We start from the raw sequence: 57,671 nt of genomic DNA on the forward strand, positions 1-57,671 counted from the left end.
TCGCACTAGAGCTCGAATGGCTGCCGGTGCAAGGCTACACGCCGCTCAGCTCAGGCTTCTGGCCGTGGCTGGAAAACCTGATCCTGCCGGCGATTGCGCTCGGCTGCGTCTACATCGCGCTGGTCGCGCGCATCACCCGCGCGTCCATGCTCGAAGTGCTGCAGCAGGATTATATCCGCACGGCCAAGGCGAAGGGCCTCGGCCAGGGCGGCATCCTGTTCATTCACGCGCTGAAGAACGCGGCGGTGCCGATCGTGACGGTGATCGGGATCGGCATCGCGCTGCTGATCGGCGGCGCGGTCGTGACCGAGAGCGTGTTCGCGATTCCCGGTCTCGGCCGGCTCACGATCGATGCGATCCTGCGGCGCGACTACCCCGTCATCCAGGGCATCGTGCTGCTGTTCAGCTTCGTCTACGTCCTCGTCAATCTGATGATCGACGTCATTTACACGCTCGTTGACCCGAGGATCCGCTATTGACCGACACGACCGTCAATCCGCAATCGCTTCCCGCCGGGTTCGTCCTTGCACCACAACTGCCTGAAATCCTGCGACCGGTCACGATCCGGCGCGGCTTCCTCGGATTCCTGCGCGGCCATCCCACCGTTGCGATCGGCGGCGCATTGCTGCTGACGCTGGTGCTGATCGCGATTTTTGCGCCCTATCTCGGGTCGGTCGATCCGACCGCGCTGGCGCCAGCCAAACGCACGCGCGCGCCGTCAGCCGATTTCTGGTTCGGCACCGACGTGCTCGGCCGCGACATCTATTCGCGCGTGCTCTACGGCGCGCGGGTCTCGCTCACGGTCGGGCTATCGGTCGCAATCTTTGCGTCCGCCGCGGGGCTGGCCATCGGCATGGTCTCCGGCTTCATCCGCTGGGCCGACGGCATTCTGATGCGCTTCATGGACGGGCTGATGTCGATCCCGCCGATCCTGCTCGCGATCGCGCTGATGGCGCTGACCCGGGGCAGCGTCGGCAACGTCATCCTGGCCATCACCGTTGCCGAGATCCCGCGCGTCTCCCGTCTCGTCCGCAGCGTCGTGTTGTCGCTCCGCGAGCAGCCCTATGTGGATGCGGCGGTCGCCTGCGGCACGCGCACGCCGATGATCATCCTGCGCCACATCCTGCCCAACACGGTTGCACCCATGCTGGTGCAGGCGACCTATATCTGCGCCAGCGCCATGATCACCGAGGCGATCCTGTCCTTCATCGGCGCCGGCACGCCGCCGACCATTCCGTCCTGGGGCAACATCATGGCCGAGGGCCGCGCGCTGTGGCAGGTCAAGCCCTACATCGTGTTCTTCCCGGCGGCGTTCCTGTCCGTGACCGTGCTCGCCGTGAATCTCCTCGGCGACGGCCTTCGCGATGCGCTCGACCCGCGCATGGCCAAAAGCCTGTGATGGATCGAGGCTGATCGCAATGGCCCTGCTCGAAGTCGACAACCTCCAGACCCATTTCCGCACCCCTGGCGGCATCAACCGCGCCGTCGACGGCGTATCCTTCCATGTCAATGAAGGCGAGACGCTGGCCATCGTCGGCGAGTCCGGCTGCGGCAAGTCGGTGACCTCGATGTCCTTGATGCGGCTGATCCCGGAGCCGCCGGGCCGGATCGCAGGCAGCATCCGCTTTGCGGGCAAGGACCTCCTCAAGCTGTCCGATCGCGAGATGCGCGCCATCCGCGGCAACGACATCTCGATGATCTTCCAGGAGCCGATGACCAGCCTCAATCCGGTCCTCACCGTCGGCCGCCAGATCCGCGAGACGCTGATGATCCATCAGGGCCTGGACAAGCAGGCCGCCGAGGCGCACGCGATCGAGATGCTGACGCTGGTCGGCATCCCCGAGCCGGGGCGGCGGGTGCGCGAATATCCGCACCAGCTCTCCGGCGGCATGCGCCAGCGCGTGATGATCGCCATCGCGCTCGCCTGCAACCCGAAGCTTCTGATCGCGGACGAGCCCACCACCGCGCTCGACGTGACGATCCAGGCCCAGATCCTCAAGCTGATGCTGGACCTCAAGCGCCGGGTCGGCGCCGCCATCATCCTGATCACCCACGATCTCGGCGTCGTTGCCGAGATCGCCGAGCGCGTCATGGTGATGTATGCCGGCCGCAAGGTCGAGGAGGCGCCGGTCGCCGAACTGTTCCGCTCCCCGCGTCATCCCTACACGCAAGGCCTGTTGGGCGCGGTGCCGCGGCTCGGCTCCTCGCTGACGGGCACCGCGAGGCGGCTGGCCGAGATTCCCGGGCAGGTGCCGGATCTGCGCAAGCCGATCGTCGGCTGCGTCTTCGCCGGCCGCTGCGCGCTCGCGACCGATCTGTGCCGGCAATACGCGCCGGGGCTCGAAGAGAAGGGCCCGCGCCACATCGCCGCCTGTCATTACGCGGCCAAGGGAGCCGTCGCGGCATGAGCCCTCCGTTGCTCCAGGTCAACGACCTCAAGAAACATTTTCCGGTCAAGGCCGGGCTGTTCAGCCGCAAATCCGAATTCGTCTATGCGGTCGACGGCGTGTCCTTCGAGATCGCGCGCGGCGAAACGCTGTCGCTGGTCGGCGAGTCCGGCTGCGGCAAGTCGACGGTCGGCCGCGCCATCCTGCGGCTGTTCGACATCACCGCGGGGCAGGTGATCCTCGACGGCCAGCGTATCGACGATGCCGCGCCGAGCACGATGCGCCAGATGCGACGGCGCGTGCAGGTGGTGTTCCAGGATCCGTTCTCCAGCCTCAACCCGCGCATGCGGGTGCGCGATATCCTGGCCGAGCCGATCCGCAATTTCGGCCTCGCCAAATCCGCAGAGGATCTCGAAGTTCGCCTCACAGCGCTGATGGACACCGTGCGATTGCCGCGCGAGGCGCTCAATCGTAGGCCGCACGAATTCTCCGGCGGCCAGCGTCAGCGCATCGGCATCGCCCGGGCGCTTGCGGCCGAGCCCGAGCTGATCGTGTGCGACGAGGCGGTGTCGGCGCTCGACGTCTCGGTCAAGGCGCAGATCGTCAATCTGCTGCAGGATCTCCAGAGCGAGTTCGGCCTCGCGCTGCTCTTCATCAGCCACGACCTCGCGATCGTCGAGCACATGACCCACCGGGTTGCGGTGATGTATCTCGGCAAGATCGTGGAGGTGGCGCCGCGCCGCGAGATCTTTGCCGCGCCCAGACATCCCTATACCAAGGCGCTGCTCTCCGCGGTGCCGCTGCCGGAGCCGGGTGCCCAGCGCAATCCGATCATCCTCAAGGGCGACGTGCCGAGCCCGATCAATCCGCCGAAGGGCTGCCGCTTCCACACCCGCTGCCCGCTCGTCTTCGATCGCTGCCGGGTCGAGGAGCCGGTGCTTCGCGCAGCCGGAGCCGAGCAATGGGTGGCCTGTCATCTCGAAGAGGGCGCGCCAGCGGCGAGCCCTGAAGGGTGAGATTCGCGTTGGAAATTCGTTAGCAAAAACAACCCCGTTCTACTGTGCATGGGGTTGTTTTCGCGTTTTTGACGTGGCCGGCCTCAGCCTTGGCGGCGCAGGAAGCCGGTGATCGTGACCTTGTCCCAGATCCCGGCGGCGGCAAAGGGATCGGCGCGGTTGAAGGCCTCGACCTCGCTGCGGCCGGGGGCCTCGATCAGGAACAGGCTGCCGATCATGGTCTGGCCGTCGTCGGAGACGAGCGGCCCCGACATCACGATCTTGACGCCGAAGCGCGAGGTGTCGCTCAGGAACGCCTTGTGGGCATCGTAATTGGCGAGCCGGGTCGGCAGCGCCCCGGCGCGGTCGAGGGCGTGAATGGCGAACAGCATGGGGTCTCCGTTTCTTGACTTGGTTTTGGGACGGCCGCTACGGCGGCCGTCCGGGCGTGATGGGTGGACTTACTTGGCGCCAAGCTTGCCGGCGTCCTCGAAGGTCGGGCAGGTGCGCTGCTCCAGCGGCACATCGAACGGCTGGTAGTTGTCCTTGGTGATGACGGTCGGCTTCAGCACGATCTCGCTGATGACGGGCTGATTGCGCAAGGAGCGGATCGCCATCATGGTGCCGAGGCAGCCTTGCGCAAAGCCGTTGTAGTCGCCGCTGGCGAGCAGCTTGCCGGACTTGATCGCGTCGATCGCCTCCTTGGTGCCGTTGATGCCGATCACCTGCGCCTTGCGGTTGGCGCCGTCGAGGGCTTCGATCGCGCCGACCGCCATGGCGTCGTTGGCGGCAAGCACGCCGTCGATCTGCGAATTCGACTGCATCAGGTTCTCCATGACCTGGAGCGCCTGCAGCCGCTGGTAATTGCCGGGCTGCGAGGCCAGCAGCTTGGCGCCGGGCGCTTCCTTCAGCGCGTCGTTGAAGCCGCGGACGCGGTCGACATTGGTCAGCGAGCCCTTGACGCCCTCGATGATGACGATGTTGCCCTTGCCGCCGAGCGTCTTCAGCAGGAAGCGTGCGGTCTCCAGGCCGAGGCTGTAATCGTCGGCGCCGACGAAGGACAGGAACTTGCCGCCCGCGGAGCGATCAGTGATGTTGACGACCGGGATCTTGGCCTCGTTGATCTTCTCGACCCCCGGCACCATCGCCTTGTAGTCGACCGGCGTGAACACGATCGCGCTCGGCTTCTTCACCACGACGTCCTCGATCTGGCTGAGCTGCTCGGGGATCGAGTCCGGCTTGGTCGGGATGTATTGCAGCGTCTTCGCGTTCAGCGTCTTCGCCATGCTGTCGGCGCCGACTCGCACCGTCTGGAAGAACGGGTTGGTCTGGTTCTTGGTGAAGACGGCGATGGTCTCGCCGTCAGCACGGGCCTGTGTCGTGAACGCGGCAGCCACCAATAACGGCACTGCCAAATATCCCAGTTTCTGTTTCATGTTGCCTCCATCCCTCGTTTTGCTTGTTGGACCTCTTGGAACTCATTGCGTGCGCCGGCGCGTCTTCATGTCGAGCCAGACCGCGAGAATGACGATGATGCCGGTCACCAGCGGCTGCCAGTTGGCGCTGACCGAGAGCAGGTTCATGCCGTTCAGCACCAGTGTCAGGATCAACGCGCCGATGAAGGTGCCGAACACGGTGCCGACGCCGCCGAACAGCGAGGTGCCGCCGATCAGCACGGCCGCGATCGCCGGCAACGTCAGGCTTTCGCCGATGTCGGCTTCGGCTGAATTGAGCCGCGACAGGAAGATGATCGAGGCGAGCCCCGCCATGAGGCCGGAGACGGCATAGACCAGCAGCAGGCGCCGCGCGACCGGAATGCCGGAGAGCCGCGCCGCGACCGGATTGGCGCCGATCGCATAGATCTCCTGGCCCCAGATCGTGCGCTGTGCGAAGAACGTGCCGATCCCGAGAAACACCAGCAGCAGGTAGACCGGGATCGGAAGGCCGAACAGATAGCCGCTGCCGATCTGGCGGAAGCCGGCCGGGAAGCCGTGCAGGGTCTCGCCGGCCATGTACCAATAGGTGAGGCCGTTCAGCACCCAGAGCATGCCGTAGGTGGCGATGAAGGAGGGGATGCGGAGCGCGGTGACCATGATGCCGTTGAGCAGTCCAACGATGCCGCCGCAGGCAAGTCCGGTGAGGATGCCGAGCGCCGGCGAGCCGGTCTTGTGGATCACGGTGCCGGCGATGCAGGCCGACAGCGCCACATTGGCGCCGACGGAAAGATCGAGGCCGGCTGTCAGCACCACCAGCGTCAGTCCGGAGGCGATGAAGAAGGTCAGGCTTGCCTGGCGGAGCACGTTGAGGATGTTGCCGAGGCTGAGGAAGGAATCGCTGAGCACGGCGAGCACGGCACAAATCAGAAGCGCCGCCAGCAGGCGGTAGAACACCTGGATCGCGTCCTGCGACAGGAAGGAGCGGGGCGGCATGATCGCCTCTTTGCTGATGTCGGTCATGCGCGGCTCCTGAGACCATCGAGGAACAGCGCGACGATGACGAGGACGCCGACACTGGCAACCTGCACCGAGGAGGGCAGCGAGATCAGGTTCAGCCCGTTGCGGAGCACGCCGACGGAGAGGACGCCGAGCAGGGTGCCGAGCAACCAGCCATTGCCGCGCTCGAACGAGGTGCCGCCGACGGCGACGGCCGCGATGGCATCGAATTCGAGGCCGAGGCCGGCGGTGGGGTGACCGGAATTCATCCGCGCGGTCATCAGCAGGCCGGCGATGCCGGCCATGGCGCCGCCGATCGCGTAGACCGCGATCAGCAGCCGGTTCGGCGACAGCCCGGCATAGCGTAAGGCTTCGCGGTTGCCGCCGAGCGCGAAGATGTAGGTGCCGAAACGGGTGTGATAGAGCAGGCCGTGGAACGCAGCGTAGGTGACCAGCGCCATCACGATCGGCACGGGAATGCCGACTAGCGTCGCCGAATAGATGTCGCGCACGCTGTGGGGAATGCCGACCACGCTCTGGCCGTCGCTGACGATCAGCGACAGGCCCTGCGCCATGCCGAGCGTGCCCAGCGTCGCGACGAAGGGCGGAATGCCGAGGATCGCCACCAGCCAGCCGTTGACGGTGCCGAAGGCCACGCCGACCAGCAGGCCGGCACCCAAGCCCAGCAGCATCGACTTGGTCGCGAGCGAGACGATGGCGACGCAGAGCGAGGTCAGCGTCAGCACCGCGCCCATCGACAGGTCGAGCCCCTCGGTCATGATGATCAGCGTCATCGGCAGCGCGAGCATGGTCAGGATGGTCGACTGGACCAACACGTTGGAGAGATTCGCGACCGACAGGAATCCGGGCGCGATCGCGCCGAACAGGGCGATGAGCAGCACCAGCACGATGGCAACGCCGGGAATGCGTTGCAGCGGATTGGGCTCTGAAGCGACTGCGGCCTCACGCATGATGCATCCCCAATCGCACGATGTTCTCCTCGGTCAGTTCGTTGCGGGTCAGATGTCCGGCAATGCGCCCCTCGCGCATCACATAGGCGCGGTCGCAGACATGGCAGATCTCGATCTGCTCGGACGAGATCATCAGCGCCGCCGCGCCGTCGGCGACCAGGCGGTCGATCAGCGCAAAGATCTCGGACTTGGCGCCAATGTCGATGCCGCGCGTCGGCTCGTCGAAGATGAAGAGTTTCGAGCCGGCCGCCAGCCACTTGCCGATCACGACCTTCTGCTGGTTGCCGCCGGAGAGCAGGCCGACGGTCTGTCGCGCGCTCGGGGTTGCGATGCGCAGCTGACGAATCAGGCCGTCGGCAGTGCGCTGTGCCCTGCGTTGGTCGAACAGGCCGCTCGGAAAAAGCTTTCGCAGCGCCGATACCACGAGATTGTCGCTGACCGAGCGCAGCAGCGCGAGGCCTTCGCTCTTGCGGCTCTCGGGGATCAGCGCAATGCCGCGGCGGGCGGCGAGGTCGGGCTCGCCGGAAATGCTCTTGCCGTCGAAGATGATCTCGCCTGACGTCATGGGATCGGCACCGAAGATGGCGCGCGCGACCTCGCTGCGGCCGGAGCCGACCAGGCCGCACAGGCCGACGATCTCGCCCCGGCGTACCTCGATGTTGATGTCGGAGATGCCGGTTGGCGCGGTCAGGCCCTTGACCTCGAGCAGCAGCTCGCCGGGCTTGTCGGCAAAATGGCGCGGATAGGTCATGTCGACGTTGCGGCCGACCATCATGCGGACGAGCTGGTCCGGCGTCACGTCGGCGGGGCGAACGCCGTCGATACGGCGGCCGTCGCGCAGCACCGTGATGCGATCGCCGAGCGCGAACACCTCCGCCATGCGATGCGAGATATAGACGATGGCGACGCCGTCGGCCTTCAGCCGCGCGATCAGCGCAAACAGCAGCTCGGTCTCGCGGTCGGAGAGCGCCGCGGTCGGCTCGTCCATCACGAGGATGCGGGCGTCCTGGCTGATTGCCTTGGCGATCTCGACCATCTGCTGCTGGGCCACGCCGAGCTTTTCGACAGTGGTGGAGGGATCGATGTCGAAGCCGATCGTATCGAGCACGCGCTTCGCATCGGCCAGGATCTTGCGCCGGTCGATGGTGCCCGGAATGCGGCCTTTGGGCTCGCGGCCGAGGAAGATGTTCTGCGCGATGTCGAGATGGGGGACGAGCGAGAATTCCTGGAAGATCACGGCAATGCCGAGCTTCTGCGCGTCGGCGGTGGAAGCGATCGCGACCTTCTCGCCCTTGTAGAAGAACTCGCCGGCATCGGCGCCATAGGCACCGCACAGCACCTTCATCAGGCTCGACTTGCCGGCGCCGTTCTCGCCCAGCAGCATGTGCACTTCGCCGGGATAGACGGCAAAGGACACATCATCCAGCGCCTTGACGCCGGGAAACTCCTTGCTGATGCCGCGCAGCTCCAGCAGCGGGGTGGGCGAGGAGACCTCGATCGGGAGCGCGTCGCTCATGCCGTCTCCTTCATGCTTTGGCTCCGCTCGCAAAGATCTTGCCGGGATTCATCAGGCCATTCGGATCGAGCGCGGTCTTGATCGACCGCATCACGTCGACGGCCTCGCCGAGCTCGTCGGTGAGATAGTCGATCTTGCCGAGCCCGATGCCGTGCTCTCCGGTGCAGGTGCCGTCCATGGCGATGGCACGGGCGACCATGCGGGCCTGCAGCGCCTTGGCGCCTTCGGCTTCCTCCGGCTTGGCCGGATCGATCAGGATCAGCATGTGAAAGTTGCCGTCGCCGACATGGCCGACGATCGGTGCGGTGAAGCCGTGCTCGTCCGCGTCCCGCCGCGTCTCGGTCAGGCATTCCGCCAGCCGCGAGATCGGCACGCAGACATCGGTGATCACCGCGCGCGCACCCGGCCGCAGGCCCAGGCCGGCATAGAGCGTGTTGTCGCGGGCGTGCCAGAGCCGGCTGCGGTCCTCCGGTGCTTTGGCCCAGGCAAAGCCATGGCCGCCATGATCGGCGGCGATCGTCTGCGCGGTCTCGGCCTGCTCGGCGACGGAGCTCTCGGAACCATGGAATTCGAAGAACAGGGTCGGTGCCTCGCGATAGCCGAGCTTGGCGTAGGCGTTGATGCCGCGCATCATGACGTCGTCGAGCAGCTCGATGCGGGCCACGGGGATCGCGGACTGAATCACTGAGATCGCGGTGTCTACAGCGTCATGCAGCGTATCGAAGCTGCACACGGCAGCCGAGATCGCCTGCGGCACCGGATGCACCTTCAACGTGATTTCAGTGATCACACCGAGCGTGCCTTCCGCACCGACGAACATGCGGGTCAGGTCATAGCCCGCTGCCGATTTCCGCGCGCGCCTGGCGGTGCGGATCACGCGGCCATCGGCCAGCACCACCTCGAGCGCCATGACGTTGTCCTTCATGGTGCCGTAGCGCACGGCCATGGTGCCGGAGGCGCGCGTCGAGGCCATGCCGCCGATCGAAGCGTCGGCGCCGGGATCGATCGGGAAGAACAGGCCGGTATTGCGCAGCTCCGCATTGAGCTGCTTGCGGGTGATGCCCGGCTGCACCACGACGTCCATGTCGCTGTCGTGCACGGCCAGAACTTTGTTCATGCGTGCGAAGTCGAGGCAGACGCCGCCCGCGACCGCGGCCGCGTTGCCTTCGAGCGAGGTGCCGGCGCCGAACGGCACGATCGGCACGGCTGCGCCGGCGCACAGCTTGACGATCTCGGCCACTTCCTGTGTCGTCTCGGGAAAGACGACGATGTCGGGCGGCAGACTGCGATAATGCGACTCGCTCTGCCCATGCTGATCGAGCACGCCGCGCGCAACGCTCGCGCGCGGGCCGATCATGCCGGTGAGGCGATCGGCCAATATGCTCGTGCTGACCCGAGGTCCCATTCGCAGCTCCCTGTCTGCCCGATCGCGGACTCTTGCGGTCCGCTGTGTGTCGTCCGGCTTAGGCGGCTCTTGCGTTGCTCGCAACCTGCTTCAAGCCGAAATCATAGTTGAGATGAAAATACTCGCGCTCCACCATGCGACCATCCGGCGCACGGCCGGCGGGATGTCGGACGAACTCCCGGATCAGGCTGTCCTTGACGCCGAACACCACGTCGCTGTCGAGATACTGGTCGCCGGCAACGAACACGTGCGTCACGAGTTGTTCGAAACCGGGCGCCGAGATCATGACGTGCACATGCGCCGGGCGCCAGGGATGGCGTCCCTGCGCCTCCAGCATGTCGCCGACCGGCCCGTCATGCGGGATCGGATAGGCGGCCGGCTTGATCGACCAGAAATGGAAGCGGCCGTTGGCATCGGTGTGGAAGCGGGCGCGCATCGCGAGATCGCCGATCCGGTCGAGCTGCTGCACGTCGTAATAGCCGTCATCGTCGGAGTGCCAGACGTCGACGATGGCGCCCGCCAGCGGCTTGCCGTCGACGGTCGAGACCGAACCGGTGACCAGCATCGGGTCGCCTTCCATCGGGCCGGAGATATCGGCGCCGTTGTCCTTCTCGGGCGCGGCCTGCACGAAGAACGGCCCGAGCACGGTGGTCTCGGTCGCGCCTTCCGGCACCGGATGGTTGATGGCATCCACCAGCATGGAGACGCCGAGCGTGTCCGACAGCAGGATGAACTCCTGGCGCTTGTCGTTGCACATGTGTCCTGTGCGGGTCAGGAAGTCGATGCCGAATTCCCATTCCTTCTGGGTCGGCCGCACCTCGCGGACGAAGGCGTGCAAGTGCCGCACCAGCGCTTCGCTCACCTGCTTGATGCGCGGATCGGTCGCGCCCGCGATCCGCTCCAGCACCGCATCCGTGATCGTGTTTTCGTTGAAGTTACGCATAGGGACTCCGTGGGTCAGAGCTCTGGTTCGCCGAGGCCGGACAGCCGCTCGAGATGCTTGACGGTGGCAATGAAATCGGTGTCGCCGTCGCCTTGGGCGACCAGCGAGCCATAGGTCTCGCGCACTTGCGCGGCGAGCTGAAGCGGCACGCCGACGGCGTGGCCGGCGCCCAGGATCAGGTCGAGGTCCTTGGCCATCTGCTTGCAGGAAAAGGTGGACTGGAAATCGCGAGTCCGCAGCGGCGCGGTCTTGTACTTGACCATGGGCGAAGCGACCGCGCTGTCGTCGAGCACCTTCAGGATGTCCGGCCAGGCGATGCCGCCTTTGCGCGCCAGCGCGAGGCTCTCTGCCATCATCGCGGCCGAGACCGCGATCATCAGATTGACCGATAGTTTTGCATAGCGCGCTTCTTCAGCGGGCCCAAGATAGGTCTGCGCGCGGGTGAAGGCCGCGAACAGGGGCTGGAGTGTCTCGAACGCGTCCTTGGGGCCGGAGACGAAGCAGGTCAGGGCGCCGGTGTGGACGATGCTGGCGTTGCCGGAGACCGGCGAACGCAGATAGGCGATGCCGCGCGCCTGAGCTGCCGCTGCAACTTCAGTTGAAGCTTCGACGCTGACGGTGCTGGTCTCGATCAGGACGGCACCCGGCGCCATCGCGGCGATGAGGCCGGTGGAACCGAGCAGCGCGGCGCGCAAGGCGGCGTCGTCGGGCAGGGAGGTGATGACCGCGGTCTTGCCGCTGACGGCCTCGGCCAGCGCGGCCGCAGTTGAAATGCCCTGTGCGCGTGCCTCATTGAGCCGCGCCGTGCTCTGATCGGATGCGGTGACGGCGTAGCCGGCCTTGGCAACGAGCACCGACATCGGCAGGCCCATCTTGCCGATCCCGATGAATGCGATGTTCCTTGAGCTGTCTGTCATTATTGTTGTCCGTTGGCGCTGCTAGGCAGCGCGTCCTTGTCGTTCGATGTCCTGCACCAGCCTCCGGCCGGATTGCGCCAGCAGCTTCTTCTTGGTCTCCAGCCCCTCGACCAGCAGTCGGCCGTTCCGCTTCTTCCAGGCGCCGCCGATCATCACGGCCTCGATGTTGGCAAGGCTCGTCTGCATCACGACGGTTGCGACGGGATCATGTACCGGGTGGAGATTGAGGTCGGAGGCGCTGATGATGACGAGGTCGGCGAGCTTGCCTGGCGTCAGCGAGCCGACCTGGTGCTCGCGGCCGAGCATGCGGGCGCCTTCCGTCGTAATCCAGCGCAGCGCCTCGCGCACAGGGATCGTGGTCGTCGCCGGAATCGTGCCGCCGGTCTTTCGCGACTCCGCATTGTCGAGCGCGCGCTGCATCGACAGCGCAACGCGCGCGGCGGAGAGGAGATCGCCGGCCAGCACGGATTCCAGATCAATGCCAATGGTCGGCCGCACGCCGCGCTTGAGCAGCCGGCCGGTGATCGGGAAGCCGTGGCCCTGGATCATCTCGTTCTCCGGCGTGACCGAGAAGGACACGCCGAGATCGACGAGATGATCGAGCAGATCGTCAGGCAGATCGTTGCCGTGGACGATGTTGATGCCGGAGCCGACGAGGCCGGCCTCGATCAGCCTGTCCCAGCCGCCCGGGGTCTTGGCCGGACCGCCGCCCTGGTGCATGGATGCGATCAGCTTGTGCTCACGCGCCAGACGGAAATCCTGCATTGCGACGTCGAGCGTCGAATAATGTGGGCCGAGAATGGCGAGCCCGAGCGTGACGAGGCCGTCGCGGTCGGCGAGGGGCCCCGCCAGCAGCCGCTCAACCTCGCGGCGCGGATGCGGCACTTCCGAGAAATGCGGCTCGCCCAGCTTCGGCTCCGGCTTCGGTGAGCCATGGAAGAAGGCGGCGCGGATGCCGCTCTCGATCAGGCCGCGCACAGCCGCGTCGGTGTGATCGGGCGTCGGATTGTTGTGGCACCAGTCGACCAGTGTGGTGACGCCATGGTTGATCTGGTTCAGCGCGCCGACCAGCGTTGCGATATGGATATCGTCGGGCCGGAACACGGTGGCCAGGCCCGCATGCATGCGGCGGAAATATTCCAGCAGCGTCCAGTTCGCGGCAAAGCCGCGCAAGCCGGTTTGCCAGGTGTGCATATGCGCGTTGATCAGGCCGGGGATGACGATGCGGCCCTTGCCGTCAATGATCTCCGTGTCCGCCGCGATATCGATCGTCGGCCGCACGTCGGCGATGCGACTGCCCTCGACCAGCACGTCGCCGGTTGCGAGGTCGCCGATCGAGTCATCCATACTGATGATCGTTGCAGATCTGATCAGCGTGCGCGGCATCGTTTCAAGCCGCCGCTTTGACGGCGACCGGCGGCTCGCCGGCCCAGGCGCGTGCGATCAAGTCGCGAATGGCGTTTCGGTCGAGCGGGCGCGGATTCCAGTAGGCATTCGTCACCGCGAGATCGGCCGCCTTGTCGATGCCGCCTTCGGGCATGCCGATGTCGCGCAGCGCCAGCTTCGCGCCCAGCCGCTTGGCGAGATCGTAAAGACCTTGCGGGGCGTCAGCCGCGCCGATCGCGCGCGAGATGCGCGTCATCGCCTCCGGCACGGCCGGCGCGTTGTAGGCCAGCGCATGCGGCAGCACGATGGTGTGGGTCTCGGCATGCGGCAGGTCGAAGGTGCCGCCGAGCGTATGGCAGAGCTTGTGATGCAGCGCCATGCCGACGGTGCCGAGACAGACGCCGCACAGCCAGGCGCCGTAGAGAGCCTCGGTGCGGGCCTCGCGGTCGTTGGCCTTGGCGGCGATCGCGGGCAGGGCACGTGCCAGCGCGCGGATGCCTTCCTCGGCCATCAGCGACGTCACCGGATTGGCGTCGCGCGCATGCAGCGCTTCCACCGCATGCGCGATCGCGTTGATGCCGGATGTTGCGGCCAGATTCGCCGGCAGCGTCAGGGTCAGATCGACATCGTAGATCACGGTCTCGGGCAGGATCGCCGCGTCGCGCACCGTGGTCTTCAGGCCGTTCTCGGTTTGGCCGACGATCGGCGTCATCTCGGAGCCGGCATAGGTGGTGGGAATGCAGAGCTGGTTGACGCCGGTGCGCAAGGCCAGCGCCTTGCCGAGGCCCGTGGTCGAGCCGCCGCCGAGCGAGACGACGCAGTCGGCCTCGCACGCCGTCATCGCCGCGAGCGCGCGCTCGGTGACCTCGACCGGCGTGTGCATGGTGGCGCCGGGAAAGAGCCCGGCATAGAGCGGGCCGAGCGCTGCCCCCAGGCTCTCGCCCTGCGCCTCCTGCTGCGGCGTCGTCAGCACCAGCGCGCGCTTGCCGCCGAGCCGCTCGACCTCGGCCTTGGCACTCGCCAGCGTTCCGCTGCCGAACACGACGCGGCAGGGCAGGTTTTCGAAGGTGAACGAACCGATCATGCGCCGGTCTCTTTGATGGGATAATCGACCTGGAAGCGACCGATCCGCAAGTCGCCCAATGCTTCGCGTACCCGCAGATGTTCCGGATGGTTAGCGTAGGCGCTGAGTGCCGTCTGGTCGGTGAATTCGGAGAACAGCACGACGTCGCAGGCGTAATCGACCGCGCTGACGTCGATGCCGACCTCGATGTGGGTGAGGCCGTCGATCCGGCCCTTGAGGCCCTCGAACAGGGTCTTGACCTTGAGCCGGGCGGCGGAGCGCTCCTCGGGGGTCTCCCCGCGCAGCCGCCACATCACGATGTGCCTGATCGGGCCCGACATTTCCTGATTTCCTCGCCTGCATCGCGCTTTGTTGGCACCATTTTGCCTTGCAGAAATCGGAAATAAAGGCCAAAAATTGTAAGTCTCTTTTCCTGATTTCGCAAAAATGGACCGGCTGCTTCAACTCGAGGTCTTCTCCAAAACCGCTGAACTCGGCAGTCTTTCCAAAGCTGCCGAGATCCTGCGGATGTCGAACGCGGCTGCGAGCCGTCATCTCAGTGCGCTGGAGGAGCGGCTTGCGGTCAGGCTGATCGAGCGCAACACGCGCCGGCAATGGCTGACCGAGGCAGGACAGGAGCTATTGCAACGCTGCGGCCCGCTGCTGAACGAACTCGCCGAAGCCGAGGACGCCGTCTCCGACCGTGCGCTGTCGCCGAAGGGCATGCTGCGCGTCACCTCCTCGCTGTCCTTCGCGATGATCTACCTCGCGCCGATGCTGCCCGCCTTCCGCGCGCTCTATCCCAATCTCAACGTGCAGATCATCAGCGCAAACCGCTATCCGGACTTCATCGAAGCCGGCATTGACGTCGCGATCCGCACGCGCGAGCACGAGCCGGATTCCAACATCATCGTCCGCCGCATCGGCCAGATGCACCGCGTGCTCGCGGCGGCTCCCTCCTATCTGGAGAAGCACGGCCGGCCCGAGCATCCCGCCGATCTCGCCCGTCACGACATGCTGGTCTACAATCTCGCCAACGATCCCTATTCGCTGCGGCTGAGCCAGGGCAGCACGACGCAGACGGTGCGGATCGCGCCGACGCTCGACAGCAATGACGGCCAGATCATTTGCGGCGCGGCGCGTGCAGGGCTCGGCATCCTGATCCAACCGCTCTATATCGTGCAGGGCGATATCGCGGCCGGCCGGCTGGTGCCGGTCCTGAGGGACTGGCAGCTTCCGTTGCTCACCATGAACATCGCCTACCAGAACCGCGTCAGGCTGCCGGCCAAGATCCGGGTCTTCTCGGACTTCCTGGTCAGCCACATCCGCGAGCATTCGGAGCCGGGGATCTGGATCGACGCGGCGAAGTGAGCGGGAAGCACCATGTATCTCGGCATCGATCTCGGCACCTCCGCAGTCAAGACCGTTCTCGTCGACGACGCCCAGCGCGTGATTGCAAGCGCGAGCCGGCCGCTGTCGATCGCCTCGCCGCGGCCGGGTCATTCCGAGCAGGATCCTGCGCAATGGATCGAGGCGACCTTCGCCACGCTGGATGCCCTGAAGGCGAGCCATGCCGGCGCGCTGGCGGCCGTCGAAGGCATCGGGCTGTCCGGCCAGATGCACGGCGCCACGCTGCTCGATGCGGACCTAAGACCCTTGCGGCCTTGCATCCTCTGGAACGACGGACGCGCAGCCCTTGAGTGCCGTATCCTGGAGCAGCGCTGGCCCGCCTTGCGCGCGACGACAGGCAACAAGGCGATGCCGGGATTCACCGCGCCAAAACTGCTCTGGATCGCGACGCACGAGCCTGACATCTTTGCGGCGACCAAGCTTGTGCTGCTGCCAAAGGCCTATCTGCGTCTGGTGCTATCAGGCGAGGCTGTCGAGGACGTCTCGGATGCATCGGGATCGCTGTGGCTCGACGCCGCGCGCCGGGACTGGTCCGACGCCGCACTGGCCGCGACCGGCCTGACGCGCGAGCACATGCCGCGTCTGGTCGAGGGCTGCGCGCCCGCAGCGAAGCTGCGTAGCGAGCTGGCGCGGCGCTGGGGTATGACCCGCCAGCCGGTGATCGCGGGCGGTGCCGGCGACAATCCGGCGGGTGCCGTCGGCATCGGCGCGATCGAGCCGGGAACCGCGTTCGTATCTTTGGGGACGTCGGGTGCGCTGCTCGCACCGACCGGCACGATCGCCGCCAATCCGGACCGCGCGGTGCATACGTTCTGCCATGCCATTCCCGGCATGTGGATTCAGGCCGGCGCGATCCTGTCGGCCGCCTCGTGCCTGGCCTGGGCCGCGCGCCTCTTCGGCGTCGCCGAGGCCGAGTTGCTGGCACCGCTGGGATCGCGCCCGCAGGCACCGTCGCCGGTGAGCTTCCTGCCTTATCTCGCCGGCGAGCGGACGCCGCACGACGACCCCGTTGTGCGCGGCATGCTCGATGGCTTGAGCCATGGCACCGATCGCGGGACGATCGTGCAGGCGGTGCTCGAAGGCGTTGCCTTCGCGCTGGCCGATTGCCGCGACGCGCTCGCGGCTGCCGGCATTGCGATTGCGGAAGCCGACGCCATCGGCGGCGGATCGCGCTCGCCATTCTGGCTCTCGGTTCTCGCAAACGTGCTGAATGTTCCGATCCACCGCTTTGCCGGCGGCGAGACCGGCGCGGCGTTCGGTGCGGCGAGATTGGGGCGACTTGCTGTCACGGGTGAGGCGATCGCCGCGGTGTGCACGCGGCCGCAGCGCATCGAGACGTTCGAACCTGACGCCGGGCTGATCGAGGCCTACGCCCAGCGGCTTCCCGCATGGCGCGAACTGTATCGGCCGCGCCACTAGCTGGCCCAATCTGGTTTGCATACTTCGGTATACTCGCCTTCGGTATTGCCCTGCGTCACCCGCTTTTGTTTAATGACCAAACCGCGCTGCCGAGAAACGAGACGCGGGTGGGAAACGCATTGTGCGCCGGGAGGCACGATGAACGATCCGATCCTCGAGATGCGCGGGGTCTCAAAATCCTTCTTTGGCATCAAGGCGCTGCGTGCCGTCGATCTCACCGTCTACGCCGGCGAGATTCACGCCTTGATGGGTGAGAACGGCGCCGGCAAGTCGACGTTGATGAAGATCCTGTCCGGCGCCTACAGGCCTGATCCCGGCGGCGAGATCCGCATCGAAGGACATCCGGTACGGATCGAAGGCCCGCTCGGCGGCCGCGCGGCGGGCATCTCCATCATCTATCAGGAGCTGTCGCTGGCGCCCAATCTCAGCGTGGCGGAGAATATTTATCTCGGACGGGAGATCTCGCGTTCAGGACTGCTGGCGCGCGGGGAGATGCGCGAGGGCGTCGGTCCCATTCTGAAGCGGCTGGGCGCAGACTTCCAGCCGTCGACGCTGGTGGCGCATCTGTCCATGGGCCAGCGGCAACTGGTCGAGATTGCGCGTGCACTGCACGCCAGATCGAAAATTCTGATCATGGACGAGCCGACCACCGCGTTGTCGGCCGGCGAGAGTGCGCGGCTGTTCGCGCTGATCCGTCAGCTCAGGGCGGAGGGGCTTGCCATCATCTACATCTCGCATCGCATGGACGAGGTCTACGCGCTCGGCGACCGCGTCACCGTGCTGCGCGACGGCCGGCTAGTCGGTTCGCTCGACAAGCCCGAGATCCGTGCCGACACCATCGTGCGGCTGATGGTCGGGCGCGACGTCTCGTCGTTCTACAAGAAGGATCACGATCCCGACGCGGGGCGCGGACATCCCGTGCTCGCCGCGATCGACATGGCCGACGGCCAGCGCGTCAGAGGCTGCTCGCTCACCGTGCATGCGGGCGAAGTGGTTGGCATGGCCGGCCTGATCGGCGCCGGCCGCACCGAGCTCGCCCATCTCATCATCGGCGCGCAGCCAAAAACTTCCGGCCGGCTCGAGCTGGAGGGACATCCGGTCGAGATCCGCAACCCCGGTGAGGCGCTCGAGGCCGGCATCGCCTATCTGACCGAGGACCGCAAGGCGCTCGGCCTGTTCCTGGATATGTCGTGTCTGGACAACATCAACCTCGCGGTGCTCGGCCGCGACGCAAAGCTCGGCTGGTTCCTGGATCGCGACAAGGCGCGCGAGCGCGCCGAAAGGGCCTTCGCAGGCCTCAGCATCCGCGCCGCCAATGTCGGCGTTCCCGCCGGTGGCCTGTCCGGCGGCAATCAGCAGAAGCTGCTCCTGTCGCGGCTTCTCGCCATCGGGCCAAAAGTGCTGATCCTGGACGAGCCGACGCGTGGCGTCGATGTCGGCGCCAAGTCCGAGATCTATTCGATCATCGACAATCTGGCCAAGGCCGGCACCGCCATCCTCGTCATCTCGTCCGACCTGCCCGAGATCATCGGCATTTGCGACCGTGTCGTCGTGATGCGGGCCGGCCATATCGCCGGCGAGGTGAGGCGCGGACCCAATTCGCCGCTGACACAAGAAGACATCATGGCGCTTGCCACGGGGATGGAGCATCTCGATGCCTGACAACGGTGCTGCGGAGGTTCAGTCCGCCCCGACGACGACCAACGGTGCTGCCGCTGAGACCAAGCGCCAGCGGGTGAGGATGCTGATCAGCGCGCTCGGCATGCTGCCGGTGCTGCTGATCCTCTGCATCGGCTTCCATTTCCTGTCCGAGGGGCGCTTCTTCACCGGACAAAATCTCGGCATCGTGTTGCAGCAGGCCGCAGTGAACACCGTGCTGGCCGCAGGCATGACCTTCGTCATCCTCACCGGCGGCATCGATCTCTCGGTCGGCTCGATCCTGGCGGCCGCCGCGATGGCCGGGCTGACGCTGTCCAAGCTGCCGGAACTTGGCGTGCTGTGGCTGCCGGCGGCGCTGCTCACCGGCCTTGTCTTCGGCGTCGTCAACGGCGCGCTGATCGCGCTGCTCCGCCTGCCGCCTTTCATCGTCACGCTCGGCTCTCTCACGGCGGTGCGCGGCCTTGCGCGACTGCTCGGGGCCGACACCACCGTGTTCAATCCGTCCATTCCCTATGCCTTCATCGGCAACGGCTCGCTGACGCTCGTTCCCGGCGTCGCGTCGATCCCGTGGCTCTCGGTGATCGCCTTGCTCGTCATCCTGGTCTCCTGGCTGGTGCTGCGCCGGACCGTGCTCGGCGTGCACATCTACGCGGTGGGCGGCAACGAGAGCGCGGCGCGGCTCGCGGGCATCAAGGTCTGGGGCGTGCTGATCTTCGTCTATGGCATCTCCGGGCTCTTCGCCGGGCTCGGCGGCGCGATGCAGGCGGCGCGGCTCTACGCCGCCAACGGCCTGCAGCTCGGCCAGTCCTACGAGCTCGATGCGATCACCGCCGTGATCCTGGGCGGCACCTCGTTCGTCGGCGGCATCGGCTCGATCTGGGGGACGCTGGTCGGCGCGCTGATCATCGCGGTGCTGTCGAACGGCCTCATCCTCGTCGGTGTCTCCGACATCTGGCAATATGTCATCAAGGGCCTGGTGATCATCGGCGCCGTGGCGCTCGATCGCTATCGGCTGCAAGGCTCCGCCAGAACCTGAAAGGCTCCGCCAGAACTTGAAAGGCTCGGCCAGAACTTGAAGGCTCGGCCAGAACTTGAAAGCTTCCGTTGCGGCAACTGGTCTGCCGTGCCGGGAATGAAGACAGACCAGGGAGGGAAGTCCATGTTGAAGACGATCATGCTCGCCGGCGCCGCGACGGCGCTTGTTCTTAGCACCGCGCCATCCTCGGCCAAGGAGCTCAAGTCGATCGGCGTCTCGCTGGGGTCGATGGGTAACCCGTTCTTTGTCGCGCTGTCGAAGGGCGCCGAGTTCGAGGCAAAGAAGACCAATCCCAACGTGAAGATCACCGCGGTCGGCTTCGAATACGATCTCGGCAAGCAGGTCACCCAGATCGACAATTTCATCGCCGCCGGCGTCGATCTGATCCTGCTCAACCCCGGCGATCCCAAGGCGATCGGGCCGGCGATCAAGAAGGCGCAAGCCGCGGGCATCGTCGTCGTTGCGGTCGATACCGCGGCCGAGGGCGCCGATGCCACCGTGACCACGAACAACGTGCAGGCTGGCGAGATCTCCTGCCAGTACATCGTCGACAAGCTCGGCGGCAAGGGCGACGTCATCATCGAGAACGGGCCGCAGGTCTCCGCCGTGATCGATCGCGTCGTCGGCTGCAAGAACGTCTTTTCGAAGAATCCGGGCATCAAGGTGTTGTCCAGCGACCAGGACGGCAAGGGCTCGCGCGAAGGCGGCCTCACCGTCGCGCAGGGCTATCTGACCCGCTTCCCCAAGATCGATGCCATCTTCGCCATCAACGATCCCCAGGCGATCGGCACCGACCTTGCGGCGCGCCAGCAAAACCGCAGCGGCATCATCATCACCGCGGTCGACGGCGCGCCCGATATCGAGGCCGCGCTGAAGGATCCGCAGTCGCCGCAGATCCAGGCCTCGGCTTCGCAGGACCCGTTCTTCATGGCGCGGCGGGCCGTGCAGGTCGGTGTCGGTATCCTCAACGGCCAGAAGCCGGCCTCGACCGTCGAGCTTTTGCCGTCCAAGCTCGTGACCAGGGACAACGTCGCCCAGTACAAGGGCTGGACCTCGGATCGTTCGCAGTAAGCTTCCCTTGCTGAGGCGGCAAACTACGAAATCGCGGGCGGTGTGTCTGATTCACGCCGCCCGTGGCGTCATGGCCGAAGGCTCGCGCTGATCCGCGTCAGCGCGCGGCGGAAGGATTGGTTCGCGCGGACACCACGGTCGACGGAGACTTGCTGGCAAAAGCGCTCGTCTTGGGTTGGACGCGCGAGCCGTCGATCACCTCGAGCCGGCCGCAGCGATTGAGGGTGTGGAGCTTCCTGCCGGGCCATGCCGGTCCGGGCTTCAGCCAATGGCGCACGGTCTGCCTGAAGGCCGTCGGCGACAGCTCGACCACTTCCGCCAGGGCGAGCGCCGCGCCGTATCCGTCGGCGCAGTTCTGGACCGGGCGCCACAATTTATCGTTGATCGTGACGAAATTCCCTGCCGGCCGCGCGCTCGCGCGGTCGATCAGGACCGGATTGCTGGCATGCGGCAGCCAAGGCCCCAGGAGGTGCTCCGCGTAATAGATCGCCAGCGAATCCGAGTAGCCGCCGGTCCCGTCGCGCCAGGCGCCGAACAGATAATGCAGGCCATCGTGCCGCGTAATCGTCACGTCGGCCAGCTCGAGGCCCGACAGCAGCGTCGCGTGCCGCTCCCATTTATCCGGGAAGCGGACGCATTTGTAGAGGGCGACGTCACCGTTGGTCGAGCTCTCGGGGATCATCCACAAGGCGCCACCGTGTTCGATCAGAAACGGATAGGAGAGATGCCACGGCTCCTCCAGCACCGGCACGGCCTCGCCGACCGGTCCGTCGTCACCAAACTCGACCGCCGAAATGATGCCTTTTCCGACGCGGTGATCGAGGTCTTCGAAGAAGACGAACGTTCGTCCCTGCCACGTGATCGGAAACGGATCGGCGTAGAAGTGGTTTCCGGGATCTTTCAGAACGTTCCAGCTCGGACCCGACAGATCGCCGGTCTGCCAGATGCCGGCGCCGTCATTGAAGCGCCATCCGATATGCCAATGCGGGGCATAGCAGCAGAGACGATAGATCTCCTTGGCGATCGATACGGCGAGGCCGCGCACGACATAGGCCGTCGGCTGCCGGCTGACGCCTGCTCCAGCGGGGCGCGCCAGTTGCGGCACGATGCGCGGTCTTCCCGACAGGATCGCCGCCACCATGGTCAGGGTTCGCGCCATGACGGTTTCGAGCGCGCCGCTGAGGCCTGCGGCAATTTCGCCGGATGGATGGCCGCGATCGACGACCGAGCCGTCGACCTCGTTGACGATCTCGATCACCGGCAGGTCGCCGGCCAGAATGGCGGCGAGCGCGGCATTCTCGCCTGCAACTCCATTGAACAGCGGACGGAGATACAGCCGGGCGGCGCTGCCCGGATCGCGCGCGGCACCGGTGAAATCGACGATGACGTCGGCGGTCTCAGGATGAGCCCGCGTGCGCTCCGGAATGCTGTCGAGCCTGTTGGTGCCGCTGGGCTTGCCCTTGTGCAACACCAGACGTTCGAGCTCGAAGAGAGTGTCGAGACCCGCGGGCCGCGGCTCGGCATTTGCCGTCCAGGCGATTTGAACCGGAACATCCCGGCCGTCGATCGACAGCGTCTCGCGGCGCATCCACCGCCGCGCGTATTCTCGTTCACAGCGAAACTCGATGATCATGTCGAGCCAATCTGTTCCGACGTATCAGGTCAAACGACCCGGTCGAGAATTCGGACGTATTCCTCGACCATGGCATCTACCGAATAGCGCAGCCGCAGGCCTTTGGCGTTTTGTCGCAGCTCGTCACGTAATTGCTTGTCGGTTACCAGCCTGGAGACCGCCGCGGAGAGCTTCGCATGATCGGAGGCATCGACGAAGAGTGCAGTCGGTCTGCCCTCGTAGGACAACACTTCGCGCAGGACGGGAAGATCGGTCACGACTGAGGGAACACCGGCGTTTGCGGCCTCCACCGCGGCCAGACCGAAGGTCTCGGCCTGGGTCGGAAAGACGAACACGTCGAGACAAGCGAGGAAGTCGGCCATCCGGCCGGGAGGGATCTCCCCCAGCAGATGCAGGCGGTCCGAGACGTTCAAGTCGTTCGCCAGCCGCCTCAGCCGCGCCTCGTCGGCTCCCTGGCCGGCCAACGCAAGATGCCAGGTCGGTTGATCGGGCAGCAGACCTATCGCCAGATCGAGTCGCTTGTGCGGATGCAGCCGTGCCGCGCAGCCGAGCAGGACGCGCTCCGGCGGCAGATTGAATTGACCTCGTGCAGTCTCCTTCGACAGGGTGAGGGCCTTGTCGTCGAAGCCGTGCGGCACATGCACCATGCGCGACCGGTAGGCGGCGGGATAGCGCGAATATTCGCGCTCCATGTCCTGCGAATTGAGCGTGATGCAGTCGAAGAAGCCGAGGCTGCCCATGGCGATGTCGGCGGTGCGGACCGGCCAGCTCATCGCCAGCGCGGATGAAACCTGATTGGCGACGACGGGTGCCCGGCTGACGAGGCGCGTGACGCCGGCACCGATGACGTTGCCGAAATGCTGGAAGGTCAAGACGGCGTCGGGCCTGGTGGTTCTGATGTGGCGGCCGAGCGTCCACAGCATCCGCAGCAGCGCCAGCGGATTGCCCGGCCGGCTCGGCGCGCAGTAGAGCGTGGCGGGCGGCTCGTCAAAGGAGTCCGATTTGCGGAAGAAGAACAGATTGGTGACCCGGTGACCGCGCGCGGTCAGCCCGGCGCCGAGCAGCCGGGAGATCTCCTGTGCACCGGCGTTCTCGGCCTGGGTTTGCGCAAGAAGCACGTGGAGTTTTCGCCCATTGCCGTTCGGCCGCGCAGGTGCCGTCGCGCTCGTCTCGCCCAAGTCCTTGTTCGGCTGATAATGGAGCACGGATCCCGACCCGCTAAAGCAACGAAATCTTCACCTTCTTAACTCCGTACCTATCATGCGGGCATCCCGCGGACACCGGCTAGCAACAAACGGAGTTAATGCGACCTCATTGCGACGCCGTGGTTCGCGCAGCATTTCCGCTGGCTTGCGACTGGCGCACAGAAGGCGCGTTAACCAATCGATCCTGCGCGCAACTGCTGATAACGCGAGCGGCGCGTGACGACACCTAGTCACGCGAGTCCGCGCTGCGAACTGCGTAATTGCCACGCCTCGATGCAGGGAAGCGCAAGAGCACGAGAACTGAGGGATCCACCCCGCTGCGCCGGCGGCAGAGGACGTTCAGGGCGATGGTCGCGAGCGCGAGCGACACGGTCGTCGAAATCGCCGCGCCAAGCACGCCGAGGAAGGGGACCAGGACGAGAAATCCGACGAGCCGCAGCGCGACGTTGGCGGCGACAACCGGCACATAGATTCGTTCATGGCCGGTCAGCTGCAGGATCGCAGCAGCCGGGCCGCCCGCCGCCTGGATGGCGGTTCCGATTGCGAGCACGATCAGGACCGAATGCTGCTCGGCGAAATGAGGTCCGAACAGGTTGAGGAGATAGGGGCCGCCGATCCAGATCGTGGCGAGACCGGCGACGACGCACAGCGCAGTCACTTCCGCCATCAAGCGCGAGGTCCGCTCGAATTCTCTGAGGTTCTTGCTGAAATACAGCGACGGGAGCCGGCGCGCACCGAACGTGTAAAGCGCCGCGGAAACCATGGCGAAAATGTTGGCGAGGCGCGAGGCGGCAAAGTAGACTCCTGCGGTCGTCGGATCCAGCATCCAGTAGACCAGGATGACGTCGAGATACTGGCTGGCGACTTCGAGGATCGATGCGATCCAGAAGTGCAGGGCACTCGATCGCCAGCGTGACGTCTCCGAGCGCGCCGGCGTCCTACGCAGATCCGGCAGCACGCGCGCGACGGATACGATCTGTGCGACAAGGCCAACCGACATGGCGATCGTCATCGCCGCGAACATCTCGGCTGGATCGAGTTGGCGATGGACGAGCAGCATGACGAGCAGGAACAGGACGACGATGGCCCGCCAAAGGAACTCGCGGTTTCCTTCGCCCATGAGAATGCTGACCAGGGAGCGCGCGATCTGGCTTCCGAGCATCAATCCGGCATTGACGGCCGTGTAGGCCGACACCGCAAGGATCAGCAGCCACCAGTTGCCTCTCATGCTCGCGACTATCGCGATCCCGCCGATCACGATCAGCATTGCGAGCGAGGCGATCTTCAAGCTCGATTTAAGGACGCCCTTGGTAAGGTCCGGCCTTTCGCCGACCTGATATTCGTTCAGGAATCGCACCAGCAAGGATTCCTGGCCGACCAGTCCCACGACGGCTGCAATCTGCGCAACCGAAAGCCAGGTCGCAAAGATGCCGAAGCCGTCAGGCGACATCGTCCGCGCCGCCAGCGAGAACAATGCGAACGCGAGCACGCCGCTGCCAACCTTGAGCAGGATGGTCCCGGCAACACCGCGCGTGACGTCGCGCCGCATGAACTGGAGAATGGATGCGATCATGGAAGGGTTAAGGGGCTGCGCTTCCCCTGACGAGACATGTTCCGATACCGGCGAGAACCTAGCATGTCGAGCAAACGCGAGTGTTAATGGACGAGCTGGAGGATTTCGGCGGTCGCGGCGATATCGCAGTGATGCCGGTTGCTTCGTTCTGGAACATCGCTGTCTCCATTGTCCAACATCTGCGAGTTCCAGGTCGCGCGACTGACGGCATGGCGCCGCATCGACGACTGAGAAGGCGCGATCTTGGGCTCGCGCGCAGAATGGATTCGGGACAGCAAGACGCGTGCCGCGGCGAGTCGGCGAACTGGGCGCTTCCGGTCATTAACCTCAATCTCAGGAAATGTTCGCACCTCGCCCTGCGATGCGACATCAGGCGAGAGAATTGCACTGCAGACGCCGTTAACCGTGGGAGCCGGAGCCATGACCAGAACCGTGACCGAGCCGGTCGACGGGGGCGAGACCGCAACCATCGACTCGGACGTCGCCATCGTCGGTGGCGGCCTTGCGGGATCGCTTGCGGCAGCCGTGCTGGCGCGGGCAGGGCATCGCGTCGCTCTGATCGACAAGCGCGCGGTCTATCCGGACGAATTCCGGGTCGAGAAGATCGGCGGGCATCAATTGGCGATGCTCCGCAAGCTGGGCTTCCTCGACGCGCTCGACAAGGTCGCCTGTCGATATGATCAGGTGCTCAATATCCGGGAAGGCAAGGTGGTCGATGTCAGCGTCGGCCAGGCCTACGGGTTTCCCTATGCCGATCTCGTGGCCATGGCTCGTAGCCAGATGCCCGATTCATCCGGCCTGATCGTCGACGAGGTCGCGGCGATCAGCTGCAGCGACGACGTCCAGCATCTCGAACTGGCCTCCGGACGGCAAGTGACCGCGCGCCTCGTCGTTCTGGCCACAGGCATGGCGGGAGCTCTCGCTTACAAGCTCGGGATCAGGCGGCGCGTGCTGGCCGAGCGCCATTCGGTGTCGTTCGGCTTCACGATTGTCCGCCAGGATGGTCGTCCGTTCGATTTCGAGGCGCTGACCTGCTATGGCGAGCGCACGGCGGACGGCATCGACTATCTCAGCCTGTTTCCCGTCCGCGCCGGCATGCGGGCCAATCTCTTCATGTTCCGCGACCCGACCGATCCGATCATGCGCGAGCTGCGTCGCGAGCCGGAGGCGACGTTGTTGCGTCTGCTGCCGGGATTGCGGCCCTATCTCGGCGATTTCCGCGTCGCGGACCGGGTCCAGAACTGGGTGATGGATCTGACCGTCGTCGAGGGACACCTGCAGTCCGGCGTCGTGCTCATCGGCGATGCGTTCCAGACCAATTGTCCTGCCGCCGGCACAGGCGTCGCGCGCCTGCTGGTGGACGTCGATCGTCTGTGCACCGAATATGCGCCGCGATGGCTCATGACCGCCGGCATGGGCCAGGAGAAGACTTCGCAGTTCTATTCCGATCGCGACAAGATCGCGGCGGACCAGCAGTCGCTGAAGATGGCGCGCTTCCGCCAGGCCCTGACGTCCCGCAACGATATCGGCTGGGATGTCCGGCGCCGATTGCACTTCCTGCGGCGCAGCCTGACACACCGTGTCGATCAGATGCATCCGGGCTGGCTCGGGCGTGTTCGCGGCGCGCTGCGCGCCTGAGCCTGCGTCTTTCGCCCGCCGCCGGATCAGCGCGTAGGCGTCGGCGTGCGGGCAGGAGGGGGCCGCAAATCCGCTAGCCGCTTGGCCGCCAGCTTCAGCCAGGGCGCCTGATTCAGCGCGAACAGGGCGACGGCGCCTGCGGGGCTGCCGACCTGCGTGACCGCCCACATCGGCGACGGCTGCCCGCCGAACAATTTCTTGTATGGCTCGTCACCAATGGTGAAATCGAGCATCTGATCGCCGCGCTCGATACAGTCCCGCGCCACCTGCTCGAACATCAGAGCGCCGAGGGACTGGCTCTTGTACCCGGCAATGTCGAAGGCGCTCATGATGACGAGGAAGCTGTCCCGATGGCACAGTCCGAGCACGGCCGCGATCACTTCGCCGTCCATCTTCATGGCGTAGAGGCGTACGAAGTTGCCGAGACCACGAAGGGCCACGTCGGAATAGAAGCCGAAATACTCGGGACGCTGAAGCAGGTCGCCGTCGCCTTGTGCCTGAAAGCGCGGACCGCGAAACCTCTTCATCACCTCCATCGTCTCGAGCACGGAGGCGCTGTCGTTGCAGCATGAGAAGCTCAACGCGCCCTTCTTCTGGAGCTGGCGATATTTCTTTGCAAGCTCCTTCTGATAGGAGCGATCGAGCGCACTGGCCCGCCATTGCTCGAACGGTGCGACGAGAACCGTCGCGTAGGCATTGGTGTCCATCGACACGCGGCGCGATGCAGCCAGGAGGTTTTCGATCGGAAGCCGGCTGTCGGGCAGCTTGGTCATTCGCAGCAGATCGAAAGGGCGAACGAGGCGGCGGATCTGCGCGCAGGCCTCCGCGTCGTCGAGCAGCTGCGAAAACACCTCCGGGCTGCAAACCGGTGCCAGATAGTCGGAGACGCGCAGGTCGGCAAACTCGACCGTTCGGATCGGACCGCGCCGGATCCGCAGCAGGGGCAGCACCATCGCAAGCGCCCCCGTCGCGCGGTGGCGGACCACGACGACCAGCGGTGCCGCGCCGGCATGCGAGGCGAGCCTGGCGTAGAGGCTGTGCAGCCAGATCGGATGCTGGAACGCGGTCGCGGCCGAGCGATCAAACAGCCCGGCATATTCCGGGGATAGAAAGTCGAACGACTGCTCGATGCCGACGTCGAACGTGTTGCTTAGCTTGTTCATGCGCAATCAAGGACACCAGGCAGTTCGCGAAGATCGATCGAGCCGTAGCTGCGCTTTATAGCAGGGTCGTTACGGGCGAGACACCGGCGGTGTGCGATTTGCATCAATGCGCTCAACCACGTTCGTATCGTTATCAAAGTCTTAAGTCTCGGATCCGTCTGGATGTTGTTGCACGATCGCGATGGATTTCCAGACCTCGTCATTCGTGTAACATCGCCGGCACAGTCCTGAATGCGCAGACAATGTCCCTCTTCTCACGACGAGAATTGCTCGATGCGGCGGCACGGATCGCGGCGCTGGCTGCCTGGCCCGCTGGCGCAGCCGCTGACGATTACCCCTCCCGGCCCATCAGGCTGGTCATTCCCTATACGGCCGGCGCCGCGGGCGATCAGATCGGCCGTCCCTGGGCCGACAGGACTGCCCCGCTGCTGGGGCCGATCTATGTCGAGAATATCGGCGGCGCGGGCGGCGCGATCGGCTCCGCCGCGGTGGCGCAGAGCGCACCCGACGGCTATTCCCTTCTGCTCGGCAATGGCAGCACCCAAGTATTGATCCCGCTCTCTTCGGCTCAGCCGGCCTACGACGCGGTTCGTGATTTCCGCGCCGTCTACCGCCTGATCACCAGCACGCTTGCATTCGCGGTTCATCCGTCCCTGCCGGTGAAGGATCTGCGGGAGCTGACAGCTTTTGCCAAGGCCAATCCGGACAAGCTCTCCTACGGCACGCCGGGGCTCGGCACCGGCAATCATCTCGTCGGGGAGATGTTCAGACGGCAATCCGGCCTCGGGGCGGACTTCATCCATGTCCCCTATCGGGGCATGGGGCCCGCGACCAACGACCTGGTGAGCGGCCAGATTTCTTCGGTGATTGCGGTGGTCTCGAGCCAGATCCTGCAATTGCATCATGCGGGCAAGTTGCGGCTGATCGCCGTGACGAGCGATCGGCGGTTGAGCGGCGCGCCGGACATTCCGACGGTGATTGAGGCCGGCATGCCCGGCCTCGGATACGCCGGCTGGTTCGGCTTGTTCGCTCCAAGAGCGACCCCGGATACGATCGTGGAGCGGATCGCTGCGGCGACCCGTACGGCGATGGCCGATCCAAAGTTGCAGGAAAGCTATCGTTCGCAAGGTCTGGAGCCTGACGTCGATTCAGGTCCCGACAAGTTTCAGCGCCTGGTCGAGGACGAACTGGCCCGCCTGGCTCCGGTCGTCAAGGCGATCGGGCTGAAGCGTGACTGAGATGAGCTTGCCGACGTCATAATGTGGGCTTTAGAGCGCTCGTTCCGACATGAGCCCGGACCGCATGGCGCTCGGATTCGATCCAGCCATGTTGGCGCGATGTCAGAGACGCACGCCGGTCGTAGCGAACGCTTGGGCGACGGGCTCCTGGACTCCGTTCAAGACCACCATCCCCGCAATCGCCATCAGTAAGGCCACGACACAGCCAAGCAAAAAGGCCTTCATCTTCAGACTCTCTCGATTGGAACATCAAGCCATCTATACGATACATCCTTGATGTGACCAGTCGGAAACTAATCCGGGCGATACCAAAAGTCGGTTATTGCGCTGCACGCTTCGGAACGGAAGGCGGCTTGGCCCATTTCAGTACGGAGATGGGAGGATTCCGCGTGAAATTGCTGACAACGTCCTTGTGCTTCGCAGCACTTTGCCTTTCCGGAAGCGTCTACGCGCAGCCCGCACAATCCGGCTCATCGGCTGCGCAAACCCCGCCCGAGGACAAGGGCCAGCGACAGCCGCAAGGCTGGACCGGCCCGATCAATACGGGGTCGGGTGGCGCCCCCGCCGAAAGTCCGCAAGGTCAGAGTCCGCCTGGAATGCAGGCTGCGCCAGAGGGATCGTCGAAAACCACGACGGCGCCGGCCAAGTAGGCCGGTTCCGATATTCATCTCTGCCGGCGCTTCTGGCAATCTTGAGAGCGTGCATGTGACCAGGGCCGGTCGGGAATGACCAGATCACCTTTGTGCGCGACGATGGCTGCCGCACTGTGGGCCGTCTTTGCCGTCGCATCCGCGCAGGCCGACATGGCGGGACACGGTGGCCCCGTCCGGGCGCTTGCCGTTTCCCCCGACGGCGACGAGCTTCTGTCCGGGAGCTTCGACACGTCGGCCATCCATTGGTCCCTCAGGACGGATAGCGCAGAGCAAGTGCTTAGGTATCATGCTGATGGCGTCAATGCGGTCGTCCTGCTGACGAACCGCCGCATGATAACGGCCGGCGCGGACGCACGGATTGCGATTTGGACGGCGGGCCGGCCGCAGCCGGACCGCGTGCTGGAGGGACATGTCGCGCCGATCGTGGCGCTTGCCGTGTCGCCCGATCGATCGCTTCTCGCATCGGCATCGTGGGATCGGACGGTGCGGCTCTGGTCGCTATCGGACGGCACGTCGCATGTGCTCGAAGGGCATTCGCAGAACGTCAACGGCGTCGCCTTCACGCCGGACGGCAGGCTTGTCAGCGTCGGCTACGATCTTGCGCTGCGCATCTGGCATTTACCGGATGGCCAGCCTGAAACCGTGACGTTGCCGGCGCCGCTGAACGCCGTGGCCGTGGCGCCGGATGGTGAAATCGTCACCGCTGCGGTCGATGGCAGGCTGCGCATGCTGACCAGGGAGGGCAAAGTCAGCGGCGAGGTCGCGGCCAGTCCCACGCCGGTGGTGGCTTTGGCAATGTCGGCGGACGGCACCTTGATCGCTGCGGCCGGCATCGGCGGCACGGTGGCGATCATCGATCGCAAGTCGCGCAGCCTGTTGCGAACGCTGGTTGGACCTGGTCTGCCGGTATGGTCGGTCGCCTTCCTGCCGGATCGCGAGACGCTGCTGACCGGTGGTGCGGACGGCAAGATCAGACGCTGGAATGCGCGCACCGGCGATCCCATCGGCTCGATCCTGGCAGGATTGCCGCCCGATCCTCTCGCCGCCTATGCCGGCGATCATGGTGCCGACGTGTTCCGGGCGTGCGTTGCCTGTCATACGCTGTCGGAGAAGGAGGTGCAGCGCGCAGGTCCGACGCTTGCAGGATTGTATGGCCGCAAGATCGCATCGCTGCCGGGCTACCGTTTCTCCGATGCCCTGAAGTCGATGGACATCATCTGGACGCCAGAGACGGTTGCAAAGCTGTTCGAAATTGGACCGAACGCCTACACCCCTGGCACCAGGATGCCGGAGCAGCGCATCGGCTCGGCCGAGGATCGCCGCGCGCTCACCGATTTCCTTGGCCGCGTGACGTCGCGCTAAAGCATGATCCGGAAAAGTGCGCAGCGGTTTTCCGGATCATGCTTGAACAACAACCTAAAGCGCGATGACGATTCATCCCAGTCGCATCGCGCTTTAGCCGCCGCTCAGATCGAATCCCAATTGTCGATCGGAAGATCCCTCATCTCCTGATGTTGCTTGAGGATCTGAATGACGTCGATGCCGGGGTGCTCCTTGAGCGCCTCCGCGACGCAATGGTTGACGTATTTGCGGCGCGACAGCCATGCGATCTTCTTGCCCTTGGCCTCGGCTTTGCAGCCGACGATCGCCTGCTTCACGGCGACCTTCTGCGCCTTGGTCAGCGGAGGAGCGGCAGCTTCGGCCGCTCCGCCGGCGAGAGCGATGGAGATCATGCACGTCGACAGAGCTGCGATCAAACGAGACATGGTGATGCTTCCCCCTGGTTTCCTGCCCCTTGAGTCTGGTGGTCTTGTCTAGTCCTTGCCCTCGCGCTGGCGCAGGTAGTCGTCCGTGGTGCGCGGTGGTGTTCGTTCCGGAACGCCCTTGAATGGATCGAATTGCTGCTCGCTCGTGACGATGACGCGGCAGTCGGCGCACATCCTGAGCGTCTCGATCCGTTTGTCGCCGGCCGGATACATCCAATGGCGGCCTTCAAGCTTGGCTGCGATGCGGTCGATCGTGCTCTTCACGCCGAACGGCGTGCCGCAACGGACGCAGAGCGCGGGCTCCTCCTCCTTGAGAACAGCGGCGGGCGCGCGGGCGGCGCGGAAATCGATTTGCGGCACGAGGCTGATGACCTTCTCGGGACAGGTGCTCTCGCACAGCCCGCATTGCACGCAGGCATCCTCGATGAACTTCAGCACGGGCCGGTCGGGATCGTCCCGTAGCGCGCCGGTCGGGCAGGCCGAGACGCAGGAGAGGCACAGCGTGCAGCCGCTGGCGTCGACGCGGACCGCGCCGATCGGCGCGCCCTGCGGCAGCGCGATCACGTCGACCGGCTTCGGCGCCAGACGATGCAGCTCGCTCAATCCGAAGCGCAAGAGGTCGCGCCGATTGCCTACGGTCTTGAAGGTCGCGGGCGTTGCGACGGCCGCGAGGGTGCCGATGTCAGTCAAATGCTCGCCGAGCGCGTCGGGATCGTCCGTTTCGATGGTGGCGAGGCGGCGGCCGGCAAATCCGAGACCGTCGAGGATCGCCTCGGCCATGCCGATCGTCTGCAACAGTCCGGTGACGTCGTGACGCGGCTTGGCGCGCAGCAGATAGCGCACGGCGGAGACGCCATAGGCGAAGGCGCCGACGATCGCCTCGAGCCCGAGCTGGGTCAGCTCGTTCACGGCAAAGGGAAGCACGTTCGCCGGCAGGCCGTCGCCGTGACGCGCCAGCGCATCGATCAGCGGCGTGCCGTGCGGGCTGTCGTGAAAGAGCAGCACGGCGTTCGCGCCGCCGGCCTCGCGGTAGGCGAGCAGCATGGCGCGAATTCGCTGCAGCTGCGTATCGGCGGGCGGCAGCGCGTAGGATGCAGCGCCGGTTGGACAGGCCGCCGCGCATTGGCCGCAGCCCGCGCAGATGTTCGGGTCGATCGCGACATGATCGCCGACGGGGGTGATCGCCCCGGTCGGGCAGAGATCGAGGCACCGATGACAGCCTGTGCGCTTGGAGCGCGAATGGGCGCAAAGAGCGGGCGTGACATTGACATATTTCGGCTTGTCGAAGCTGCCGACGAGATCGCGGGCAGTCAGCACGGCGCGCAGCACCGCAGCGGGATCTTTCGTGTCGGCGCGAAGATAGCCGTCGCGCAGGTCGTGAGCGGGAAACAGCGGTCTATCGCCGGAAAGATCGAGCACGATGTCGCAGCGCGAGGTGACGCCGCTTCGCGCCGCATCCAGCACGAAGCGATCGCGCGAGGAGGGGCGGGGACGCGCATAGTCGTCGATCGCAAGCTCGAAGGCGCCGAAATGCCCCTTCGCGGAGCGGATCGTCCCCTTCACGATCGGGAAGACCGTCGCCGCCGGCGGCGCCATGTCGTCGAGCTGCTTCAGCATCACCGTGACGTCGAGGTGATCGGCCAGCAGGCGGCCGGCCTCGATCGCGGCCTCATCGCGCCCATAGATCAGGACCACGCCCTCGCTCGACAAGGTGACGAGAGGATAGTCCGGTGCCTGGACGGAAGCGGACGCGAGCAGGGCGGCCATCTTCGGGCCGGCGCGCCCACCATCGCGCGACCAGCCGGCGGCTTCGCGGATATTGACGAAACTGATCGCATCGGACCGGTCGCCGGCCTCGTCCGAGAACTGCGCAGCCTGCTGCGTGCAGGCGACGGTCAAGGCGCCTTCTGTCGCCGCGATCTTGCGGAAATGATCGAGCTCCGCACCGCAGAGATGGCTGAAGCTCTTGATCTCGCTGCTCGGACATCCGCGCCGGATCGCGGCCGCGTCGAGGCGCATCGTGCCTTCGCACGAGCAGATCAGGACGGTCTTCGCTGGCTGCTCCAGGTTAACCCCTCCGCCATTCGGGCGCCGACGATGGACTCGCGCCGGCCCCTTGCCTCGTATAGACATTATCCATCGGGAAGAAAAGGAAAGCGGAGGACGGTCTGCCGTCGACCCCAGTGAGCCATGTTTCCCTGGCGGAACCGATTCACCTGCCGCCGCCGTTCACGTTGGTGCGGCTGCGCGAGAGTGGCGACGCTTTTGCCCACGCATGCCGCATTGCACCGGAAAGCGGCGCCGGTACGCTCGTCTTTGTCGGCCGCTTCGACCTCGCAGAGTTCGCCGTCGTGCTCGAGCCGGCCGAGCCCTTGCGCAGCGCGCGGCGCGCGTTCTACGCCGGCATGGTCGCGCTCACCGATGCGCTTCGCGCCTATGCGCCGCCGAGCAAGCCGATTACGATCGGCTGGCCCGATGTGGTCAGGATCGACGGCGGGTTGGTTGGCGGCGGCCGGATGGGATGGCCGTCCGATGCCGACGAGGATGCGCCGCCGCCCTGGCTGGTATTCGCAGCCATGATCCGGACGGTGGCCATGAGCGATGACGATCCCGGCGTTCACCCGCTGGCCTCGGCCCTGGATCAGGAAGGCTTTGGCGAGGTCGGCGCCGTGCAGATCACGGAGAGCTTCGCCCGGCACCTGATGCTGGCGCTGGATCGCTGGCGGGTCGACGGCTTTGACAGCCTCGCGCGCGACTATCTCACCCGGATGCCGCGCGAACGGCAGACGATGCAGCGCATCGACGACCGCGGCGATGTTCTGACACGCCGCATCGGGACGGATCGGGTCGAGCGAAGCGACCTCGTGCAGGCGCTCGCGACGCCGTCCTGGCTCGATCCCTCACTTGGAGGACCGCGCCTGTGAAGCTCCTGCGCACCATCGCGCTCGATCCCTCCGACACCTTCGTGTTCGACGTGGCCGCGGAGCCGGGCGAATGGGCCGTCTCCGGCGCCTTCCGCTTCTGGGATCGCGACGGCGCCCGGCTCGAAGGCAAGGAGCGCGCGGCGTTTCGGGGCGGTTTCCTCGGGGTGCAATCCTGGGGCTGGTCGACGCTGGCGCAAATCGTTCCGGCCACCGCGGATGACTACCACAGTCTGATCGAGCTGCTGGCCAGGCAGCTGGTCGATCGTTTCGGCGCGCCGGACATGGCTGCCGCGAGGACAGCCGCGGAAGAAGAGGTCGCATTCGCCCAGTCGCTGTGCAGCCATCCGATCAGCTCGCTTATTGCAGTGCACCGCAGCTCAAGCGATGGCGAGGTGCGCGAATCCTTCCGCCGGCTGCAGCTCCGCGACGGGCAGGGCCACGGCAAGGCGTTCTCGTTCATGGAAATGGAGGACGACGTCCAGCCCGACGGCGATCTCAAGCTTGCGGATCTGGGCCGGGAGCCGACCGACAGATGAACGATTTCTGGATCGCGTGCGGTCATCACCTGCTCGATCGCGACGAGGGCGGCGGGCTCCGCGTCACCGATGAGTTCCTCAAGGCCTATTTTGCCCGTCCGGAACTGATGGCGCCGGAGGACGCGTGCCCGGTCGAACGCCGGCTGCACCGCGAACTGCTCGCCGAGCCGCGGCGCCTGGTCAGCGCTGACGAGATCGCCGGGATCGTCGACGCCGATGCCCGGGAGAATTGGCGCTTCGTGCTGGCGTTTCGCGATCTCCTGGTGCGGCATCCGACGCTCGAAGCCGCCTATCTGGCATTCGTACGGTCCGGAGCGAACGATCTGCCGCCGCTGTTCGTCAACCAGCTCGTGCACGTCATCCTGCGCAACGCGCTCGATGGCTGCGACGATCCGTTCGTGCTGCGCGCGGCCGAGCTGTTCTTCCGGATCCAGCGCATCCTGCCGCATGAGCAGGCCCTGTTGCTCGGCGACGAGGAGATCCTCGGCGGCCGGAGCCCGACCCCCGTGCTCTCTCTGATGTCGATGCTGGGGGCGACCATCGATGCGACGGTCGAGGTGTTGAGCGAGGATAATGCCCAGGCCTATTGGCAGCGCAGCGACCAGTTCGACATGGCGCTCGACCTCACGCCAGACGGGCGTGGACCAGCGGCGCTGGCCCTGGCGATGACGCGCTGGGTATCCCATCTGCTCGGCATCGACGTGACGATCGAGCCGCTGCGGGCACTGCAGGACGCCAGGCTGACCTGGTATGTCGGACTCGACGCCGACGCCACCAGGCTTGGCGACCGTCTTTGGCGCGGCGAAGAGCTCGACGAGCGCAGCGCCGACCGCGTGCTTGCGCTGTTCCGGCTGACCTTTGCGGATTCCAGCCAGGCGCTCGACGATGTCGGGGCTGAGCCCGTCTACTTGATCCTGTCGATGACGCCCGATCAGAAGCTTCGGTTGAAGCCGCAGAACCTGCTGACCGGGCTGCCGGTGAAACGTCTGGAGATGGCGACATGAGCCCTGCGGCGTTGCCGACCCTCTCGATTCCCGTCGGCGTCGTGGTCGAGCGGCGCAAGGCTGCCTCGCCCTGGGTCGACTTCGTCTGGCGCGGGATCGCCGTGCTGCCGGACGAGCCGGCCACAACACCCTGGACCGTGCTTCGGGAGCAGGACGACACCACCCTGTTCTATGCCGGAAGCGCGGCCATCGAGCTTTATCCCTCCGAAACGGCGCGCTATCGCGACAATCTCGCGTCAGGCAATCCAAGCCTATGGACCGTGCTGTCGCCATCGGAAGGCGTCTGGCCCTATGCGGTTGCGGCGGTGACCGCCGATCCTGCGGAGGGTGAGGGCTTTACCGAAGCCGGCGACAATCTGGTCGAGGCGGTGCCGATGCCGGAGGCCCTGCTTGAGACAATTGAAAAGTTCGTTGCCGAGCATCATGTCGAGCGGGAGTTCGTCAAGCGCAAGCGGCGCCGCGCCGACCCGGAGGCGCTGGCGCGGCGCGAACCTGAAGGCGGACAGGAATGAGCGAGGAGGAGTTCCTTTCGCGGTGGTCCCGCCGCAAGCGCGAATCGCGAGCGGAGCCGGCGAAGCCTGCCGAGACACAGCCCACGCCGGCGGCCGAGACCGGGAACGCCGAGAGCGAGCTTGATCTCTCCAGCCTGCCGTCGATCGACGACATCAATGCGGCGACCGACATCACCGCCTTCCTGCGCAAGAACATTCCACAGGAGTTGAGCCGTGCGGCTCTTCGCCGCGCCTGGGCGACCGATCCCGGCATTCGCGACTTCGTCGGGCTTGCGGAGAATGCGTGGGACTTCAACGACCCGACTGCGATGCCCGGCTTTGGGCCACTGGATTGCTCCTCGGAGGAGCTGGCCGCGCTGGTCGATCGCGTCGTCGGCGGCGTGCGTGAGGCACTCCAATCCGCTCCCGAGGTCGGGGCAGCGGATTCTTTGCCTCAATTGCATCAAGCCGATGCCGCAGCGACCGCCGATGTCACCGAGCCGTCGGACGCGACCGACCCATTGGCAATCCCTGTTGCAACGCAACCGGCGGCGGTTGACCGGTTGGCCGACCTTGCTGAACCGATCAGGACTCGCACGCATGGTGGTGCGTTGCCGCGCTGAGCAACGCGACCAAAGGCTATAGGCTAAGCCTATGAGGAGCGATTGACCGCCCGCGGAACCAGGATTACGCTTACCTAGTGCTTTGTAACAAAAGCGATAATCAAGCAGACGGGACTTGGATGGGAGGTCCACGTGCGTGATGACGGGCTTGATCGCGCGATCGATGCCGCGGGCGGCATCGCTCAACTTGCGCGTAAAATAGGCATCAGCCAGCCCTCGGTGTCGAATTGGACCCGCGTACCCGCACAACGGGTGGTTGTAGTCGAATCCGCCACGGGCGTCTCCCGGAATGATCTGCGGCCCGATCTCTACGGCGAACAAGCCGGTTCGGCCGAACTCGTCGATCCCATCGACGCGGCGCGCGCGCAGGAATACGCGCTGCTGGCGACGCTGCTGTCTGCGCCTCCGTCGAAACGTCTGCTCGATCGTCTCGCTGCGCTGACAGGTGACGCAACGCCGCTCGGGCGCGCACACGCGGCGCTGGCCGATGCCGCCGCGAGCGCGGTCGCAGCGCAAGTCGAGCGCGAGTATTTCGATCTGTTCGTCGGGCTGGGCCGCGGCGAATTGTTGCCCTACGCCTCCTATTACCTGACGGGCTTTCTGAACGAACGACCGTTGTCGCGCCTGCGCGCCGATCTGACGGCGCTCGGCATCGAGCGGCTCGCCAACAATTCCGAACCCGAGGATCACGCCGCCATCCTGTGCGAGGTCATGTCGGGACTTGCCGACGGCAGCTTCGATGCTTCGCCCGAGGCGCAGCGCGCATTCTTCGAAAAGCACGTGTCACCTTGGATGGGGCGGCTGTTCGCCGACATGGAGAGTGCCGGCAACGTCAACTTCTATCGGACGGTCGGCGCGCTCGGGCGCACCTTCATCGAGATTGAGACGGAAGCATTCACATTCGCCAACTGATCGACGCGGGTCGGTCCGGGAGAGATGCGATGAGTGACGAGACGAAAGCAAAGGTCGGACGCCGCGACTTCCTTCGCAAGGTCGGCATCGGCACGGTCGGCGCCGGCGCGACGCTAGCGACGCCGCTCGTCGGTTCCGCGCAGGCGGACAGCGAGAACAACGATGAAAAGCGCAAGGCGCGCTACAAGGAATCCGATCACGTGAAGACGTTCTACCGCGTCAACCGTTATCCGGCCTGAGAGGGAGGCTGCCCGTGCTTATCAAGCGAACACACCAGCGTTCCGATCGCCGCGGCTCCGTCGCCGAGTCCCTTGCGGGGCAGGGCGGCGGACTTGACCGCCGTACGTTCCTGCGCAGGTCCGGCCTCGCCGGCGGCGCTCTCGCCGCGCTGGGTGCCATGCCTGTCGCCAGTGTGCGGAAGGCGGAAGCGGCCGCTGCCGGCCCGCTCGCGGCTGGCGCCGTGGTAAAGAAGAGCATCTGCACGCACTGCGCGGTAGGCTGCACCGTGACGGCGGAAGTGCTCAATGGAGTCTGGATCGGGCAGGAGCCGAGCTGGGATTCGCCGATCAACCGCGGCTCGCATTGCGCCAAGGGCGCCTCGGTGCGCGAGCTCGTGCACAGCGATCGCCGGCTGCGCTATCCGATGAAGCTCGTCAACGGGCAGTGGACGCGCGTGTCGTGGGACACCGCGGTGAACGAGATCGGCGACAAGCTGCTTCAGGTCCGGGAGAAGTCGGGCAGCGATTCGGTCTACTGGCTCGGCTCGGCCAAGATGACCAACGAAGGAGCCTACCTGTTCCGCAAGCTCGGCGCGTTCTGGGGCACCAACAACACCGACCATCAGGCGCGAATCTGTCATTCCACCACCGTCACCGGCGTCGCCAACACCTGGGGCTACGGCGCGATGACGAACAGCATCAACGACATGCGCAATTCCAAGACGATGCTGTTCATCGGCAGCAACGCGGCGGAAGCGCATCCCGTCAGCATGCAGCATTTGCTGGAATCCAAGGAGCTCAACAAGGCGAACTTCATCGTCTTCGATCCGCGGCTGACCCGCACCGCGGCGCATGCCACTGAATATGTCCGGATCCGTCCCGGCACCGACATTCCCGTCCTCTACGGCATGATGTGGCACATCCTGAAGAACGGCTGGGAGGACAAGGAGTTCATCTCCCAGCGCGTCTACGGTTTCGACGACCTGCGCAAGGAAGTCGAGAAGTGGAATCCGCAAGAGGTCGAGCGCGTCACCGGCGTGCCCGCCGCGCAGCTCGAGCGCGTCGCCAAGATTTTCGCGACGGTCAAGCCCGCGACCATCATCTGGTGCATGGGGCAGACTCAGCACACCGTCGGCACGGCCAATGTGCGCGCGAGCTGCATCGCGCTGCTGATGACCGGCAACGTCGGCAAGGCGGGCGCCGGCGCCAACATCCTGCGCGGCCATGACAACGTGCAAGGCGCGACCGACGTCGGCCTCGATATCGTGACCTTGCCGTTCTATTACGGCCTTGCGGAAGGAGCCTGGAAGCACTGGTCGCGGGTCTGGGAGGTCGATTACGAGTACCTGGTCTCCCGCTTCGACGAGAAGAAGCTGATGGAGACCCCAGGCATCCCGCTGACGCGGTGGTTTGACGCCGCGCTGTTGCCGAAGGCCGACGTCGCGCAGAAGGACAACGTCAAGGCCGTCTTCGTGCAAGGCCATGCCAGCAACAGCATAACCCGTATTCCCGAATCGCTGAAGGGCCTGAAGGCGCTGGAGCTGCTGGTGATCGCGGATCCGCACCCGACGACGTGGGCGTCTCTGGCGGTCGAGGCGGGACGCAGGGATGGCGTCTACATTCTGCCCGTCGCCACGCAGTTCGAATGCACGGGATCGCGTGTCGCGTCCAATCGCTCGATGCAATGGGGCGAGCAGATCGTCAAGCCGATCTTCGAATCCAAGGACGACCTCGAGATCATCTATCTGCTCGCGAAGAAGTTCGGCTTCGCCGACAAGATGTTCAAGAACATCAAGGTCGAGAACAATCTCCCCGTCGCCGAGGACGTGCTGCGCGAGATCAACCGCGGAAGCTGGTCGACCGGCTACTGCGGCCAGTCGCCGGAGCGTATCAAGGCGCACATGAAGAACCAGCACAAGTTCGACCTGGTGACGATGCGCGCGCCGAAGGACGATCCGGAAGTCGGCGGCGACTATTACGGCCTGCCTTGGCCGTGTTGGGGCTCACCCGAGGTGAAGCATCCCGGCTCGCCGCTGCTCTACAACAACAACCTGCATGTCATGGATGGCGGCGGCGCGTTCCGCCCACGCTTCGGTATCGAGCGCGAGGAAAAGCTGCCGGACGGCACGACGCGGAAGGTGAGCCTGCTCGCCGACAAATCCTTCTCCAAGGGCTCGGAGATCGAGGACGGCTATCCCGAGTTCACGCTGGCGAGCCTGAAGAAGCTTGGTTGGGACACGGATCTGACCGAAGCCGAAATGGCGACGATCCAGAGGGTCAACCCGGCCAATCCGGATGCGGTATCCTGGGCGCTCGACCTTTCCGGCGGCATCCAGCGCGTCGCGCTGAAGCACGGCTGCGTGCCCTTCGGCAACGGCAAGGCGCGCATGAATGCGTTCGGCTTGCCGGACCCGATCCCGGTCCATCGCGAGCCGATCTACACGCCGCGCGTCGACCTCGTCGAGAAATATCCGACGTTGCCCGATGCCAAGCAGTTCCGCCTGCCCAATATCGGCTTCTCCGTGCAGAAGGCGGCGGTGGAGAAGGGCATCGCAAAGCAATTCCCGCTGATCCTCTCCTCGGGACGCCTCGTCGAATACGAAGGCGGCGGCGAGGAGACCCGCACCAATCCCTGGCTCGCCGAATTGCAGCAGGACATGTTCATCGAGATCAGCCCGGCTGATGCCGCCGATCGCGGCATCAAGGACGGCGGCTGGGTCTGGGTGAGCGGCGCCGAAAACAATTCGCGCGCCAGGATGAAGGCGCTGGTGACCGAACGCGTCGGCAAGGGCGTCGCCTGGATGCCGTTCCATTTCGGCGGCTGGCTCGGCGGCGCCGACCTGCGCAAGAACTATCCCGCCGGCACCGATCCGATCGTGCTGGGCGAGAGCGCCAACACGATCACGAGCTACGGTTACGATCCTGCAACGGGCATGCAGGAGCCGAAGGTCACGCTTTGTCAGATCGTCGCAGCCTGAGAGGAGCACGCACATGGCTCGGATGAAATTTCTCTGCGACGCTGATCGCTGCATCGAGTGCAACGCCTGCGTCACCGCCTGCAAGAACGAGCACGAGGTGCCGTGGGGCATCAACCGGCGCCGCGTCGTCACCATCAACGACGGCAAGCCGGGGGAGCGATCGATCTCGATGGCCTGCATGCACTGCACGGACGCGCCCTGTGCGGCCGTGTGCCCGGTCAACTGCTTCTACACCACCGCCGACGGCGTCGTGCTTCACTCCAAGGATCTCTGCATCGGCTGCGGCTATTGCTTCTACGCCTGCCCGTTCGGCGCTCCCCAATATCCGAAGGTCGGCAACTTCGGCTCTCGCGGCAAAATGGACAAATGCACCTATTGCGCCGGCGGTCCGGAGGCCGACGGCAGCAAGGAGGAATACGAGAAATATGGCGCGAACCGGCTGGCCGAAGGCAAGCTGCCGCTGTGTGCCGAGATGTGCTCGACTAAGTCGTTGCTCGCAGGCGACGGCGAGATCATTGCGCAGATCTACAAGGAGCGCGTCATGAAGCGCGGCTACGGCTCGGGCGCCTGGGGCTGGAAGACCGCATATCGCGAGACGATCGAGTCCTGACATGGGCAGTCGAAGGGCGCGCAATACCGGGGAGGACGTCATGGCGTCGTTTGGAAGGTTCGTTCGTCTGGCGTTGGGCGCCTGGGCGCTGCTTCTCTTGGTCATGGCGGTGCCCGCGGGCGCACAACAGGTCAATCCGACCGCAAGCGCGGTCAAGGAGCAGCAGCTTCTTCAGGAGCTCAACCGGATTCAGGGACGCGTCAGCATTCCCGATCAGCGATCGGGCGTTCTCGAGCAGCCGCAGGGACGGGAGTGGCGGGAATTCCGCAACGTGACGCTGCCCTGGATCGGCGGCATTGCCATCCTCGGCATGATTGCGGCCATCGTGATCTTCTATCTCACCGTCGGGATGGTGCGTCTCGAAGCCGGACGGTCGGGCCGCACCATCGTGCGCTTCAACGCGTTCGAGCGGTTCGTGCACTGGCTGACGGCAAGCTGCTTCATCGTCCTTGCCATTTCCGGGCTGAACATCACGTTCGGGCGGCCGTTGCTGTTGCCGCTGATCGGCTTCGAGGCGTTCTCGGAATGGTCGCAATGGGCTAAATACGCGCACAATTATCTGAGCTTCCCGTTCACCATCGGCGTCGTCCTGATCTTCCTGATGTGGATCGGCGGCAATATCCCGAGCAAGGTGGATATCGAATGGGCGAAGCGCGGCGGCGGCCTGATCGGACATGACCATCCGCCGGCCTACCGCTTCAATGGCGGACAGAAGATGATCTACTGGATCGTCGTGATCGGCGGCGGACTCGTCGCAGCGTCCGGCTATGCGCTGATGTTCCCGTTCTACGGCACGGGGATCGAGGGCATGCAAATGGCCCAGATCGTCCACTCGATCGTGGCGGTCCTGTTCGTCGCGGCGATGATCGCGCACATCTATATCGGCACCATCGGGATGGAAGGTGCGTTCGAGGCCATGGGCTCGGGCGAGGTCGACGTCAACTGGGCGCGCGAGCACCACAGGCTCTGGCTCGAGGAGCAGAACGCGCGAACGGGACCGAACGACGGACAACCGCAGCCCGCAACCGCGGCGGCGGAGTAGGGCGCGCAGCCTGAAACCGGGCAGCCGGCTATGGGGCCGGCGCTTTGCCAAACAAGACGGAACGGTCCTGGATGTCCTGTTCGGGGAGCCGGGCCGCTTGACCTCTCTGCATGTCTTGAATGGAGGCCATGCCGCTCTGAGCGGAGCCGAACAGGGCGTGCGATTTGAGCATGGTGCTGGCCGCTCCGGCCAGAACCAGGGCTGCAATGAGCGAGAGCATGACGCGTTTCATGCGCATCTCCGTCTGCCATTTCCACCCGGCATGACCAATACATCCGGATTGTCCTTTTCGATGTGAGCCACTTCACAACGATCGGTTCCATGTTCGTTGAGGCGGCCAACATGCTCCGCGCAGGGCATGAGGATTCGAGCTTCCGATGCAGACGAAAACCAAATCGAAGTTCACCGCAGGCGAGCGCCGAATGTCGGACTTGAGCTCAGCCTCAGAGTAGGTTGCTCAAGCCTAAGAGAATCCGTCCTTGACGATCGCGCTCTCTATTCTCTCTGCGAATTTCAACAGCGCTGATTTGGAATCTTTCAAGGAAGAGCTTTGGAATCTTTCCAGGCCGCAACTCGACGACATCGCAGATGATCGAGACATTCTAAATCGCCATGCACGCATTTGCGTTGCCGTCACGAGAGCATCTTTCTAAAGAGGCGATGCAGATTGCTGGCAATCGGATGGGCTGACAAGACAAAGGCCATCAATGCGAAGTGCGAGCCTGCAAAGGAATTGAGAGACGGGCCATGGGGTCGAACTCGGATGCGAAGAGTGAATCTTCGATCCGTGATCGCCGCTGGCTGCGCGTGATCCGCTTCACGGCGAACCACATGCTATTGATAAAGGACTTTCTTGAAATGCGACGTACGGGTGGGGTCGGTACGGTAGCTCGCTTTGCTGCGGCGCTGCTGGGTGGTGTGGCGTTGCTCGCGTGGTTCGAATCGCCTGCTCGATCCCAAACGCCGCAAGGCGGTACCTCGCTTCCACCCGTGACCGTCGATGCGCCGGCGCAACAATCGGCGCGCCGTGTGCCAACAAGGCGAAACGACGCCCGGGTCCGATCGACGCCGCGGCGCGCGCCGCAGGCCCCAGCCGTCGCTGCGCAATCGCAACCGAGTGTCGTCCCCGAATATGCCGGCGGTCAGGTCGCTCAAGGCGCGCGCCTCGGACTGCTCGGAAATACCGGCACGATGAAGTCGCCGTTCAACGTGACGAGCTACACGGACAAGTTCATTCGGGATCAGCAGGCGGCAACGGGCGCGGACGCCTTGATTCTCGATCCGTCGGTCCGAAGCTCGCACCCGACGGGCGGCGTGGTGGACTCCTTCAACATTCGTGGATTTCCGATCAACGAAGGCAACAACGGTGAATTCGCCTTCGAGGGTCTTTACGGAATCGCGCCGACATATCGCATCTTCACAGACTACGTCGAGCGCATCGAGGTGCTCAAAGGTCCCTCAGCCGCGCTCTCCGGGATGGCCCCCAATGGCGGCGTTGGCGGGGTCATCAATGTCGTGCCCAAACGCGCGGAAGAGGACCTGACCCGCCTGACCGCAAGCTACGGCTCGACTGCACGTTTCGGCGGGCACTGGGATGTTGCGCGGCGCTACGGCGACAGCAAGCAATGGGGCGTGCGCGCCAGCGGGAGCGTCCGCGACGGCGACACGCCCATCGATCGCCAATCCGAGACGACAGGTGTCGGATCGTTGGCTCTCGACTATCGGGGCGAACGCTTCAGGTCCTGGCTCTATCTGATCGCGCAGACCGACCGGTTCGACGCGCCGTCACGTCCCTTTCTGATGGCTCCCGGCCTGCAGGTGCCGAAGGCGCCGGACGGCCGGCTGAACGTGACCCAGCCCTGGGAATGGTCGCGCATCACCGACCAATCCGCCTTGCTGCGGACCGAGTACGATGTCAGCGACCAGGTCACGCTGTTTGCGGATGTCGGCGGGTCCCGGACCAACGTCGAGCGGTTCTTCGGCCTTCCGACGATCGTCAACAGCAACGGCAACACGACCTCGACGCCCCAATTCTTCGGACTTGGCATCGATCGAAGCACCTATGATGGCGGTGTTCGCGCCCGCTTCGACACCGGCTTCGTTCATCACGCCGTGGCCTTCCAGGCTTCGGTTTACCATGACGCGCTGCACCGGCGGCTGACCAACGGCAGCCCGGTCACGTCGAACATCTACAATCCGACCGTCGCGCCGATCCAGTTCGCCAACGAGATCAGCGATCGCCCGCGGCTCTCGGACAGCGAGCTCACGGGGCTCTCCATTGCCGACACCTTGTCGGTGCTCGACGAGCGTGTGCTGCTGACCCTGGGTGTCCGGCGCCAGGGTATCGAGGCGCACAACTACCTCTCCAACGTCGGAACGCTGACGTCGTCCTATGACAGGAGCGCGGTCACCCCGGTGGTCGGCCTCGTCGTCCGACCCGTGGAGAACATCTCCCTGTACGCGAACTACGTCGAAGGCCTCGCACGAGGCGACGTGGCGCCGCAGCAGCCGGGCGTTTCCAATCCCGGCGAAATTCTCCCGCCTTACGTCGCCAAGCAGTACGAGGCCGGCATCAAGGTGGATTTCGGCCGGATCGCAACCACCTTCAGCGCCTTCGAGATATCGAAAGCGAGCGGCGAGCTGTCCGCCGGGCGCTTCGCGGCGACCGCCGAGCAGCAAGTCCGTGGGCTCGAGTTCAACGTCTACGGCGAGCTCATGCCGGATGTTCGCGTCCTCGGAGGCGTTTCGCTGCTGGACGGCACGCTGACGAAAACTGCCGTCGCGGCGAACGTGGGTCACACGCCGATCGGCGTTCCGGACATTCAGGCCAATATCGGCGTGGAGTGGGACCTGCCGTGGATGAGAGAGCTCACGTTGAACGGGGCCGTCATCTACACCGGCAGGCAGTTCGTCGACACCGCGAACAAGCAGCCGATCCCGGATTGGACGCGGCTCGATCTCGGCGCCCGCTACACCACCGCGATCAACGGCAGGAAGACGGTCTTCCGCGCAAACATCCAGAACGTGACCGGTGAGAGTTATTGGTCCAGCGTGGCCTCGTTCGGAACGTTCTTCCTGGGAGCGCCACGCACATATCTGCTGTCGATGACCGTGGACATGTGAAGCGCCTCCGGCCGCTCGTGAAGACGCGGCCGTGGGAGTCGTTGGCAGCGCGTCCGCAGACCGGTCAACCTGGTCGGCAAAGTGGATACTTGCTTGCCAATCCGAGCACCTCATCCCACGCCGGCGTGGCACCGCGCCGGATCGAAACTCTCTGTTGAATCAATGAGGTGGCTTTCCTTTCCGGGTGCCTTTCGACCTGTGGGGCGAAATTGGCGCGGCTCTTGCTCTTGCCAGTATGAGGGTTCTTGATAAACGTCATACTGCGGGATGGGGCGGATGGAGCAAGCGGTGAGGCGGACTTTGCGGGCGATCGAATCCGGCACGCTGGTGCTGTTCGGCGGGCTCGTCGCCGCCAACATCGCGGCATGGGCCTGGGCCTTCGCCCTGTTCGGCGACCGGCCGACGGTGCTGGCGACTGCGCTGCTGGCCTGGGTGTTCGGTCTGCGCCACGCTGTCGATGCCGATCACATCGCCGCCATCGACAATGTCGTGCGCAAGCTGATGCAGACAGGTGGCGCGCCGCAGAGCGCGGGCCTCTATTTTGCGCTCGGCCATTCGACAATTGTCGTGGTCGCCACCATATTGCTTGCGCTCGGCGTAGTGAGCCTTGGCGGCGATAGCCTGCTCAGGGAGATCGGCGGCCTGATCGGCACATCGGTGTCGGCGCTGTTCCTGCTCGTGATCGCGGCCATCAATCTCGTCATCTTCGCCGGCCTGTGGCGGACGTTTCGCGCTGCACGGGAGCAGGGTGTTCACGACGCCGAAGGGCTCGAGAGGCTGCTCGCCAATCGCGGCGTCCTCGCGCGACTGCTCGGGCCGCTGTTCCGCCTGGTCACAAGACCCTGGCACATGTATCCGCTCGGATTCCTGTTCGGCCTCGGCTTCGACACGGCGACCGAGATCGGCCTGCTCAGCATCTCCGCGACCGAAGCCGCGCGCGGCGCTTCGGTCGCGGACATCCTGGTTTTCCCTGCGCTGTTCGCGGCCGGCATGGCGCTGGTCGACACTGCCGACTCCGCGCTGATGGTGAGCGCCTATCGATGGGCGTTCGTCGATCCCCTGCGGAAGCTCTGGTACAACCTCACGATCACGGGCGCCTCCGTGGCGGTCGCGCTGCTCATCGGCGGCATCGAGGCGCTCGGCCTGGCCGCCGAACGGCTCGGCCTGTCGGGGACTATGTGGACGCTGGTCGACGGCCTCAACGAGTCGCTCGCCAATGTCGGCTTCGCCGTGATCGCGCTGTTTGCGATCGCCTGGCTCGTCTCGGTTGTGCTCTATCGTCGCATCTTCGAGAGCGGCCCGCAGCAGGGCGCAACGAAAGCTCTGGAATGCGCCGATGCGACCGAAGCGGCGTGAGCCGGGTCGCGGCGGCGCGCTGACGGTACTCTCGGCCCTGGTGCTGCTCGCCGACGACGGCCACGCCCTGGCGCAGAGCAGTCCAGCCTCACGCGAGCTGCCGCCCATCGAGATTGGTGGCAGCGAAACGCCGGCCCGAAAGAAGCTGGTTGCATCGCGCCGCACCGGCAAGCCGCCCGCGGCCGGCCACCGCATCCTTGTGTATCCAGCGGCGGCGCAGGGCTCGGATGTCCGCAGCGCTGCCTCGGGTGCAAAGAGCCAGCCCAGCATGGCCAGCGAGATCACCATCCCGGGCGAAGAGCTCAACGCCCGCCCTTTCACGCGGCCGGGGGAAGCGCTTGAAGCGGTGCCGGGTCTCATCGTGACGCAGCATTCCGGTGAGGGCAAAGCCAACCAGTATTTCCTGCGCGGCTACAATCTCGACCATGGGACCGACCTCGCCATCAGCGTTGACGGCGTCCCCGTCAACATGCGCACCCATGGGCACGGCCAGGGCTATGCCGATCTCAACTGGCTGATCCCGGAAACCATCGCGGCGGTGGATGTGCGCAAGGGTCCTTATTTCGCCGACGAGGGCGATTTCGCCTCGGTTGGCAGCGTCCATATCGGTCTGATCGACCGCACCAAGGGACTGGCGCAGGTCACCGCCGGCAGCTTCGGCTACCGCCGCCTGCTCGGCATGGACTCCGCCAAGGTCGGCGACGGCACGCTGCTCGTGGCCGGCGAGATCGGCACCTACAACGGTCCGTGGGACAATCTGGACAATGTGCGAAAGCTCAACGGTCTCGTGCGCTACAGCCAGGGCACCGCGACCGACGGCGTGTCCGTCACCGGCATGGCCTACACGAACGCATGGAATTCGACCGATCAGGTGCCGCAGCGCGCAATCAGAGCTGGCTTGCTCGACCGGTTCGGTTCGGAAGACCCCAGCGACGGCGGCAACGCCAACCGTTTTGCATTGTCGGGCCGCATTGCGCAAACCGACGAGCTCGGCTCGTGGCGAGCCAACGCCTATGTGGTGAAGAGCCAGCTCGATCTCTTCAACAACTTCACTTACTTCCTCAGTGATCCCGTGCTCGGCGATCAGTTTCACCAGCACGACGATCGCCTGATGGCCGGCGCCAATGTCTCGCGCACGCTGAACGGTTCGTTTGCCGGCCTGCCGATGCAGACCATTATCGGCCTGCAATCGCGCTATGATGCGATCGACCTCGCGCTCACCAACACCTTCCAGCGCGGCTTCCTCTCCAACGTCCGCAGCGACAAGGCCGGCGAGGGCAGCGTCGGCCTCTATGCCGAGAACACGGTGCGCTGGACCGACTGGCTCAGAACGACGGTGGGCTGGCGCGGCGACTATTATGCCGCTGACGTCACGTCGCGGTTCAATGCCAACAATTCCGGCCGCGCCGACGCCGCGCTCGGCAGCCCGAAATTCAGGATGGTGCTGGGTCCGTTCAGCCAAACCGAGTTCTTCCTCGGCGCCGGCTACGGCATGCACTCCAACGACGCCCGCGGCGCGACCACGACCGAGGACCCCAGCGATCCCGCGACCAAGCTCACGCCATCGCCGCTCCTGGTGCGGACCAAGGGCGCGGAGGTCGGCGTGCGCAGCAGGGTCGTTCCCGGCCTGGACACCTCGCTCAGCGTCTTCATCCTGGATCAGGATTCCGAGATCCTGTTCGCAGGCGATGCCGGCGACACGTCGGCGACGCGCGCCAGCCGCCGCTACGGCTTTGAATGGACCAACCATTATCGGCCGAGATCGTGGATCGACATCGATGCCGATCTCGCCATGACCCATGCGCGCTTCCGCGGCTACGACAGCGAGCAGGCCGAGGTCTATGCCTCGCTCGCCGGCTATCCCGAGGCGCAGCTCGGCAACGCACCCGGCAATTACATTCCGAACGCGCCGGCGATGGTGGCGTCAGCCGGCGTCACGCTGGGCGAGAAGACCGGCTGGTTCGGAACCTTGCGCTGGCGCTATCTGGCGTCGAGCCCGCTGACGGAGGACAACGCGTTCCGCTCCTCGGCGACCAGCATCTTCAACGGCCGTCTCGGCTATCGCATCGACAACGGCTGGCGCCTCCAGCTTGACGTGCTCAATCTTTTCAACACGAAGGCGAACCAGATCACCTATGCCTATGGCTCGCTGCTCAAGACCGATACGCTCTACAACCTCTGCACATCAGGCACCGCGCCGACTTCAGTCTGTCAGAACGGCGTGATGGACTATGTGCTGCATCCCGTGGAGCCGTTGACGTTCCGGGTTACCATCGCCGGGGCGTTCTAGGTTTGCTCGGGTCGCGGCTGTTTCCGCCATCCGGGATTGCTGGAACATGGGTGTGTTGTGGTAGTGAACGGCCAGATGGCGGCACGTCGCGGCCTGAGAGTGCAGCAGGGGACCGCCGATGAACCGTGACCTCGATCTCGCCGAGTTTGAATTGCATCCGCAACGCGGTGCGGTGCTGGCCGAGGTGCATGCTCGCCCTTTCACCCGGCTGACGGCGCCGGTCACTGTGCTCCGCTTTGCCTTTCTCGGCCAGGGCGAAGTCGCGGCGGCGGACCGGCAGGCGTTCGTGGCATTCTGCATCTCGCACGGGCAGGCGCCGCCGGACGCAGGGACCAAGCATCACCAGGTGACGATCGATGCCACCCAGCTCCGCTGGGAGCAGCATTCGGAGTTCAGCACCTTCACCTGGATCCTGGGCGGCTCCGAGGCGCCCGCTCGCCGGTTCGGCGAGATCGGAGAAGAGCCCGCCGCGCTGATCCGGTCGCTGCGGCAGTCCGGGCAATTGCTGGTGGCGGTCAAGCTCGAGGTCGAGCAGACCTCGGCGGCCCTGGAGCGTGCGCAGCAGCTGTTCGAAAGAGGCAGCCTCGCCATCGCCGCGGTCCGCAGCGGACCTGCGGTCGTCGCATCCGACTTTCGCACCGACGATCAGGGCTTCGTCCGTATCCTCGTCTGCAACGACGGCTTGTCGCCGGGTCGGCTCGGCGCCCTCGTGCAGCGCGTGCTTGAGATCGAGACCTATCGCACGCTGGCGCTGCTCGGTCTGCCCGCTGCGCTCGAGCTTGCGCCCTCCGTCGATCATATCGGCCGGCGCCTCGTCGAAGTGCTCGAGGAGATGCAGCGCGCCGAAGACCTCAAGCTCAACAATCATCTCTTGACGGAACTGACCGCATTGGCGGCTTCGCTCGAGAAGGGCGCGGCCGGCAGCCTGTTTCGGTTCGGCGCCAGCCGGGCCTACAACGAGATCGTGCAGGCTCGCCTCGCCGTGATCGAAGGCGGCGAGATCGCGGGCTATCCGACCTGGTCCTCCTTCCTCGCCCGCCGCATGGCACCCGCCATGCGCACCTGTGCGACGATGGAGGACCGGCAGGCCGACCTGTCGATCAAGCTTGCGCGCGCGGCCGACCTGCTGCGGACACGCGTCGACGTCGAGCTCGAGGAGCAGAACCGCGATCTGCTGCGCTCGATGAACGACCGCACCCGGTTGCAATTGAGGCTGCAGAGCACGGTCGAAGGCTTGTCGGTGGCGGCCATCGGCTACTACGTCGTCAGCCTGTTCGGCTATCTCGCCAAGGGCGCCCATGACGGCGGTCTGCATGTCGAGCCTTCGCTGGCAACCGCGATCTTCGTGCCGATTGCCGTGGCGGTGATCTGGATCGTCACCCGCAATATCCGCAGGCGGCACTTGAAGCATGACGAAATATCCGGCGCCCACGACTGAGGCGCAAACGAGCCCCTTGCGCTTCGCCGACGAGCGGTTGAAGCTGGGGCGAGCAGGAGACGTCAGATGAGCCGATCCGATGCAATGACCAACGTGCTCTGGCTGCAGGGCGCCAGTTGCGGCGGCTGCACCATGTCGATCCTCGAAAGCGGCGCCTCGGGCTGGTTCGACGAGCTCCGGCAGTTCGGCGTCAATCTGCTGTGGCATCCGTCCGTCAGCGAGGAGACCGGCGAGGAGGCGGTCGACATCCTGCAGTCCGTGCTCGAAGGCAGGGTGCGGCTCGACCTTCTCCTGCTGGAAGGGTCCGTCGCCCGTGGACCGAACGACACCGGCCGCTTCAACATGCTCGCGGGCACCAACCGTTCCATCTACCGCTGGATGTTGGATCTCGCGCCGCACGCCGGCTATGTGATCGCGGTCGGAAGTTGCGCGGCCTATGGCGGCGTGCCGGCCGCAGGATCGAATCCGACCGATGCCGTCGGCCTGCAGTTCGAGGGAACTGATAGCGGCGGCGCGCTGGGGGCGGCGTTCCGCTCGCGGCTCGGCCTTCCCGTCATCAATGTTGCGGGCTGTGCGCCGCATCCGGGCTGGATGATGGAAACCATTTTGGCACTGACCGCCAGGGATATCGCAGCGAGCGATCTTGACGGATACGGGCGGCCGAAATTCGTCGCCAATCATCTGGCCCATCATGGCTGCTCTCGCAACGAGTTCTACGAGTTCAAGGCAAGTGCCGAGACCATGTCGGAGCGCGGCTGCCTGATGGAGCATCTCGGCTGCAAGGCGACGCAAGCGGTGGGCGATTGCAACCAGCGCTCCTGGAACGGCGGCGGCTCCTGCACCAAGGGCGGTTATGCCTGCATCGCCTGCACGTCCCCGGGATTCGAGGGAGCCCAGAACTTCCTGGCGACCGCGAAGCTTGCAGGCATTCCGGTCGGCTTGCCGACCGACATGCCGAAGGCCTGGTTCGTTGCGCTCGCCGCGCTGTCGAAATCCGCAACGCCGCGGCGCGTGCGGCTCAACGCAACTGCCGATCATGTCGTTGTGCCGCCGGGCCGCACGACGACCAAGACCAAGCCATGACCCGGATCACGATCGGGCCGTTCAACCGCGTCGAGGGCGATCTCGAAGTCCGTCTCGACGTCGAGAGCGGCCGCGTCATGCGTGCCGAAGTGACGGCGCCGCTCTACCGCGGGTTCGAGCAGATTTTGGAGGGCCGTCCCCCGCTCGACGCGCTGGCGCTGGCGCCGCGGATCTGCGGCATCTGCTCGGTGTCGCAATCGGTCGCCGCAGCCGCGGCCCTGCGCGAGGCCATGGCCATCGAGGCTGCGCCCAATGGACTGCTCTCCACCAACATCGCGCATGCCGCGGAGAACGCGGCCGACCATCTGACTCATTTCTACATCTTCTTCATGCCGGATTTTGCCCGCGAGGCCTATGCCGGCCATGACTGGCACGAGGCCACGCGCGAGCGCTTTGCCGCGACCCGCGGCAGCGCGGCCCGCGACGCCCTGCCGGCGCGGGCGCGGCTGCTCGAGACCATGGGCATCATCGCCGGGAAATGGCCGCACAGCCTCGCGTTCCAGCCCGGTGGCACGACACGTGCGATCGATCTCGGCGAGCGCGTCCGGCTGCTGTCGATCACGACGGCGTTCCGGAGCTTCCTCGAGCGTATCGTCTTTGCGGATTCGCTGGAGAATGTGCTGACGATTGCCAGCGCCGACGAACTGGATCGCTGGCGTGACGGCCGTGGCGGCGACTTTGCCCATTTCCTGCGGCTTGCGGACAGCCTCGCGCTGAGCGCGCTCGGCAAGGGCACGGGCCTGATGATGAGCTACGGCGCCTATCACGGCAGCGACGGCGAGCTGTTTCCGCGCGGCCTGTTCGGCCCGCGCGCCGCGATCGAGCCGCTGCCGTTGACGCAGATCACGGAAGACGTCTCGCATGCCTGGATGCGGGAGTCCTCCGTTGATCCCGCCCATAGCAGCACGGTCCCGGATCCCGACAAGCCGGCCGCCTATAGCTGGTGCAAGGCCCCGCGGCTGTCCGGTCAGCCGATCGAGGTCGGTGCCATCGCGCGCCAGACCGTGGCAGGGCAGGCGCTGATTGCGGATCTCGTATCGGTCAGCGGGACCAATGTACGCAACCGCGTGATCGCGCGGCTGATCGAAACCGCGCGCATCGCGCTCGCCATGGAGCAGTGGACGCGCGCGCTCCGTCTGTCGGAGCCGTTCTGCCACAATTCCCGCGACATCCCCAACGGCAGCTATGTCGGACTGGTCGAGGCCGCGCGCGGCAGTCTCGGGCACTGGATGGCGGTACGAGACGGCAGGATCGAACGCTACCAGATCATCGCACCGACGACCTGGAATTTTTCACCCCGCGATTCCTTCGACGTTGGCGGACCGCTGGAGCAGGCGCTGGTCGGCACCGATGTCGGTGATGCCGGCGCGCGCGCGGTTGCGATCCAGCACATCGTGCGTTCGTTCGATCCCTGCATGGTGTGCACCGCGCACTGACCGGAAACTTCGTTGCCGAGTGCAAATCGAATTGTTTCCGCTTCTCTGATTTTGTCGTGCCCGCCCGTCCTCCATCACAGCGATTCAAATACGTAACGTTCTGGAATCTCTCTACATTTGAATCGCTCCAGGCTGTTGGCCTGCTTCTTGCTGTCCTTGGCGTCATCGAAAAGTCAAAGCCGACGGCGGGAGGATTCATGGGCACGGCGACGGAAACGTTTTACAGCGTGATCAGGCGGCAAGGCATCACGCGTCGGAGCTTTCACAAGTTCTGCAGCCTGACGGCGACGAGCCTCGGGCTCGGGCCGCTGGCGGCGAGCCGCATCGCGAACGCGCTCGAAACCAAGCCGCGCGTACCCGTCATCTGGATGCACGGGCTCGAATGCACCTGCTGCTCGGAGAGCTTCATCCGCTCCGCCCACCCGCTGGTGAAGGATGCGGTGCTGTCGATGATCTCGCTCGACTACGACGATACCATCATGGCGGCGGCGGGCCACCAGGCGGAAGCCATTCTCGATGAGACCCGCGCCAAGCACAAAGGCCAGTACATCCTTGCGGTGGAAGGCAATCCGCCGCTGAACGAAGGCGGCATGTTCTGCATCGACGGCGGCAAGCCGTTCGTCGAGAAGCTGAAGTTGATGGCCGAGGACGCGATGGCGATCATCGCCTGGGGCGCCTGCGCGTCCTGGGGCTGCGTGCAGGCGGCAAAGCCGAATCCCACGCAAGCGACGCCGATCGACAAGGTGATCACCAACAAGCCGATCATCAAGGTGCCCGGATGTCCCCCGATCGCCGAGGTGATGACCGGCGTCGTCACCTTCATCACCACCTTCGGCAAATTGCCCGAGCTCGACCGCCAGGGCCGGCCGAAGATGTTCTACTCGCAGCGCATTCACGACAAATGCTACCGCCGCCCGCATTTCGATGCCGGCCAGTTCGTCGAGGAATGGGACGACGAGGCCGCGCGCAAGGGCTACTGCCTCTACAAGATGGGCTGCAAGGGCCCGACCACCTACAACGCCTGCTCGACCGTGCGCTGGAACGGCGGCGTCTCGTTCCCGATCCAGTCCGGTCACGGCTGCATCGGCTGCTCGGAGGACGGCTTCTGGGACAAGGGCTCGTTCTACGACCGTCTCACCACCATCAAGCAATTCGGCATCGAGAAGAACGCCGATCAGATCGGCATGGTGGCAGCCGGCGCAGTCGGTGCCGCGGTGGCCGCGCATGCGGCAGTGACGGCGGTGAAGCGGCTCGCGTCGAAGCGCGAAGACGTCGACCACAACGGCTGAGCAAAGAGACAGATCAGGGTAGGGCAATTATGGGCATCCAGACTCCCAACGGCTTCAATCTCGACAATTCCGGCAAGCGCATCGTCGTCGACCCCGTGACCCGTATCGAAGGTCACATGCGGGTCGAGGTCAACGTCGACGCCGACAACGTCATCCGCAACGCGGTCTCGACCGGCACGATGTGGCGCGGCATCGAGGTGATCCTGAAGAACCGCGACCCGCGCGACGCCTGGGCGTTCACCGAGCGGATCTGCGGCGTCTGCACCGGCACGCACGCGCTGACATCGGTGCGCGCGGTGGAGAATGCGCTCGGAATCGCCATTCCGGAGAACGCCAACTCGATCCGCAACCTGATGCAGCTCGCCCTCCAGGTGCACGACCACATCGTTCATTTCTATCACCTTCACGCGCTGGACTGGGTCGATGTCGTCTCCGCGCTCTCGGCCGACCCGCGCGCGACCTCGACGTTGGCGCAGTCCATTTCGAGCTGGCCGCTGTCCTCGCCTGGCTACTTCAAGGATCTGCAGACCCGGTTGAAGAAGTTCGTCGAGTCCGGGCAATTGGGACCGTTCAAGAACGGCTACTGGGGAAGCAAGGCCTACAGGCTGCCGCCCGAGGCCAACCTGATGGCGGTGGCGCACTACCTCGAGGCGCTCGATTTCCAGAAGGAGATCGTCAAGATCCACACCGTTTTCGGCGGCAAGAATCCGCACCCGAACTGGCTCGTGGGTGGCGTGCCCTGTCCGATCAACGTCGACGGCACCGGCGCCGTCGGCGCCATCAACATGGAACGGTTGAACCTGATCTCCTCGATCATCGATCGTCTGATCGAGTTCAACGAAATGGTCTATCTTCCCGACGTGGCGGCGATCGGCTCGTTCTACAAGGACTGGCTGTACGGCGGCGGCCTTTCGGGCAAGAGTGTGCTCAGCTATGGCGACGTGCCCGAGCATGCCAACGACTATTCCGCCAAGAGCCTGAAGCTGCCGCGCGGCGCCATCATCAACGGCAATCTGTCGGAGGTGTTTCCGGTCGATCTCGCCAATCCGGACGAGATCCAGGAGTTCGTGGTGCACTCCTGGTACAAATATCCTGATGAGACCAGGGGCCTGCATCCCTGGGACGGCGTCACCGAGCCGAACTACGTGCTGGGCGCCAATGCCAAGGGCACCAAGACTGCGATCGAGCAGCTCGACGAGGCCGGAAAATATTCGTGGATCAAGGCGCCGCGCTGGAAGGGACACGCCATGGAGGTCGGTCCCCTGGCGCGCTGGATCGTCGGCTACGCGCAGAACAAGGCCGAGTTCAAGGATCCCGTCGACAAGTTCCTGAAGGATCTGAACCTGCCGACGTCGGCGCTGTTCTCGACGCTCGGCCGCACCGCGGCCCGCGCGCTCGAATCGGTCTGGGCCGGCCGCCAGATGCGCTACTTCCAGGACAAGCTCGTCGCCAACATCAAGGCCGGCGACTCTTCGACCGCCAATGTCGACAAATGGAAGCCGGAGAGCTGGCCCAAGGAGGCCAAGGGCGTCGGGTTCACCGAGGCGCCGCGCGGCGCGCTCGCGCACTGGATCAAGATCAAGGACACCAAGATCGACAATTACCAGTGCGTGGTGCCGACCACCTGGAACGGCTCGCCGCGCGATCCCAAGGGCAATATCGGAGCCTTCGAGGCGTCGTTGATGAATACGCCGATGGTCAATCCGGAGCAGCCCCTGGAGATCCTGCGCACGATCCACTCCTTCGATCCGTGCCTTGCCTGTTCGACTCACGTCATGAGCCCGGACGGCCAGGAACTCGCCAAGGTCAAGGTCAGGTAGGAGGAAGCCATGATGGACGCCATTGCTCCCGGCTCGGACACAAGGCCGGACCTCGCGGCGCTCGCAGCCGATGCTTCCGGAGAACGGGCGGTGGGTCGACCCACCGTCTATGTCTACGAAGCGCCGGTGCGGATCTGCCACTGGGTGAACGCGTTCTCGATTCTCGTGCTGATGGTGACCGGTTACTTGATTGGAGCGCCGCTGCCGACGGTCGCAGGCGAGGCGTCCGACAACTTCGTGATGGGCTACATCCGCTTCGCCCATTTCGCCGCCGGACAAGTGCTCGCGGTCTTCTTCCTCACGCGTATCCTGTGGGCCTTCGTCGGCAATCACCACTCCCGGCAGATCTTCTACATTCCGGTTCATCGCAAGCAATTCTGGAAGGAAGTGCTGCATGAGATCCGCTGGTACGCGTTTCTCGAGCGGGAGCCGAAGATGTATGTCGGCCACAACCCGTTGGCGCAAACCGCGATGTTCACGGGGTTCACGCTGTTCGTGGCCTTCATGATCGTCACCGGCTTTGCGCTCTATTCGGAAGGCACGGGGATCGACAGCTGGCAGCACAAGCTGTTCGGCTGGGTGTTCGCGATCTGGCCGAACAGCCAGGACGTTCACACATGGCACCATCTGGGCATGTGGGCGCTGGTCGTGTTCGTGATGGTGCACATCTATGCGGCGATCCGCGAGGACATCATGTCGCGCCAGAGCATCATCTCCTCGATGGTCTCCGGCGAGCGGCAATTCCGCGATTGAAAACGGGAACCTGACCGATGCCGACATCTTCGCAACGCGACCGCATCCTGGTGCTCGGCATCGGCAACATCCTGTGGGCCGACGAAGGCTTTGGCGTGCGCACGGTGGAGGAGTTCCACCGTCGCTACGCCGTGCCTGACAACGTCACCATCCTCGACGGCGGTACCCAGGGTCTCTACCTCGTGAACTATCTGGAAGAGGCCGACCGCCTGATCGTGTTCGACGCCATCGATTATGGCCTCGCGCCCGGCGAACTGAAGCTGGTG

At 65.1% G+C, this 57,671-nt stretch carries 50 protein-coding genes (2 of these 50 cut by a window edge); 32 read left to right on the forward strand and 18 right to left on the reverse strand.

All coding sequences use genetic code 11. From position 1 onward, the window contains the following. The 4 genes in view from AC066S_RS06940 to AC066S_RS06955 are tightly spaced (at most 19 nt apart) and all read left to right on the forward strand, a layout consistent with a single transcriptional unit that may run on beyond the window. A protein-coding gene (locus AC066S_RS06940; RefSeq protein ID WP_126255966.1) for an ABC transporter permease crosses the window boundary here: on the forward strand, positions 1-479 show its 3' portion. It extends 463 nt beyond the left edge of the window; 479 of the gene's 942 nt are visible here — the last part of the coding sequence; the start codon falls outside the window, past its left edge; its stop codon occupies positions 477-479. Beyond that, positions 476-1,399 (forward strand): ABC transporter permease, encoded by a 924-nt coding sequence (locus tag AC066S_RS06945; RefSeq protein ID WP_126255965.1) that lies wholly within the window; start codon positions 476-478, stop codon positions 1,397-1,399. Before AC066S_RS06940 ends, AC066S_RS06945 begins: the two co-directional genes overlap by 4 nt. Positions 1,400-1,418: 19 nt before the next feature. After that, the gene (locus AC066S_RS06950; RefSeq protein ID WP_164718421.1) at positions 1,419-2,408 is read left to right on the forward strand and encodes an ABC transporter ATP-binding protein; all 990 of its coding nucleotides are present in this window, start codon (positions 1,419-1,421) and stop codon (positions 2,406-2,408) included. After that, positions 2,405-3,403, forward strand: coding sequence for an ABC transporter ATP-binding protein (locus tag AC066S_RS06955; RefSeq protein ID WP_126255963.1), 999 nt, complete (start codon positions 2,405-2,407; stop codon positions 3,401-3,403). The genes AC066S_RS06950 and AC066S_RS06955 overlap by 4 nt, the downstream gene beginning before the upstream one ends. An 83-nt stretch (positions 3,404-3,486) precedes the next feature. Here the strand turns inward: AC066S_RS06955 and AC066S_RS06960 are convergent, their stop codons facing one another. The 11 genes from AC066S_RS06960 to AC066S_RS07010 all read right to left on the reverse strand — a co-directional run bounded on the left by AC066S_RS06960 (position 3,487) and on the right by AC066S_RS07010 (position 14,356). Continuing rightward, complete coding sequence (locus AC066S_RS06960; RefSeq protein ID WP_135168278.1) at positions 3,487-3,774, reverse strand: YciI family protein; 288 nt, start codon at positions 3,772-3,774, stop codon at positions 3,487-3,489. Positions 3,775-3,843: 69 nt separating this feature from the next. Continuing rightward, positions 3,844-4,818, reverse strand: a complete 975-nt coding sequence (locus AC066S_RS06965) for a sugar ABC transporter substrate-binding protein (protein WP_126255961.1) — start codon at positions 4,816-4,818, stop codon at positions 3,844-3,846. Positions 4,819-4,860: 42 nt separating this feature from the next. Beyond that, complete coding sequence (locus AC066S_RS06970; protein ID WP_126255960.1) at positions 4,861-5,838, reverse strand: ABC transporter permease; 978 nt, start codon at positions 5,836-5,838, stop codon at positions 4,861-4,863. Then, entirely contained in the window at positions 5,835-6,785 is a 951-nt protein-coding gene (locus AC066S_RS06975; RefSeq protein ID WP_135164021.1) for an ABC transporter permease, read from the reverse strand. The genes AC066S_RS06970 and AC066S_RS06975 overlap by 4 nt, the downstream gene beginning before the upstream one ends. Further along, positions 6,778-8,301: a sugar ABC transporter ATP-binding protein gene (locus tag AC066S_RS06980; protein WP_478269275.1), complete on the reverse strand. Its 1,524-nt coding sequence runs from the start codon at positions 8,299-8,301 to the stop codon at positions 6,778-6,780. The genes AC066S_RS06975 and AC066S_RS06980 overlap by 8 nt, the downstream gene beginning before the upstream one ends. A 10-nt stretch (positions 8,302-8,311) precedes the next feature. Further along, complete coding sequence (locus AC066S_RS06985; RefSeq protein ID WP_478269276.1) at positions 8,312-9,706, reverse strand: FAD-linked oxidase C-terminal domain-containing protein; 1,395 nt, start codon at positions 9,704-9,706, stop codon at positions 8,312-8,314. A 58-nt stretch (positions 9,707-9,764) separates the two neighbouring features. Continuing rightward, the gene (locus AC066S_RS06990) at positions 9,765-10,649 is read right to left on the reverse strand and encodes an intradiol ring-cleavage dioxygenase (protein WP_478269277.1); all 885 of its coding nucleotides are present in this window, start codon (positions 10,647-10,649) and stop codon (positions 9,765-9,767) included. Positions 10,650-10,663: 14 nt separating this feature from the next. Beyond that, positions 10,664-11,566, reverse strand: a complete 903-nt coding sequence (locus tag AC066S_RS06995; protein WP_478269278.1) for an NAD(P)-dependent oxidoreductase — start codon at positions 11,564-11,566, stop codon at positions 10,664-10,666. Positions 11,567-11,587: 21 nt separating this feature from the next. Then, a complete protein-coding gene (locus tag AC066S_RS07000) occupies positions 11,588-12,952 on the reverse strand; it encodes an amidohydrolase family protein (protein ID WP_478269279.1) in 1,365 nt (454 codons plus the stop codon). A gap of 4 nt (positions 12,953-12,956) precedes the next feature. Next, positions 12,957-14,036, reverse strand: a complete 1,080-nt coding sequence (locus AC066S_RS07005; protein ID WP_135168284.1) for a maleylacetate reductase — start codon at positions 14,034-14,036, stop codon at positions 12,957-12,959. Beyond that, on the reverse strand, positions 14,033-14,356 hold the full coding sequence (locus AC066S_RS07010; RefSeq protein WP_126255952.1) for a Dabb family protein: 324 nt from the start codon (positions 14,354-14,356) through the stop codon (positions 14,033-14,035). The genes AC066S_RS07005 and AC066S_RS07010 overlap by 4 nt, the downstream gene beginning before the upstream one ends. Before the next feature lie 106 nt (positions 14,357-14,462). Here AC066S_RS07010 and AC066S_RS07015 point away from each other — a divergent pair, with 106 nt between their 5' ends. The 5 genes from AC066S_RS07015 (at position 14,463) to AC066S_RS07035 (ending at position 20,610) form a co-directional block, all read left to right on the forward strand. Continuing rightward, a complete protein-coding gene (locus AC066S_RS07015) occupies positions 14,463-15,386 on the forward strand; it encodes a LysR family transcriptional regulator (protein ID WP_375308006.1) in 924 nt (307 codons plus the stop codon). A 12-nt stretch (positions 15,387-15,398) separates the two neighbouring features. Continuing rightward, positions 15,399-16,844 (forward strand): xylulokinase, encoded by a 1,446-nt coding sequence (gene xylB / locus AC066S_RS07020; RefSeq protein ID WP_478269280.1) that lies wholly within the window; start codon positions 15,399-15,401, stop codon positions 16,842-16,844. A gap of 138 nt (positions 16,845-16,982) precedes the next feature. Then, positions 16,983-18,506 (forward strand): sugar ABC transporter ATP-binding protein, encoded by a 1,524-nt coding sequence (locus tag AC066S_RS07025; protein ID WP_478269281.1) that lies wholly within the window; start codon positions 16,983-16,985, stop codon positions 18,504-18,506. Continuing rightward, entirely contained in the window at positions 18,499-19,539 is a 1,041-nt protein-coding gene (locus AC066S_RS07030) for an ABC transporter permease subunit (protein ID WP_126255948.1), read from the forward strand. Before AC066S_RS07025 ends, AC066S_RS07030 begins: the two co-directional genes overlap by 8 nt. 123 nt (positions 19,540-19,662) lie before the next feature. Beyond that, the gene (locus tag AC066S_RS07035; protein ID WP_126255947.1) at positions 19,663-20,610 is read left to right on the forward strand and encodes an ABC transporter substrate-binding protein; all 948 of its coding nucleotides are present in this window, start codon (positions 19,663-19,665) and stop codon (positions 20,608-20,610) included. 97 nt (positions 20,611-20,707) lie between these two features. Here AC066S_RS07035 and AC066S_RS07040 read toward each other — a convergent pair whose 3' ends face one another. The 3 genes from AC066S_RS07040 to AC066S_RS07050 all read right to left on the reverse strand — a co-directional run bounded on the left by AC066S_RS07040 (position 20,708) and on the right by AC066S_RS07050 (position 25,021). After that, the gene (locus AC066S_RS07040; RefSeq protein WP_478269282.1) at positions 20,708-22,243 is read right to left on the reverse strand and encodes a glucosamine inositolphosphorylceramide transferase family protein; all 1,536 of its coding nucleotides are present in this window, start codon (positions 22,241-22,243) and stop codon (positions 20,708-20,710) included. A gap of 29 nt (positions 22,244-22,272) precedes the next feature. Further along, the gene (locus AC066S_RS07045; RefSeq protein ID WP_126255945.1) at positions 22,273-23,448 is read right to left on the reverse strand and encodes a glycosyltransferase family 4 protein; all 1,176 of its coding nucleotides are present in this window, start codon (positions 23,446-23,448) and stop codon (positions 22,273-22,275) included. 226 nt (positions 23,449-23,674) lie between these two features. Then, on the reverse strand, positions 23,675-25,021 hold the full coding sequence (locus AC066S_RS07050; RefSeq protein WP_126255944.1) for a lipopolysaccharide biosynthesis protein: 1,347 nt from the start codon (positions 25,019-25,021) through the stop codon (positions 23,675-23,677). Between the two features lie 420 nt (positions 25,022-25,441). Between AC066S_RS07050 and AC066S_RS07055 the strand changes: the two genes are divergently transcribed. Continuing rightward, positions 25,442-26,659 (forward strand): FAD-dependent oxidoreductase, encoded by a 1,218-nt coding sequence (locus tag AC066S_RS07055; protein ID WP_478269283.1) that lies wholly within the window; start codon positions 25,442-25,444, stop codon positions 26,657-26,659. 26 nt (positions 26,660-26,685) lie between these two features. Here AC066S_RS07055 and AC066S_RS07060 read toward each other — a convergent pair whose 3' ends face one another. After that, the gene (locus tag AC066S_RS07060) at positions 26,686-27,822 is read right to left on the reverse strand and encodes a GNAT family N-acetyltransferase (RefSeq protein WP_478269284.1); all 1,137 of its coding nucleotides are present in this window, start codon (positions 27,820-27,822) and stop codon (positions 26,686-26,688) included. 242 nt (positions 27,823-28,064) lie between these two features. On the opposite strand from AC066S_RS07060, the gene AC066S_RS07065 reads away from it, so the two are divergent. Then, positions 28,065-29,060 (forward strand): Bug family tripartite tricarboxylate transporter substrate binding protein, encoded by a 996-nt coding sequence (locus AC066S_RS07065; RefSeq protein ID WP_478269285.1) that lies wholly within the window; start codon positions 28,065-28,067, stop codon positions 29,058-29,060. 752 nt (positions 29,061-29,812) lie between these two features. Continuing rightward, positions 29,813-31,075, forward strand: coding sequence for a c-type cytochrome (locus tag AC066S_RS07070; protein ID WP_478269286.1), 1,263 nt, complete (start codon positions 29,813-29,815; stop codon positions 31,073-31,075). Positions 31,076-31,179: 104 nt separating this feature from the next. Here the strand turns inward: AC066S_RS07070 and AC066S_RS07075 are convergent, their stop codons facing one another. Both AC066S_RS07075 and AC066S_RS07080 read right to left on the reverse strand, forming a co-directional pair. Next, positions 31,180-31,479, reverse strand: a complete 300-nt coding sequence (locus AC066S_RS07075) for a hypothetical protein (RefSeq protein WP_478269287.1) — start codon at positions 31,477-31,479, stop codon at positions 31,180-31,182. Between the two features lie 48 nt (positions 31,480-31,527). Further along, a complete protein-coding gene (locus AC066S_RS07080; RefSeq protein ID WP_478269288.1) occupies positions 31,528-33,498 on the reverse strand; it encodes a 4Fe-4S binding protein in 1,971 nt (656 codons plus the stop codon). A 218-nt stretch (positions 33,499-33,716) separates the two neighbouring features. Between AC066S_RS07080 and AC066S_RS07085 the strand changes: the two genes are divergently transcribed. The 10 genes from AC066S_RS07085 (at position 33,717) to AC066S_RS07130 (ending at position 42,817) form a co-directional block, all read left to right on the forward strand. Then, complete coding sequence (locus tag AC066S_RS07085) at positions 33,717-34,403, forward strand: biotin/lipoate--protein ligase family protein (protein ID WP_478269332.1); 687 nt, start codon at positions 33,717-33,719, stop codon at positions 34,401-34,403. Next, the gene (locus AC066S_RS07090; RefSeq protein WP_478269289.1) at positions 34,400-34,939 is read left to right on the forward strand and encodes a DUF6505 family protein; all 540 of its coding nucleotides are present in this window, start codon (positions 34,400-34,402) and stop codon (positions 34,937-34,939) included. The genes AC066S_RS07085 and AC066S_RS07090 overlap by 4 nt, the downstream gene beginning before the upstream one ends. Beyond that, positions 34,936-35,943, forward strand: a complete 1,008-nt coding sequence (locus AC066S_RS07095) for a DUF6352 family protein (protein ID WP_478269290.1) — start codon at positions 34,936-34,938, stop codon at positions 35,941-35,943. Before AC066S_RS07090 ends, AC066S_RS07095 begins: the two co-directional genes overlap by 4 nt. Next, positions 35,940-36,455 carry a DUF3305 domain-containing protein gene (locus AC066S_RS07100; RefSeq protein ID WP_478269291.1) on the forward strand — a complete coding sequence of 172 codons (516 nt, stop codon included), beginning with the start codon at positions 35,940-35,942 and terminating at the stop codon, positions 36,453-36,455. Before AC066S_RS07095 ends, AC066S_RS07100 begins: the two co-directional genes overlap by 4 nt. Then, a complete protein-coding gene (locus tag AC066S_RS07105; RefSeq protein ID WP_478269292.1) occupies positions 36,452-37,057 on the forward strand; it encodes a DUF3306 domain-containing protein in 606 nt (201 codons plus the stop codon). The genes AC066S_RS07100 and AC066S_RS07105 overlap by 4 nt, the downstream gene beginning before the upstream one ends. 132 nt (positions 37,058-37,189) lie before the next feature. Beyond that, positions 37,190-37,969, forward strand: a complete 780-nt coding sequence (locus AC066S_RS07110; RefSeq protein WP_126255935.1) for a molecular chaperone TorD family protein — start codon at positions 37,190-37,192, stop codon at positions 37,967-37,969. 29 nt (positions 37,970-37,998) lie between these two features. Continuing rightward, entirely contained in the window at positions 37,999-38,208 is a 210-nt protein-coding gene (locus AC066S_RS07115) for a twin-arginine translocation signal domain-containing protein (RefSeq protein WP_008553089.1), read from the forward strand. A 14-nt stretch (positions 38,209-38,222) separates the two neighbouring features. Continuing rightward, a complete protein-coding gene (locus AC066S_RS07120; RefSeq protein WP_478269293.1) occupies positions 38,223-41,165 on the forward strand; it encodes a formate dehydrogenase subunit alpha in 2,943 nt (980 codons plus the stop codon). Between the two features lie 13 nt (positions 41,166-41,178). Beyond that, entirely contained in the window at positions 41,179-41,775 is a 597-nt protein-coding gene (gene fdh3B, locus AC066S_RS07125) for a formate dehydrogenase FDH3 subunit beta (protein ID WP_007592757.1), read from the forward strand. A gap of 40 nt (positions 41,776-41,815) precedes the next feature. Next, positions 41,816-42,817, forward strand: a complete 1,002-nt coding sequence (locus AC066S_RS07130; protein ID WP_126255933.1) for a formate dehydrogenase subunit gamma — start codon at positions 41,816-41,818, stop codon at positions 42,815-42,817. A 28-nt stretch (positions 42,818-42,845) separates the two neighbouring features. Here the strand turns inward: AC066S_RS07130 and AC066S_RS07135 are convergent, their stop codons facing one another. Beyond that, a complete protein-coding gene (locus AC066S_RS07135; RefSeq protein WP_235884665.1) occupies positions 42,846-43,049 on the reverse strand; it encodes a hypothetical protein in 204 nt (67 codons plus the stop codon). A 599-nt stretch (positions 43,050-43,648) separates the two neighbouring features. Between AC066S_RS07135 and AC066S_RS07140 the strand changes: the two genes are divergently transcribed. The 10 genes from AC066S_RS07140 to AC066S_RS07185 form a co-directional block, all read left to right on the forward strand. After that, complete coding sequence (locus AC066S_RS07140; RefSeq protein WP_478269333.1) at positions 43,649-45,940, forward strand: TonB-dependent receptor; 2,292 nt, start codon at positions 43,649-43,651, stop codon at positions 45,938-45,940. Between the two features lie 276 nt (positions 45,941-46,216). Then, positions 46,217-47,296 (forward strand): HoxN/HupN/NixA family nickel/cobalt transporter, encoded by a 1,080-nt coding sequence (locus AC066S_RS07145; RefSeq protein ID WP_478269294.1) that lies wholly within the window; start codon positions 46,217-46,219, stop codon positions 47,294-47,296. Beyond that, positions 47,277-49,586, forward strand: coding sequence for a TonB-dependent receptor (locus AC066S_RS07150; RefSeq protein ID WP_478269295.1), 2,310 nt, complete (start codon positions 47,277-47,279; stop codon positions 49,584-49,586). The genes AC066S_RS07145 and AC066S_RS07150 overlap by 20 nt, the downstream gene beginning before the upstream one ends. Positions 49,587-49,704: 118 nt before the next feature. Continuing rightward, positions 49,705-51,024 carry a DUF3422 domain-containing protein gene (locus AC066S_RS07155; protein ID WP_478269296.1) on the forward strand — a complete coding sequence of 440 codons (1,320 nt, stop codon included), beginning with the start codon at positions 49,705-49,707 and terminating at the stop codon, positions 51,022-51,024. Positions 51,025-51,090: 66 nt separating this feature from the next. After that, the gene (locus AC066S_RS07160; RefSeq protein WP_135163994.1) at positions 51,091-52,107 is read left to right on the forward strand and encodes an NADH-quinone oxidoreductase subunit B family protein; all 1,017 of its coding nucleotides are present in this window, start codon (positions 51,091-51,093) and stop codon (positions 52,105-52,107) included. Continuing rightward, positions 52,104-53,543 (forward strand): nickel-dependent hydrogenase large subunit, encoded by a 1,440-nt coding sequence (locus AC066S_RS07165; RefSeq protein WP_478269297.1) that lies wholly within the window; start codon positions 52,104-52,106, stop codon positions 53,541-53,543. The genes AC066S_RS07160 and AC066S_RS07165 overlap by 4 nt, the downstream gene beginning before the upstream one ends. A gap of 197 nt (positions 53,544-53,740) precedes the next feature. Continuing rightward, on the forward strand, positions 53,741-54,832 hold the full coding sequence (locus AC066S_RS07170; RefSeq protein WP_478269298.1) for a hydrogenase small subunit: 1,092 nt from the start codon (positions 53,741-53,743) through the stop codon (positions 54,830-54,832). 29 nt (positions 54,833-54,861) lie between these two features. After that, entirely contained in the window at positions 54,862-56,652 is a 1,791-nt protein-coding gene (locus tag AC066S_RS07175) for a nickel-dependent hydrogenase large subunit (protein ID WP_478269299.1), read from the forward strand. A gap of 9 nt (positions 56,653-56,661) precedes the next feature. Continuing rightward, positions 56,662-57,405, forward strand: a complete 744-nt coding sequence (gene cybH / locus AC066S_RS07180; RefSeq protein ID WP_135168302.1) for a Ni/Fe-hydrogenase, b-type cytochrome subunit — start codon at positions 56,662-56,664, stop codon at positions 57,403-57,405. A gap of 17 nt (positions 57,406-57,422) precedes the next feature. Then, on the forward strand, positions 57,423-57,671 hold the 5' portion of the coding sequence (locus tag AC066S_RS07185) for a HyaD/HybD family hydrogenase maturation endopeptidase (protein WP_478269300.1). The gene runs 330 nt beyond the window's last position; 249 of the gene's 579 nt are visible here — the first part of the coding sequence; the start codon lies at positions 57,423-57,425; the stop codon falls past the right edge of the window.

This window comes from Bradyrhizobium sp. CFUWI, from assembly GCF_056429085.1.

What these genes read in the sequence shown, in the direction of transcription:
- AC066S_RS07025 (WP_478269281.1), top strand. Translation starts at nt 16,983, where the DNA reads ATGAACGATCCGATCCTCGAGATGCGCGGGGTCTCAAAATCCTTCTTT.
- AC066S_RS06980 (WP_478269275.1), bottom strand. Translation starts at nt 8,301, where the DNA reads ATGAGCGACGCGCTCCCGATCGAGGTCTCCTCGCCCACCCCGCTGCTG.
- AC066S_RS07170 (WP_478269298.1), top strand. Translation starts at nt 53,741, where the DNA reads ATGGGCACGGCGACGGAAACGTTTTACAGCGTGATCAGGCGGCAAGGC.
- AC066S_RS07095 (WP_478269290.1), top strand. Translation starts at nt 34,936, where the DNA reads ATGAACGATTTCTGGATCGCGTGCGGTCATCACCTGCTCGATCGCGAC.
- AC066S_RS07155 (WP_478269296.1), top strand. Translation starts at nt 49,705, where the DNA reads ATGAACCGTGACCTCGATCTCGCCGAGTTTGAATTGCATCCGCAACGC.
- cybH (WP_135168302.1), top strand. Translation starts at nt 56,662, where the DNA reads ATGATGGACGCCATTGCTCCCGGCTCGGACACAAGGCCGGACCTCGCG.
- AC066S_RS06970 (WP_126255960.1), bottom strand. Translation starts at nt 5,838, where the DNA reads ATGACCGACATCAGCAAAGAGGCGATCATGCCGCCCCGCTCCTTCCTG.
- AC066S_RS07065 (WP_478269285.1), top strand. Translation starts at nt 28,065, where the DNA reads ATGTCCCTCTTCTCACGACGAGAATTGCTCGATGCGGCGGCACGGATC.
- AC066S_RS06975 (WP_135164021.1), bottom strand. Translation starts at nt 6,785, where the DNA reads ATGCGTGAGGCCGCAGTCGCTTCAGAGCCCAATCCGCTGCAACGCATT.
- AC066S_RS07140 (WP_478269333.1), top strand. Translation starts at nt 43,649, where the DNA reads ATGCTATTGATAAAGGACTTTCTTGAAATGCGACGTACGGGTGGGGTC.
- AC066S_RS07070 (WP_478269286.1), top strand. Translation starts at nt 29,813, where the DNA reads ATGGCTGCCGCACTGTGGGCCGTCTTTGCCGTCGCATCCGCGCAGGCC.
- AC066S_RS07050 (WP_126255944.1), bottom strand. Translation starts at nt 25,021, where the DNA reads ATGATCGCATCCATTCTCCAGTTCATGCGGCGCGACGTCACGCGCGGT.
- fdh3B (WP_007592757.1), top strand. Translation starts at nt 41,179, where the DNA reads ATGGCTCGGATGAAATTTCTCTGCGACGCTGATCGCTGCATCGAGTGC.
- AC066S_RS07005 (WP_135168284.1), bottom strand. Translation starts at nt 14,036, where the DNA reads ATGATCGGTTCGTTCACCTTCGAAAACCTGCCCTGCCGCGTCGTGTTC.
- AC066S_RS07135 (WP_235884665.1), bottom strand. Translation starts at nt 43,049, where the DNA reads ATGAAACGCGTCATGCTCTCGCTCATTGCAGCCCTGGTTCTGGCCGGA.
- AC066S_RS07080 (WP_478269288.1), bottom strand. Translation starts at nt 33,498, where the DNA reads ATGCGCCTCGACGCGGCCGCGATCCGGCGCGGATGTCCGAGCAGCGAG.
- AC066S_RS07165 (WP_478269297.1), top strand. Translation starts at nt 52,104, where the DNA reads ATGACCCGGATCACGATCGGGCCGTTCAACCGCGTCGAGGGCGATCTC.
- AC066S_RS07015 (WP_375308006.1), top strand. Translation starts at nt 14,463, where the DNA reads ATGGACCGGCTGCTTCAACTCGAGGTCTTCTCCAAAACCGCTGAACTC.
- AC066S_RS07150 (WP_478269295.1), top strand. Translation starts at nt 47,277, where the DNA reads ATGCGACCGAAGCGGCGTGAGCCGGGTCGCGGCGGCGCGCTGACGGTA.
- AC066S_RS06960 (WP_135168278.1), bottom strand. Translation starts at nt 3,774, where the DNA reads ATGCTGTTCGCCATTCACGCCCTCGACCGCGCCGGGGCGCTGCCGACC.
- AC066S_RS06990 (WP_478269277.1), bottom strand. Translation starts at nt 10,649, where the DNA reads ATGCGTAACTTCAACGAAAACACGATCACGGATGCGGTGCTGGAGCGG.
- AC066S_RS07130 (WP_126255933.1), top strand. Translation starts at nt 41,816, where the DNA reads ATGGCGTCGTTTGGAAGGTTCGTTCGTCTGGCGTTGGGCGCCTGGGCG.
- AC066S_RS07035 (WP_126255947.1), top strand. Translation starts at nt 19,663, where the DNA reads ATGTTGAAGACGATCATGCTCGCCGGCGCCGCGACGGCGCTTGTTCTT.
- AC066S_RS07145 (WP_478269294.1), top strand. Translation starts at nt 46,217, where the DNA reads ATGGAGCAAGCGGTGAGGCGGACTTTGCGGGCGATCGAATCCGGCACG.
- AC066S_RS07105 (WP_478269292.1), top strand. Translation starts at nt 36,452, where the DNA reads ATGAGCGAGGAGGAGTTCCTTTCGCGGTGGTCCCGCCGCAAGCGCGAA.
- AC066S_RS07115 (WP_008553089.1), top strand. Translation starts at nt 37,999, where the DNA reads ATGAGTGACGAGACGAAAGCAAAGGTCGGACGCCGCGACTTCCTTCGC.
- AC066S_RS07000 (WP_478269279.1), bottom strand. Translation starts at nt 12,952, where the DNA reads ATGCCGCGCACGCTGATCAGATCTGCAACGATCATCAGTATGGATGAC.
- AC066S_RS07160 (WP_135163994.1), top strand. Translation starts at nt 51,091, where the DNA reads ATGAGCCGATCCGATGCAATGACCAACGTGCTCTGGCTGCAGGGCGCC.
- AC066S_RS06965 (WP_126255961.1), bottom strand. Translation starts at nt 4,818, where the DNA reads ATGAAACAGAAACTGGGATATTTGGCAGTGCCGTTATTGGTGGCTGCC.
- AC066S_RS06985 (WP_478269276.1), bottom strand. Translation starts at nt 9,706, where the DNA reads ATGGGACCTCGGGTCAGCACGAGCATATTGGCCGATCGCCTCACCGGC.
- AC066S_RS07055 (WP_478269283.1), top strand. Translation starts at nt 25,442, where the DNA reads ATGACCAGAACCGTGACCGAGCCGGTCGACGGGGGCGAGACCGCAACC.
- AC066S_RS06955 (WP_126255963.1), top strand. Translation starts at nt 2,405, where the DNA reads ATGAGCCCTCCGTTGCTCCAGGTCAACGACCTCAAGAAACATTTTCCG.
- AC066S_RS07060 (WP_478269284.1), bottom strand. Translation starts at nt 27,822, where the DNA reads ATGAACAAGCTAAGCAACACGTTCGACGTCGGCATCGAGCAGTCGTTC.
- AC066S_RS07040 (WP_478269282.1), bottom strand. Translation starts at nt 22,243, where the DNA reads ATGATCATCGAGTTTCGCTGTGAACGAGAATACGCGCGGCGGTGGATG.
- AC066S_RS07175 (WP_478269299.1), top strand. Translation starts at nt 54,862, where the DNA reads ATGGGCATCCAGACTCCCAACGGCTTCAATCTCGACAATTCCGGCAAG.
- AC066S_RS06950 (WP_164718421.1), top strand. Translation starts at nt 1,419, where the DNA reads ATGGCCCTGCTCGAAGTCGACAACCTCCAGACCCATTTCCGCACCCCT.
- AC066S_RS07010 (WP_126255952.1), bottom strand. Translation starts at nt 14,356, where the DNA reads ATGTCGGGCCCGATCAGGCACATCGTGATGTGGCGGCTGCGCGGGGAG.
- AC066S_RS07030 (WP_126255948.1), top strand. Translation starts at nt 18,499, where the DNA reads ATGCCTGACAACGGTGCTGCGGAGGTTCAGTCCGCCCCGACGACGACC.
- AC066S_RS07075 (WP_478269287.1), bottom strand. Translation starts at nt 31,479, where the DNA reads ATGTCTCGTTTGATCGCAGCTCTGTCGACGTGCATGATCTCCATCGCT.
- AC066S_RS06995 (WP_478269278.1), bottom strand. Translation starts at nt 11,566, where the DNA reads ATGACAGACAGCTCAAGGAACATCGCATTCATCGGGATCGGCAAGATG.
- AC066S_RS07100 (WP_478269291.1), top strand. Translation starts at nt 35,940, where the DNA reads ATGAGCCCTGCGGCGTTGCCGACCCTCTCGATTCCCGTCGGCGTCGTG.
- xylB (WP_478269280.1), top strand. Translation starts at nt 15,399, where the DNA reads ATGTATCTCGGCATCGATCTCGGCACCTCCGCAGTCAAGACCGTTCTC.